This window comes from Bacillus sp. NEB1478, assembly GCF_031582965.1.
GTDB lineage: Bacteria > Bacillota > Bacilli > Bacillales > Fictibacillaceae > Fictibacillus.
The window spans coordinates 1,786,673-1,844,343 of record NZ_CP134049.1 but is presented as its reverse complement, the minus strand read 5'-3'; the positions used below and the strand labels follow the sequence as shown (position 1 = coordinate 1,844,343).

At 38.0% G+C, this 57,671-nt stretch carries 62 protein-coding genes and 1 other RNA gene (1 of these 63 cut by a window edge); 9 read left to right on the top strand and 54 right to left on the bottom strand.

The window, feature by feature from the left end; all coding sequences use genetic code 11:
- Window positions 1–108: 108 nt before the first annotated feature.
- The 3 genes from RGB74_RS09125 to RGB74_RS09115 form a co-directional block, all read right to left on the bottom strand.
- Window positions 109–930, bottom strand: coding sequence for an MBL fold metallo-hydrolase (locus tag RGB74_RS09125; protein ID WP_310762672.1), 822 nt, complete (start codon window positions 928–930; stop codon window positions 109–111).
- A gap of 106 nt (window positions 931–1,036) precedes the next feature.
- The gene (locus RGB74_RS09120) at window positions 1,037–1,507 is read right to left on the bottom strand and encodes a DinB family protein (RefSeq protein ID WP_310762671.1); all 471 of its coding nucleotides are present in this window, start codon (window positions 1,505–1,507) and stop codon (window positions 1,037–1,039) included.
- Between the two features lie 535 nt (window positions 1,508–2,042).
- A complete protein-coding gene (locus RGB74_RS09115; RefSeq protein WP_310762670.1) occupies window positions 2,043–3,785 on the bottom strand; it encodes an ABC transporter ATP-binding protein in 1,743 nt (580 codons plus the stop codon).
- 547 nt (window positions 3,786–4,332) lie between these two features.
- Here RGB74_RS09115 and RGB74_RS09110 point away from each other — a divergent pair.
- Window positions 4,333–4,803, top strand: coding sequence for a DinB family protein (locus tag RGB74_RS09110; protein WP_310762669.1), 471 nt, complete (start codon window positions 4,333–4,335; stop codon window positions 4,801–4,803).
- Window positions 4,804–4,959: 156 nt separating this feature from the next.
- Here the strand turns inward: RGB74_RS09110 and RGB74_RS09105 are convergent, their stop codons facing one another.
- Both RGB74_RS09105 and RGB74_RS09100 read right to left on the bottom strand, forming a co-directional pair.
- Window positions 4,960–5,493, bottom strand: a complete 534-nt coding sequence (locus tag RGB74_RS09105) for a GNAT family N-acetyltransferase (RefSeq protein WP_310762829.1) — start codon at window positions 5,491–5,493, stop codon at window positions 4,960–4,962.
- A 53-nt stretch (window positions 5,494–5,546) separates the two neighbouring features.
- A complete protein-coding gene (locus RGB74_RS09100) occupies window positions 5,547–6,155 on the bottom strand; it encodes a LysE/ArgO family amino acid transporter (protein ID WP_310762828.1) in 609 nt (202 codons plus the stop codon).
- Between the two features lie 36 nt (window positions 6,156–6,191).
- On the opposite strand from RGB74_RS09100, the gene RGB74_RS09095 reads away from it, so the two are divergent.
- Window positions 6,192–6,371, top strand: a complete 180-nt coding sequence (locus RGB74_RS09095) for a ribbon-helix-helix domain-containing protein (protein WP_310762668.1) — start codon at window positions 6,192–6,194, stop codon at window positions 6,369–6,371.
- 27 nt (window positions 6,372–6,398) lie between these two features.
- Here RGB74_RS09095 and RGB74_RS09090 read toward each other — a convergent pair whose 3' ends face one another.
- Both RGB74_RS09090 and msrA read right to left on the bottom strand, forming a co-directional pair.
- Window positions 6,399–6,941 carry a DUF1697 domain-containing protein gene (locus tag RGB74_RS09090; RefSeq protein WP_310762667.1) on the bottom strand — a complete coding sequence of 181 codons (543 nt, stop codon included), beginning with the start codon at window positions 6,939–6,941 and terminating at the stop codon, window positions 6,399–6,401.
- Between the two features lie 99 nt (window positions 6,942–7,040).
- The gene (gene msrA, locus RGB74_RS09085) at window positions 7,041–7,574 is read right to left on the bottom strand and encodes a peptide-methionine (S)-S-oxide reductase MsrA (protein ID WP_310762666.1); all 534 of its coding nucleotides are present in this window, start codon (window positions 7,572–7,574) and stop codon (window positions 7,041–7,043) included.
- Between the two features lie 149 nt (window positions 7,575–7,723).
- On the opposite strand from msrA, the gene RGB74_RS09080 reads away from it, so the two are divergent.
- A complete protein-coding gene (locus RGB74_RS09080) occupies window positions 7,724–9,562 on the top strand; it encodes a terpene cyclase/mutase family protein (protein WP_310762664.1) in 1,839 nt (612 codons plus the stop codon).
- Here RGB74_RS09080 and RGB74_RS09075 read toward each other — a convergent pair.
- The 14 genes from RGB74_RS09075 to RGB74_RS09010 all read right to left on the bottom strand — a co-directional run bounded on the left by RGB74_RS09075 (window position 9,559) and on the right by RGB74_RS09010 (window position 25,285).
- Entirely contained in the window at window positions 9,559–10,107 is a 549-nt protein-coding gene (locus RGB74_RS09075; protein WP_310762827.1) for a GerAB/ArcD/ProY family transporter, read from the bottom strand. The two genes, RGB74_RS09080 and RGB74_RS09075, sit on opposite strands and share 4 nt — an antisense overlap.
- A 43-nt stretch (window positions 10,108–10,150) precedes the next feature.
- A complete protein-coding gene (locus RGB74_RS09070; RefSeq protein WP_396136040.1) occupies window positions 10,151–10,666 on the bottom strand; it encodes a type 1 glutamine amidotransferase domain-containing protein in 516 nt (171 codons plus the stop codon).
- A gap of 86 nt (window positions 10,667–10,752) precedes the next feature.
- On the bottom strand, window positions 10,753–11,259 hold the full coding sequence (locus RGB74_RS09065; RefSeq protein ID WP_310762661.1) for a metal-dependent hydrolase: 507 nt from the start codon (window positions 11,257–11,259) through the stop codon (window positions 10,753–10,755).
- A gap of 69 nt (window positions 11,260–11,328) precedes the next feature.
- Entirely contained in the window at window positions 11,329–13,776 is a 2,448-nt protein-coding gene (gene parC / locus RGB74_RS09060) for a DNA topoisomerase IV subunit A (RefSeq protein ID WP_310762660.1), read from the bottom strand.
- Between the two features lie 3 nt (window positions 13,777–13,779).
- Window positions 13,780–15,747, bottom strand: a complete 1,968-nt coding sequence (gene parE / locus RGB74_RS09055; RefSeq protein ID WP_310762659.1) for a DNA topoisomerase IV subunit B — start codon at window positions 15,745–15,747, stop codon at window positions 13,780–13,782.
- Between the two features lie 207 nt (window positions 15,748–15,954).
- The gene (locus RGB74_RS09050) at window positions 15,955–16,362 is read right to left on the bottom strand and encodes a CoA-binding protein (protein ID WP_310762658.1); all 408 of its coding nucleotides are present in this window, start codon (window positions 16,360–16,362) and stop codon (window positions 15,955–15,957) included.
- 109 nt (window positions 16,363–16,471) lie between these two features.
- On the bottom strand, window positions 16,472–17,992 hold the full coding sequence (locus tag RGB74_RS09045) for a carboxypeptidase M32 (protein ID WP_310762657.1): 1,521 nt from the start codon (window positions 17,990–17,992) through the stop codon (window positions 16,472–16,474).
- 93 nt (window positions 17,993–18,085) lie between these two features.
- On the bottom strand, window positions 18,086–18,265 hold the full coding sequence (locus RGB74_RS09040; protein ID WP_310762656.1) for a hypothetical protein: 180 nt from the start codon (window positions 18,263–18,265) through the stop codon (window positions 18,086–18,088).
- Between the two features lie 252 nt (window positions 18,266–18,517).
- A complete protein-coding gene (locus tag RGB74_RS09035) occupies window positions 18,518–19,663 on the bottom strand; it encodes a THUMP domain-containing class I SAM-dependent RNA methyltransferase (RefSeq protein WP_310762655.1) in 1,146 nt (381 codons plus the stop codon).
- Window positions 19,664–19,801: 138 nt separating this feature from the next.
- Window positions 19,802–20,209: RNase P RNA component class B (rnpB, locus tag RGB74_RS09030), an RNA gene on the bottom strand.
- A 76-nt stretch (window positions 20,210–20,285) separates the two neighbouring features.
- Window positions 20,286–20,600, bottom strand: coding sequence for a cell division regulator GpsB (gene gpsB / locus RGB74_RS09025; RefSeq protein WP_310762654.1), 315 nt, complete (start codon window positions 20,598–20,600; stop codon window positions 20,286–20,288).
- A gap of 70 nt (window positions 20,601–20,670) precedes the next feature.
- The gene (locus RGB74_RS09020) at window positions 20,671–21,228 is read right to left on the bottom strand and encodes an SLOG family protein (RefSeq protein WP_310762825.1); all 558 of its coding nucleotides are present in this window, start codon (window positions 21,226–21,228) and stop codon (window positions 20,671–20,673) included.
- 525 nt (window positions 21,229–21,753) lie between these two features.
- A complete protein-coding gene (locus RGB74_RS09015) occupies window positions 21,754–23,016 on the bottom strand; it encodes a ribonuclease H-like domain-containing protein (RefSeq protein WP_310762653.1) in 1,263 nt (420 codons plus the stop codon).
- A complete protein-coding gene (locus RGB74_RS09010; protein WP_310762652.1) occupies window positions 23,000–25,285 on the bottom strand; it encodes a DEAD/DEAH box helicase in 2,286 nt (761 codons plus the stop codon). The genes RGB74_RS09015 and RGB74_RS09010 overlap by 17 nt, the downstream gene beginning before the upstream one ends.
- Window positions 25,286–25,507: 222 nt before the next feature.
- On the opposite strand from RGB74_RS09010, the gene RGB74_RS09005 reads away from it, so the two are divergent.
- Window positions 25,508–25,936 carry a VOC family protein gene (locus RGB74_RS09005; RefSeq protein ID WP_310762651.1) on the top strand — a complete coding sequence of 143 codons (429 nt, stop codon included), beginning with the start codon at window positions 25,508–25,510 and terminating at the stop codon, window positions 25,934–25,936.
- Between the two features lie 489 nt (window positions 25,937–26,425).
- On the opposite strand, the gene RGB74_RS09000 is transcribed toward RGB74_RS09005, so the two are convergent.
- The 14 genes from RGB74_RS09000 to RGB74_RS08935 form a co-directional block, all read right to left on the bottom strand.
- Window positions 26,426–26,572: a FeoB-associated Cys-rich membrane protein gene (locus RGB74_RS09000; protein ID WP_310762649.1), complete on the bottom strand. Its 147-nt coding sequence runs from the start codon at window positions 26,570–26,572 to the stop codon at window positions 26,426–26,428.
- Between the two features lie 17 nt (window positions 26,573–26,589).
- On the bottom strand, window positions 26,590–28,593 hold the full coding sequence (feoB, locus tag RGB74_RS08995; protein ID WP_310762647.1) for a ferrous iron transport protein B: 2,004 nt from the start codon (window positions 28,591–28,593) through the stop codon (window positions 26,590–26,592).
- The gene (locus RGB74_RS08990) at window positions 28,587–28,817 is read right to left on the bottom strand and encodes a FeoA family protein (protein WP_310762646.1); all 231 of its coding nucleotides are present in this window, start codon (window positions 28,815–28,817) and stop codon (window positions 28,587–28,589) included. Before RGB74_RS08990 ends, feoB begins: the two co-directional genes overlap by 7 nt.
- 255 nt (window positions 28,818–29,072) lie before the next feature.
- On the bottom strand, window positions 29,073–29,369 hold the full coding sequence (locus RGB74_RS08985; protein WP_310762645.1) for a putative quinol monooxygenase: 297 nt from the start codon (window positions 29,367–29,369) through the stop codon (window positions 29,073–29,075).
- A gap of 34 nt (window positions 29,370–29,403) precedes the next feature.
- Window positions 29,404–29,568 (bottom strand): hypothetical protein, encoded by a 165-nt coding sequence (locus RGB74_RS08980; protein ID WP_310762644.1) that lies wholly within the window; start codon window positions 29,566–29,568, stop codon window positions 29,404–29,406.
- A 22-nt stretch (window positions 29,569–29,590) separates the two neighbouring features.
- Window positions 29,591–30,439 (bottom strand): tryptophan 2,3-dioxygenase, encoded by an 849-nt coding sequence (kynA, locus tag RGB74_RS08975; protein ID WP_310762643.1) that lies wholly within the window; start codon window positions 30,437–30,439, stop codon window positions 29,591–29,593.
- 114 nt (window positions 30,440–30,553) lie between these two features.
- Window positions 30,554–30,991 (bottom strand): SRPBCC family protein, encoded by a 438-nt coding sequence (locus tag RGB74_RS08970; protein ID WP_310762642.1) that lies wholly within the window; start codon window positions 30,989–30,991, stop codon window positions 30,554–30,556.
- Between the two features lie 87 nt (window positions 30,992–31,078).
- On the bottom strand, window positions 31,079–31,660 hold the full coding sequence (locus tag RGB74_RS08965) for a TetR-like C-terminal domain-containing protein (protein WP_310762641.1): 582 nt from the start codon (window positions 31,658–31,660) through the stop codon (window positions 31,079–31,081).
- A 3-nt stretch (window positions 31,661–31,663) separates the two neighbouring features.
- Window positions 31,664–32,395, bottom strand: coding sequence for an MBL fold metallo-hydrolase (locus tag RGB74_RS08960; RefSeq protein ID WP_310762640.1), 732 nt, complete (start codon window positions 32,393–32,395; stop codon window positions 31,664–31,666).
- A gap of 166 nt (window positions 32,396–32,561) precedes the next feature.
- Window positions 32,562–32,750, bottom strand: a complete 189-nt coding sequence (locus RGB74_RS08955; protein ID WP_066290324.1) for an alpha/beta-type small acid-soluble spore protein — start codon at window positions 32,748–32,750, stop codon at window positions 32,562–32,564.
- A 130-nt stretch (window positions 32,751–32,880) separates the two neighbouring features.
- Complete coding sequence (locus RGB74_RS08950) at window positions 32,881–33,069, bottom strand: hypothetical protein (RefSeq protein WP_310762639.1); 189 nt, start codon at window positions 33,067–33,069, stop codon at window positions 32,881–32,883.
- 65 nt (window positions 33,070–33,134) lie between these two features.
- Entirely contained in the window at window positions 33,135–33,767 is a 633-nt protein-coding gene (locus RGB74_RS08945) for a phosphatase PAP2 family protein (RefSeq protein WP_310762638.1), read from the bottom strand.
- Between the two features lie 110 nt (window positions 33,768–33,877).
- Complete coding sequence (locus RGB74_RS08940; RefSeq protein ID WP_310762637.1) at window positions 33,878–34,789, bottom strand: oxygen-dependent tRNA uridine(34) hydroxylase TrhO; 912 nt, start codon at window positions 34,787–34,789, stop codon at window positions 33,878–33,880.
- 88 nt (window positions 34,790–34,877) lie between these two features.
- Entirely contained in the window at window positions 34,878–35,366 is a 489-nt protein-coding gene (locus RGB74_RS08935) for an ankyrin repeat domain-containing protein (RefSeq protein ID WP_310762636.1), read from the bottom strand.
- 199 nt (window positions 35,367–35,565) lie between these two features.
- Between RGB74_RS08935 and RGB74_RS08930 the strand changes: the two genes are divergently transcribed.
- Window positions 35,566–36,351, top strand: a complete 786-nt coding sequence (locus RGB74_RS08930; RefSeq protein WP_310762635.1) for a LysM peptidoglycan-binding domain-containing protein — start codon at window positions 35,566–35,568, stop codon at window positions 36,349–36,351.
- 188 nt (window positions 36,352–36,539) lie between these two features.
- Here the strand turns inward: RGB74_RS08930 and RGB74_RS08925 are convergent, their stop codons facing one another.
- The 5 genes from RGB74_RS08925 to RGB74_RS08905 all read right to left on the bottom strand — a co-directional run bounded on the left by RGB74_RS08925 (window position 36,540) and on the right by RGB74_RS08905 (window position 39,618).
- Window positions 36,540–36,836 (bottom strand): YciI family protein, encoded by a 297-nt coding sequence (locus RGB74_RS08925; protein WP_310762634.1) that lies wholly within the window; start codon window positions 36,834–36,836, stop codon window positions 36,540–36,542.
- 50 nt (window positions 36,837–36,886) lie between these two features.
- Window positions 36,887–38,098: a DEAD/DEAH box helicase gene (locus RGB74_RS08920; protein ID WP_310762633.1), complete on the bottom strand. Its 1,212-nt coding sequence runs from the start codon at window positions 38,096–38,098 to the stop codon at window positions 36,887–36,889.
- The gene (locus RGB74_RS08915) at window positions 38,095–38,634 is read right to left on the bottom strand and encodes a hypothetical protein (protein WP_310762632.1); all 540 of its coding nucleotides are present in this window, start codon (window positions 38,632–38,634) and stop codon (window positions 38,095–38,097) included. Before RGB74_RS08915 ends, RGB74_RS08920 begins: the two co-directional genes overlap by 4 nt.
- Before the next feature lie 52 nt (window positions 38,635–38,686).
- Window positions 38,687–39,043 (bottom strand): YppE family protein, encoded by a 357-nt coding sequence (locus tag RGB74_RS08910; RefSeq protein ID WP_310762631.1) that lies wholly within the window; start codon window positions 39,041–39,043, stop codon window positions 38,687–38,689.
- 65 nt (window positions 39,044–39,108) lie between these two features.
- Entirely contained in the window at window positions 39,109–39,618 is a 510-nt protein-coding gene (locus RGB74_RS08905; RefSeq protein WP_310762630.1) for a MerR family transcriptional regulator, read from the bottom strand.
- Between the two features lie 210 nt (window positions 39,619–39,828).
- On the opposite strand from RGB74_RS08905, the gene RGB74_RS08900 reads away from it, so the two are divergent.
- Window positions 39,829–39,969 carry a hypothetical protein gene (locus tag RGB74_RS08900; protein ID WP_310762629.1) on the top strand — a complete coding sequence of 47 codons (141 nt, stop codon included), beginning with the start codon at window positions 39,829–39,831 and terminating at the stop codon, window positions 39,967–39,969.
- A gap of 36 nt (window positions 39,970–40,005) precedes the next feature.
- On the opposite strand, the gene RGB74_RS08895 is transcribed toward RGB74_RS08900, so the two are convergent.
- Complete coding sequence (locus tag RGB74_RS08895) at window positions 40,006–40,962, bottom strand: DUF2515 family protein (RefSeq protein ID WP_310762628.1); 957 nt, start codon at window positions 40,960–40,962, stop codon at window positions 40,006–40,008.
- 128 nt (window positions 40,963–41,090) lie between these two features.
- Between RGB74_RS08895 and RGB74_RS08890 the strand changes: the two genes are divergently transcribed.
- From RGB74_RS08890 to RGB74_RS08880, 3 genes are all read left to right on the top strand, one after another.
- On the top strand, window positions 41,091–41,339 hold the full coding sequence (locus tag RGB74_RS08890) for a glutaredoxin family protein (RefSeq protein ID WP_310762627.1): 249 nt from the start codon (window positions 41,091–41,093) through the stop codon (window positions 41,337–41,339).
- A 71-nt stretch (window positions 41,340–41,410) separates the two neighbouring features.
- Window positions 41,411–42,034 carry a Holliday junction resolvase RecU gene (gene recU / locus RGB74_RS08885; protein ID WP_310762626.1) on the top strand — a complete coding sequence of 208 codons (624 nt, stop codon included), beginning with the start codon at window positions 41,411–41,413 and terminating at the stop codon, window positions 42,032–42,034.
- 77 nt (window positions 42,035–42,111) lie between these two features.
- Complete coding sequence (locus RGB74_RS08880) at window positions 42,112–44,712, top strand: PBP1A family penicillin-binding protein (RefSeq protein ID WP_310762625.1); 2,601 nt, start codon at window positions 42,112–42,114, stop codon at window positions 44,710–44,712.
- A 213-nt stretch (window positions 44,713–44,925) separates the two neighbouring features.
- Here the strand turns inward: RGB74_RS08880 and RGB74_RS08875 are convergent, their stop codons facing one another.
- The 13 genes from RGB74_RS08875 to RGB74_RS08815 form a co-directional block, all read right to left on the bottom strand.
- Window positions 44,926–46,188, bottom strand: coding sequence for a glycosyl hydrolase family 18 protein (locus RGB74_RS08875; protein ID WP_310762624.1), 1,263 nt, complete (start codon window positions 46,186–46,188; stop codon window positions 44,926–44,928).
- Between the two features lie 52 nt (window positions 46,189–46,240).
- Window positions 46,241–46,615, bottom strand: a complete 375-nt coding sequence (locus RGB74_RS08870) for a YpoC family protein (RefSeq protein ID WP_310762623.1) — start codon at window positions 46,613–46,615, stop codon at window positions 46,241–46,243.
- Entirely contained in the window at window positions 46,605–47,267 is a 663-nt protein-coding gene (gene nth, locus RGB74_RS08865) for an endonuclease III (protein WP_310762622.1), read from the bottom strand. The genes RGB74_RS08870 and nth overlap by 11 nt, the downstream gene beginning before the upstream one ends.
- A gap of 69 nt (window positions 47,268–47,336) precedes the next feature.
- The gene (locus tag RGB74_RS08860; protein WP_310762621.1) at window positions 47,337–48,053 is read right to left on the bottom strand and encodes a DnaD domain-containing protein; all 717 of its coding nucleotides are present in this window, start codon (window positions 48,051–48,053) and stop codon (window positions 47,337–47,339) included.
- 151 nt (window positions 48,054–48,204) lie between these two features.
- A complete protein-coding gene (asnS, locus tag RGB74_RS08855; RefSeq protein ID WP_310762619.1) occupies window positions 48,205–49,497 on the bottom strand; it encodes an asparagine--tRNA ligase in 1,293 nt (430 codons plus the stop codon).
- Between the two features lie 64 nt (window positions 49,498–49,561).
- Window positions 49,562–50,752 (bottom strand): pyridoxal phosphate-dependent aminotransferase, encoded by a 1,191-nt coding sequence (locus tag RGB74_RS08850; protein WP_310762618.1) that lies wholly within the window; start codon window positions 50,750–50,752, stop codon window positions 49,562–49,564.
- Between the two features lie 27 nt (window positions 50,753–50,779).
- Complete coding sequence (locus RGB74_RS08845; RefSeq protein ID WP_310762617.1) at window positions 50,780–51,262, bottom strand: cell wall elongation regulator TseB-like domain-containing protein; 483 nt, start codon at window positions 51,260–51,262, stop codon at window positions 50,780–50,782.
- Between the two features lie 12 nt (window positions 51,263–51,274).
- Window positions 51,275–51,445 (bottom strand): YpmA family protein, encoded by a 171-nt coding sequence (locus RGB74_RS08840; RefSeq protein ID WP_310762616.1) that lies wholly within the window; start codon window positions 51,443–51,445, stop codon window positions 51,275–51,277.
- Between the two features lie 276 nt (window positions 51,446–51,721).
- A complete protein-coding gene (gene dinG / locus RGB74_RS08835; protein ID WP_310762615.1) occupies window positions 51,722–54,547 on the bottom strand; it encodes an ATP-dependent DNA helicase DinG in 2,826 nt (941 codons plus the stop codon).
- Window positions 54,548–54,591: 44 nt separating this feature from the next.
- Window positions 54,592–54,975 (bottom strand): aspartate 1-decarboxylase, encoded by a 384-nt coding sequence (panD, locus tag RGB74_RS08830; protein ID WP_310762614.1) that lies wholly within the window; start codon window positions 54,973–54,975, stop codon window positions 54,592–54,594.
- Window positions 54,960–55,844: a pantoate--beta-alanine ligase gene (gene panC / locus RGB74_RS08825; RefSeq protein ID WP_310762613.1), complete on the bottom strand. Its 885-nt coding sequence runs from the start codon at window positions 55,842–55,844 to the stop codon at window positions 54,960–54,962. Before panC ends, panD begins: the two co-directional genes overlap by 16 nt.
- Complete coding sequence (gene panB / locus RGB74_RS08820; RefSeq protein WP_310762612.1) at window positions 55,841–56,680, bottom strand: 3-methyl-2-oxobutanoate hydroxymethyltransferase; 840 nt, start codon at window positions 56,678–56,680, stop codon at window positions 55,841–55,843. Before panB ends, panC begins: the two co-directional genes overlap by 4 nt.
- 228 nt (window positions 56,681–56,908) lie before the next feature.
- Window positions 56,909–57,671: the 3' portion of a biotin--[acetyl-CoA-carboxylase] ligase gene (locus tag RGB74_RS08815; protein WP_310762611.1), read on the bottom strand. Its footprint extends 224 nt past the window's final position; only the last 763 of its 987 coding nucleotides appear in the window; the start codon falls outside the window, past its right edge — the gene reads right to left on this strand; the stop codon is at window positions 56,909–56,911.

The following is a 57,671-nucleotide window of genomic DNA, read 5'->3' as shown; positions in this document are numbered from 1 at the left end:
AAAAAAGCATTCCATCCTCAGGAAACGCACCTTTTAAAGAAGTTTTATATGGGGAATTTTCACTAATAATCTTGTTTGTCTTCTTTCAATAAGCACTAATTCTCATTTTCAATCCCTCATTGTTTTTTCATTCAATATTGAAGTGACAATATGCAGTGAATCCCATTCTCCCCCTGAAAATTTTATAATAGGGAATTGTTTTGGAAACAGCTTATTGCTGATAATTTCAGCTGAATCCCCTTCCTTATGGAAAGTTAATACTTCATGTTTAATACGTAATAAATTTTCTCGTTTTCGCTCTAGCGCTGCACGGCCATCTTCTACAAACCCTGCATGACTGCAAAAAACATCTTGAAAATCATAAGACAATACTCGTTCTAAAGATTGAATAATAGCAGGAATACTTTCTTCCTCTAATACGACTTTCGTACGCTCGCTTACAAATAAATCTCCAGTAAATAATTGACCTGTTTCCTGATTTAAGAAGGCATTGTGATCATAAGCATGACCAGGTGTATCAATTACTTTCCAAATCGCATTTCTGGATTTAAAGGTTGCAGGCATAGCCTGAGCATTAAATGGCCTTCTTCTCCCCCAAAAAAGCTTCCTATATACAGGGTAATCTGCCCGTCGTGAGCAATATCCAATTGTTTTTTTATCCAGATAAATGGGCAGTTTCTTTGTTTCTTCAACATAAGCAGCACAACCTGTATGATCTTCATGAAAATGAGTAATCATGACTTGATCAAAATCAGCTTCATCAATAAAAGGTTTAAAATATTTATGCAGTGACCTTGCTCCAGTATCAATTAGAACACCATCTACCAAGTAACTGTAAACATTTAATGAAATACCTTGGAATTTTATTTCTCCATTCAAGAAAGAAACGCCGTTTTTCTTTCCAAGGTATGAATTTTTCTTTAAAAACACACCCTCCAGCTCCTTATGCTTAAAACGGATATAACTTTTAATTCAAAGTACGAAAGTTAAATAGCTTCAAATTTAGTAAACTATCTTACTATAATGATTTCCCGGATTATCTGTTAGATGGCCAAGAACCTTGCATTTTTCTGATTTGAATAATTTGACCTGTATGGTAAGCATCGTGAAGAAATATGTCCAGGAGTTTTCTTTCAAGAGAATTATTATCAAGCTCTTCAACAGAAATGCTACTTAATTTTTGTCTTAAACTACGATGAATGTTTTCAGCACGTTCAACGACTTTTTCCCATTCTTTATCCTGATCTGATGGTTCGGTGAGATAGAAATTTTCATCTCCGCTAAGATGGTTTTTCCATTCACTGCCTTCCAGGTTTGCTACTAATCTCTCTTTGTAATAAATGAGATGATTCACATTCTCCCAGATTGATTTACTTGTCTCCCCCACAGGTCTCCAGCTTGCTTGTTCTGCTGTAATTCCCTCTATTGCGTGTCTGAGTGGGGCATACCAACTTTCCTTATCAAACGTTGAATCTAGGACGTTTAGTAATAAATCAATTCTACCCAAAGCTACCTCCTCCTTGATCACATATAAATTTTGATAATAGGTTTAAACAATCCACTCCTATATTTCAATAAAAATTAGCACTTCTCCTTCATGATGAAATGCCGCGTAGACTGAATAAGTAATTATAACTCTTTTCCTTTTCTATCAATCAGTGTCCAAATTCCATAAATCAAAATTGAAACGATAGTAATGATTAGTAAACTATTTGTTATTAAATGAAAATCTAGTTCATTAGTCGTATTGATTACTTTACCGTTAACATCCAATTGATAGATCGTCCACCCGTTTCATTCAGAAAGAAGTAAGATAAGATAACTCCAATCACAATCCCTGCTAATATAGAAATCAGGTTGTTCATAAAAAAGACCCCTTTACAAACTTGCTCAAAAAGCCTGCCTAATTGTTTATTAAAAAGGTGCACTTCTCCTTCTGAAGAAATGCACCAAATAATTAAAACTTAAAAATTATCAAAACAAGTTAAAGATATAGGATTGGCACTGACAATTATTTTTACATAACAATACAAGTTTCTAACTTACACTTGTACTTCGAACTGTTTGGCATAAAAGTGTGCATATACTCCATTGCGTGCAAGCAATACATCATGTGTTCCATCTTCCATAATTCCGTCCTTCGTTAGAACGAGTATTCGTTCCGCATTACGGATCGTAGAAAGTCGGTGAGCAATTACGATCATTGTTCGTCCATTTGCTAACAATTCAAGTGATTCCTTAATGATGCTCTCAGACTCGTTATCCAGGGCACTAGTTGCCTCATCCAGAATGAGTACAGGCGGATTTTTCAAAAACACACGAGCTATACTTAGCCGCTGCTTTTGTCCTCCAGATAACTTTACTCCGCGTTGTCCGATCTCAGAGTGGTAACCGTTTGGCAAACTCATGATAAAGTCATGAGCATTGGCATATTTAGCTGCTGCGATAACTGCTTCATCAGTTGCTGCATGTTTCCCATAGCGGATATTTTCCATCACTGTTCCCGCAAACAGATAAACATCTTGCTGGACGATTCCGATGTGATTTCTAAGTGAATTTAAGTCAAGATTACGTACATTGATGCCGTCAAGCTTAACTTCCCCGCTTGTCACCTCGTAAAAGCGAGGAATGAGTGAGCATAATGTTGTTTTACCTGCCCCTGATGGACCTACTAAGGCAACAAACTCTCCCGATCTTATTCGGAGAGACAAATCAGTAAATACAGGGACCAATTGCTCCTCATAACGAAACGATACATTGTTAAACTCAATGTCACCTTGAACCACAGGCAAGGCGATGGCATCTGGTTTATTTTCAATACCTGGTTTCAAATTCATAATTTCCATAAAGCGCTGAAAGCCTGTTATGCCTTCTTGAAACTGTGTGCTCATATGAGTCAATCTTTGAATTGGCTCAACCATGTAGCCGATATATAGCAGAAATGTAATTAAATCTGCCAGATCTAACGTTTGATTGACGATACTCGCACTTCCGAACACTACCACAGTTATCGTTATCAGCTGGATGAGGATCTGTATACAGTTAAAAAAGGTTGCTTCTACCTTATACGTGTTCTTTCTGCTAGCCAAGAATCTATGATTTTCCCGGTTAAACTTTTCAATCTCGATATGTTCGTTAGCAAAAGATTTTACAACACGGATACCTGATAATGTATCTTCCAGCTGAGCATTAACATCTGCAATACGCTCTTTGTTCCTCAGCAAAGCTTCGTTTTCCTTTTTATTGAAATAAAGAGATAGAAAACCGATGATCGGCATAAAAATGAACACAGCGAGCGTTAACGGAATGTTGATAAAAAATAGGATTATGGAAGCTCCCACAAAACGCACGAAATATTTAACGTAATCTTCTGGCCCGTGATGATACAGTTCAGCAAGCAAGAATAAGTCGTTTGTTACCCGAGACATGAGCTGTCCGGTCTTCTCTTTATCATAAAAACGAAAAGGGAGCTTCTGTAAGTGCTGAAATAGTTCGCTGCGTATATCACTTTCCATCCGTGCACCAACTTCATGGCCTTTATAGTCGACAAAGTAGGTTCCGAGATTTTGAATCGCCACTAATACGAGCATTAGTGCACCAATTTTATACACTTTATCGAGTGCAATGGACAAGTCTCCTTCTAATACATCTTTTGTAATATACCGAACGAGCAGCGGCAGCACCAATGTCACACTTGATACGATAATAGCTGTCGCTAAGACTGACAAAAACAACGGCAAGTATGGCCTGTAATATGAAAGAAATTTTTTTACTGGAAAATGCATGATTTACCCCTTTTTGTGTTTTTTAACAAGACACACATAAGGGGAGACACCGTTTACAATTAAGAACGTGTTCCACCCTTATATGTTTGTACGGTTTGATTTGTCATGTTTTTCATTTAAATTTCCTCCTTATAATTTAATACTTCCATTGTAATCGATATCTAAATATTCTGATACTAATGATTTTAAAAAAGATATTTACCCATTTCGTTCATACTAAAGCACGATCACTTAAATAATCGGTCCGGTTGAGTAACGGAATACAACGACGGTGAGATTTAGCTACTTGATTTGTATATTCCATAGACTTTCTCCTAACTTTGAAATCTTACTTTGCTTTCACTTTTGAATTTTTTCATTCACTACAATCTAAGATGCCCTAAAGATATAAGAAAGAGTTTATTAAAAATGGAATCTGATAGAATATGAATTACTGTATAATTAAAAAGGCTCTTTACTACTTTGTACTCGTTTCAAAGACATAATCAAAAAAACACATTCTTTAAAAAAAGAGCAATTTAGAAAGAAAATTTAAGGAGGTATATTTATGAAATCCATCGACTTAATTATTCTAAACTTTAATGAAATAAGAAGGAGAAGCATAAAAGTCTGGACATCCATTCCTGAGGAAAAACTTCATTGGAAGCCAGATGATGAAGCAATGAATTGCCTAGAGATGATCAGGCATGTTCTAGAAAGCGAACATTATTATGACCTGGCCATTAGAAATAGAGGCAGCTTATCGTATTTCGAATCACCTTTCGAAAATCTTTCATACACTTCTGTAAAGGCTGAGTTGGAATTTGCAGAACCTTATCGAAAACAATTTATTGAAACAATTAAATCATTTTCTGAAGAGGATTTAAAAAATATCAAGATTGACCGATCTGATTCGGGCTACATAAGAGAATTAGGGGATATGCTGCTCCGAGTTGCATACCATGAATCCGTTCATACTGGTCAGTTATTGGATTATTTAAGGACAGCAGGGGTTTCAAGGATTAGCATCTGGGATTAATCTTTTTTATAGGTGTAATCACATTTGTGATACACCTATAAAAAATGTTATATGAAAGACGTGTATACGTTTGTTCATTTAATTATAATTACAGAACCTTAGCAGTGAAAACTAAAATCGTCAATTAATGCTTTCGTTTGCAGAATTAGAACTAAATTAACTTTTATACTCTATCAACCAGCAATCTTGGTACTCTCCTTCGTGAAGTTCATGTAAGGGAAGGATTTTTACTTTTCTAAAGCCACATTTTTCATAACATTTTAAAGCCCTCGCATTTCTTGTTTGAGGGTCCATCACAACTCGATCCGCATTTTTATGCTCAATTAAGTAGTCAACCATAGAAGTGACAAGCAAAGTTCCAATTCCTTTATTCCAATATTCTACCTCTCCTATGAATTGATCTGTCCCAAATATGCTTTCATCAATATACCCATAATCATTTTTCGTTTTATTATCTAGCTGATAAAATTGTATATAAGCAATGGCTTTCTCTTTATACTCAACCATACATTTTATTTCGTCGTCTTCTTCTGATTCATAAAACACTTTATTTACTTTATCTAAATCAAAAGGGTTGTCTCTTCCTTCGTAATATTCGAGAACAGATTCGTCTGAAAGCCATTTTACTAATAGATATTGATCCTTTTTTTCTAATTTACGAACAGTTAAGTCTCCATTTTGGAATAACATATTATCCACTCACTTTATCTTCAAACTTTATATTGATTGATAAACAGACCATTTTATAAATAATTAAGGCTGATCATTAAGTACAATGCAATTCCCCATATCATAATGGCTGATCCTTTATTTATGTACATTTGAATACGCCCGCTGGAATCCAAAGTTCCTACTAGTCTGCCGGTGATTGCCAAGCCTATAAACCAAAACCATGAAACACAAATACAAGCGAACATAAATAGCGTTTTCTCTGTACCCGTATAAGCTGCTGAACTTGTTCCAATGACAGCTACTGTGTCTAAAATAGCATGAGGATTTAATAAGGATACAGTGGCTGCAAAACCGATTTGCTGTTTCAGAGACATAGTCATTTGATCACCCATCGTTTTCGTTTTGCTAGACCAAATTTCCCAACCCATATACAATAAAAATAGAATTCCTATCAACATGATGGCTAACTTCATCCCATCCAGTGCTGTGATAAACGCTGATACACCTGAAACAGCTAAAACAATTAAGAGAGTGTCACATACACTGGCAGTTAAAACAGCAGGCATACTGCGAAACACATTTGGCTGCTGTGCACCTTGATTAAATACAAAAACATTTTGAACACCTAAAGGTAAAATTAATCCGATCGCAAGTATAACACCATGCAAAAATGATTGAATCAATAAATTCACTCCTTATGATTGGAGGCTCTACATATGTATAATAGTGAGATCCGCACGAAAAATCCTGATCGAAAAAACGTCAATACAACATTAAGCCACTCTCTGTATCAAGAAATCAAACAGCTTGCTAAAAGGCTTAACCTTCCAGCAAACGAACTAATAGAAGAAGGCATGATCCATGTTTTGAACACATACAAAAAAAATAAGCGATAAAAGGACTCCACTGATGGTAGTCCTTTTTTAATTGCCTATCGTTCTTACTAAATCCGCTAATTTATTTGTTGTATTCCAATTACGAACGGTCACGTGAACACCTAATTTTGAAAGCTGAACAGCTAACTTTGAATCCCTGATACTTTGCCTTAAATAAAGGTAGATCGTTTTACCTTTCATCTGATATTCATCAACACCCCTATTAAAATTCTCCAAATGATTAATTTTATCTAATGGAGGAACTTCTGATAAGAAAGCAAAATGCAAACTTTCTCCTTCTTTTAATGAATCAACAGCATAAGGACAATCACACAATATCAATTCTAATTCTTGTGCAGTAAGCAAAACAACAATGACAGTAAACCCATATTCCTTTTCAATCTCGTTCTCTAGTTTCTCAATAAGATCTGACGGAGTCTTTTCTGATTGAAACATGACATTCCCGCTCTGTATGTATGTTTTAACATGAGATAACCCTATTTTCATGAACAATTGCCTAAGTTCTTCCATCTTTATCTTTTTATAACCACCTACATTAATTCCTCTTAAAAGTGCAAGATAAGAAGTCAATCAAGTCACCTCATTTAATTTTTTAACGGAAAGGAGAAAAAATAGAGACTTGAACAGTCAAATCTCTAAGATAGTTTACATAATAACATTATGGTTTATCTAGTTGTTTTGCTTCCAGTTCTTTTCTATGAAAGTATCTCTTCCAGAAGTCACTCTTTCTTCTTTATAAGCTTTCGGATTCTTTTTATAAAAATCCTGGTGATATTCTTCAGCATCGTAAAAATCAATAGCCGGTAAAATTTTCGTTACGATCGATTTAGTAAAACGTCCGCTCTCTTCTACCTTCTTTCTTGATTTCTCCGCTAATTCTTTCTGTTCGTCAGTATGATAAAAAATAGCTGTTCGGTATTGGGTGCCGCGATCAATAAACTGACCACCGTCATCGGTCGGGTCAATCTGCGGCCAATATAAATCCAGCAGCTTTTGAAACGGAAAAACCTCTGGATCAAATGTGATTTGTACCGCTTCATAATGTCCAGTTTCACCCGTTTTAATTAATTCGTATGAGGGGTTTGCCACTTGTCCCCCTGTATAGCCAGATACAATGCCGTGAATACCTGGCAGTTCATCAAAAGGCTTAACCATACACCAAAAACAGCCTCCAGCAAATGTTGCAAGTTCTCTTTTACTCACGTTCATTCCTCCTTGGATATAACTTCATTGTTAAAGAGATTTTATCGTTATTTCACGAAAAATGACAGTGTTTTAACCTTTATACTCATAGGATAACCTTTCTTTCACATACACTGTATTCACTATGGAATAAAGTGCGGTGATATGAAATGGACTGGCGCGCGCTCGAAAAAGAGATCTATAGACGCTGCAATGAATTGATATCCCTTCAAAATCAGGATGGAACATGGAGCTTTTGTTTTGAAAACTCTGTTATTACAGATGCTTTTATGTTAATGATGACTCAGACATTAGAAATGAATAACGAAAGATTAATACTACAACTAACTGACCGAATATTTTCTCAGCAGTCGGATGATGGTTTGTGGAGAATCTATCCTGATGAAAAAGATGGGAACCTTTCTTCTACAATACAAGCCTATGTAGCTCTGCTTTTTTCTAAAAAAATAAGTGTAAGTGATCCAAGGCTAATCAGTGCGAAGGATTTTATCATCCAAAAAGGAGGATTTAAGAATTGTAATTTAATAACGAGAGCATTTTTAGCGATGAATGGATTGTATGATTGGCCATCATTACCAATCAACCCTGCCGTTCTCTTTTCCCTGCCCATAACTGCCCCAATCAATATGTACGATATTAGTTCATATGCGAGAGCTCATTTTGCTCCCGTATTTCTGATGGCTTATGAAAAGAAATCGCTCACATCTATAAATACACCTGATCTTAGTCATCTTTTGGGTAGTCTATGCGAGGATTCACAATGGGAAGAATGGCATAATTTATATAATCTTTTTAGCATTACTGAGAAGTTCACACGAGCCAATGAACAAAATGTCCTCACTTATATTCATAATCATATTGAATCTGACGGAACGTTATTAAGCTACGGGCTGACAACGATCCTAATGATTTACGGTCTTATTGCTACTGGGTATGATAAAAGTTCTTCGATTATACAAAACGCTTTAAATGGACTTTCAAAAATGTTTTGTAACGCTGAAGGAACCAGTCATTTACAAAACTCCCCTTCAACGGTTTGGGATACTTCGCTTATTCTTTACACCTTACAAGAAGCTGGAGTTCCTATTAACCATAAAGCAATCACAACAGGCGCATATTTTTTATTAACTCAACAGCAATATAAACTCGGAGATTGGTCTGTTCATAATCCCAATGCAGTGCCAGGAGGCTGGGGTTTTTCACTTGGTGATACGATAAATCCTGATATTGATGATACTCAAGCTGCATTACGTTCGATTAAAAATTTCTATAATACACATGATTCATATCAAATTAGTTACTATAAAGGTGTATCGTGGCTTTTATCCATGCAAAACAATGACGGGGGCTGGGCAGCGTTTGAAAAAAATACAAACCGTCATCTTCTTGGAGGTCTTCCAATAAAAAATGCGAGAGATGCATTGATCGATCCATCAACACCTGATATAACTGGAAGAACTCTGGAGTATCTTGGCAATTTCCATGGATTCACCCTGCAAGAACCATCTATAAAAAGGGCAATCCATTGGCTTTGGGACAATCAAGAGAAAGACGGTTCCTGGTATGGCCGATGGGGCATATGCTACATTTATGGCACTTGGGCAGCTGTAACAGGATTAATCGGATGTGGAGTAAATCCTAATGACAGAAGAATTCAACGCTCTTTACAATGGCTGCTTGAACATCAGAATACTGATGGCGGATGGGGTGAATCATGCCGTAGTGACGTTGAAAGAAAATTTGTAAAAATGCCTGGCAGCACCCTCTCTCAATCTGCTTGGGCTTTGAACACTCTTACTTCCATATGTAAGCAGCCATCTGAACAAATGAAAAAGGCTGTTAATTACCTAATATCAGAACAAATTAATACCGGCTATCCCACAGGAGCCGGCTTATCCGATGCGTTTTATATACGATATCACAGTTATGATTATATTTGGCCGCTTCTTTCACTTGTTCATTTTTATAAAAAATACTATAGAAATTAAATGGACTTCTGATCACTTTGTTCTGGAATAATATTTTTATCTTTTCTTCTTAAAATGCCAATCCCTAAGAGTGTACACAGAATGACATAGAGCGAAAACCACCAAAGCGTCCAATTCTGTCCTACAAAATCAGTGAACTCCATCGTATTTGAATGAAGATGATTACTCATTGCCCATACCAATATTCCGCATGGAAGCAGAAAGGGCCGGTAAGAAGCATGTTTCGATATATGTTGAAGACCTTTTAAAACGGCCAAGAAACAAATCACTATTTTTACCAAGATTCCAAATATCCAAACGACACCAATAACTACTTCAACCCGTTCAAATATATTAATGAGCGAAATATCCCTCATTACTTCAAATGTGGGATAGCTCTGCCTTTTTATCATATATGCTCCTTCAATTCCAACAGCTAAAAACAAGTTTGAAATTAGCGCGAAGCCTCGCAAGAGCAATCCACAAAGGTATTTGCTTGATAATCTATTTACGTTCTTGACATATAAAATAAACAAAAGCAAAAAGGCACCTGCTGTGAAGAACAGGTGCCTTTTTGCTTCATCTAAAGAAATTAACTCTTTTTAAATTTTATTGTTCAAGAACTTTTAACGACTCTCGAATAAACGCGGGGATATCATCCGGCTGCCGGCTTGTTACCAGGTTGCCTCCGCAAACGACGACTTCCTCATCTTTTACAGTTGCTCCTGCATTCTTTAAATCCACATGTATAGATTTATATCCCGTTATATTTCTTCCCTTCAGAACTTCTGCCGAAATCAGGAGTTGTGGTCCGTGGCAGATCGCAAATACCGGTTTACCTTCGTCTGCAAAGTGTTTTGTGAAATCAACGAACTTGTCGTCTCCTCTTAAAATATCTGGTGAGAAACCACCAGGAATGAATAGTGCGTCAAAGTCTTCCGGTGAAACTTCAGAGATAGCTGCGTTCGTGGTGACTTGTGCTTCCTTCTGCTTTCCTTCTAGTGTTGCTCCTTTTTCCGTTCCAATGACAGTTACCTCATGACCAGCTTCTCTAAACGCTTTTGCTGGTTCCGTATATTCCACATCCTCAAACATGTTAGCTAATACTGTTGCGATTCTTGCCATTATTCACCACTCCTCTTTTTGTGTATACAATTGTTGTATTACCATTGAGGAAGGAATTTAAACCCTTAATTTCTTCACAGCACGTTTTAAAATAAGGAAACAATATAGATATGGACCATCAGAACGGCTGCCAGCAGACTGATTATAGTTGCGATATAATTCTCTGTTTTTGAACCTGTTTTTGTGTACAAAGGAAGCCTGAAACGAACCGGCAGCGGGTATAACAGCTGCACACCTCTAGTGGTTGCTGCATCGAGAAGAATATGTGAGATTACGCCTATTACCAATCCAGCACTTAAACTCTCTTCATAGACCCAATCAATCCATTTAGGCAATGTCATCACTAGAAGAATCATGATCCAGCTATGTGTAATCGTTCGGTGCCCGAAGGTTTTCGATATTGTCTTTGATAGAAAGTTAGTCTTTTTCCCTAAAAACGAACCAGGATGGCACAAATCCGGCAGCAGACTTCCCAAAACTGCAGCACCAAAAAAAGTTAGTTCATGCTGTAAAGTATCTGGCGGAAGATCAGTCACAGTTTTATACAGGGCAGCCGCTGCTAATCCTCCAAGTAGATGTGTGTTGCTTTTCATGTTATGTATCTCTCTTTTCTCTAAGTTGATATATCCATTCTGACAGAAAGAAGAAAAGAGCAGCAAATGCTACTCTTTTGATGTTTGTTCAGTTGAGATTAATGATTTTATTCTTGTAATTGAACCTGTTTCACCTGTATCAATAACGAATGACCCATTGTTGTATCGATCTGCAGGTTTATAATTATGTGCTGAAATGGTTTCTTCTTTTCCAGATTCCGTCTCTAAAACAAACTCTGTTTCTTCCTCTGTGACAAGTTTCATACCTACGATACGGTGAGGATTCGATTTTAATTCTCTTACCATTACAAGACCACGTTTTGCCCGTGACGTTTTATCAAACTCTGTGATCTTCATTTTTTTCAACGCACCGCGCTGTGTCGCAATAATCACTTGTGCTTTTTCAGGTTCATCCGGCAGTGCAAATCCACTTACTGCGTGATCGCCTGCTTTTAAGTTAATCCCTTTAACACCGGAAGCTCTTTGGCCGACTATGCTGATTTCTTCTTCAGCGAACCATAATCCTAAACCGAAGTGTGTAGCGATAAACACATCTTGTTTTCCATTCGATAAAGAAATATCTACTACTTCATCATCGCCCTTTAGCTTAACAGCCATTAATGTACGGTTGTAGCGTGTTGCTTTATATTGGCTGAGTTCTGTTTTCTTAGCCATACCTTGTTTTGTAAAGAATATGAGGTATTGATCCTCTGCAAATTCTTTGATCGGAAATGCTTTTATCAGCTTCTCATCCTTATCAAGCCCAACTAAACTCGCTAAATGCTGCCCCATGTCTTTCCAGCGAATCTCTGGCATTTCGTAGACTGGAAGATATATATAGTTGCCTTTGTTCGTGAACATCAGAAGTGTTTCCGTTGTGTTCAGCTGTGAAGATAGCAGCAGCGAATCTGTATCCTTCATGCCAGGCTTTTCGCCGTTTGATGCACTGTAAGAACGGACGCTCGAACGCTTCACATAACCGTCTTCAGTTACCGTTACCATTACATCTTCAGAAGGAATCATGACTTCCATATCAATCTTGATTTCTTCTATTTCAGCTACAATTTGTGAACGGCGAGGATCAGCGTACTTCTTCTGAACCTCAGATAGTTCTTTTTTGATCACATTAAACAGTTTCTTCTCATTATCTAGAATGGATCGCAAATACAAAATTTTCTTTTCCAATTCTTCAGCTTCATTTTGAAGTGTTGTGATATCCGTGTTCGTTAATCGATAAAGCTGTAACGTCACGATCGCTTCAGCTTGAATTTCTGTAAACTGAAACTTTTCTATGAGATTGTCTTTCGCATTCCGTTTATCTTTTGAAGCACGGATCGTTTCAATTACTTCGTCTAAGATCGAAATTGCCTTGATCAAACCTTCAACGATATGTGAACGTTCCTCCGCTTTCCTAAGATCGTATGCGGTACGGCGAGTAACAACTTCTTTTTGATGACCAATATAAGAGCGCAAGATGGCTTTTAAGCCCATGAGCTTTGGAGTCTTATTATGAATCGCAACCATGTTGTAGTTATAAGAGATTTGAAGATCGGTATTTTTGAAGAAATAGTTTAGAATTCCTTCTGCATTTCCGTCTTTTCGAAGTTCAATGACGATTCGTAAGCCTGTACGATCTGTCTCGTCACGGATCTCAGCTACACCATCAACCTTCTTATCAAGGCGGAGTTCATCCATACGTTTTACGAGGTTTGCTTTGTTCACTTCAAAAGGAACTTCTGTAATGACGATCTGCTGGCGTCCGCCTTTTAAGTTCTCAATTTCTGTTTTTGCACGAATAATAAATCGGCCTTTTCCTGTTTCAAAAGCTTTTTTGATCCCATCTAGTCCCTGAACGATCCCGCCTGTCGGGAAATCAGGACCTTTAATCACTGTCATCAGTTCATCTAGTGAAACATCAGGGTTATCAATCTGCATCATAACCGCATCAATTACCTCGCCAAGATGGTGAGGCGGAATATCTGTAGCATAACCCGCAGATATTCCCGTTGACCCGTTGACGAGCAAATTCGGATACCGGCTTGGCAATACAATAGGTTCTTCTGTCGTATCATCAAAGTTAGGAGCGAATTCCACAGTTTCTTTATCAATATCACGCAATAATTCAGAAGCGATCGCAGAAAGTCTTGCTTCTGTATAACGCATAGCAGCTGCAGGGTCTCCGTCGATGCTTCCGTTGTTTCCGTGCATCTGGATCAGGACATTTCTTACCTTCCAGTCCTGACTCATACGGACCATCGCTTCATAAACGGAAGAATCACCGTGTGGGTGATAGTTACCGATTACGTTACCGACCGTCTTTGCCGACTTTCGATATGGTTTTTCGTTCGTGTTGCCTTCTGCGAACATCGCGTATAAAATACGGCGCTGAACGGGCTTTAAGCCATCTCTGGCATCAGGTAATGCACGCTCCTGAATGATGTATTTACTGTATCTTCCGAAGCGGTCGCCGATTACGTCTTCTAACGGCAACTCTCTAAATTTCTCAAGCAGTGACAATCTTTAAACCTCCTCAGAAGCTGACAAGTTCTCATTATCTAGTATGTTCGTTTCTTCATTAAGTCCAAACGCCACGTGTTCTTCAATCCACTTACGGCGTGGTTCAACTTTGTCTCCCATTAAGACGGAGACACGTTTTTCGGCACGGGCAGCGTCATCTATACGTACCCGGATCAACGTACGCGTATCAGGATCCATTGTCGTTTCCCACAGCTGATCGGCGTTCATCTCTCCAAGACCTTTGTAGCGCTGAATGATGTACCCTTTTCCAATCTTTTTCTGTGCTTCTTTCAGCTCGTCTTCATCCCATGCATATTCAATCACTTCTTTTTTCCCAGAACCTTTACTCACTTTATACAAAGGAGGAAGTGCGATAAATACTTTACCTTCTTCAATGAGTGGTTTCATATACCGGTAAAAGAATGTAAGCAGCAGTACCTGTATGTGGGCACCATCTGTATCAGCATCGGTCATGATGACGATCTTATCATAATTGACATCTTTCATCGTGAAATCAGACCCGACACCTGCACCAATCGCATGGATAATTGTGTTAATTTCTTCATTTTTAAATATATCAGCAAGCTTTGCTTTCTCGGTATTGATTACTTTACCACGAAGAGGCAAAATCGCTTGGAATTTTCGATCTCGGCCTTGCTTAGCAGATCCACCCGCAGAGTCACCCTCGACAAGGTATAGTTCATTCCGCTCAGGATTTTTTGAAGTGGCGGGAGTCAGTTTCCCGCTTAACATTGAATCCTTGCGTTTGTTCTTCTTACCATTTCGGGCATCTTCACGTGCTTTTCTAGCTGCTTCACGAGCCTGAGCAGCTTTAATGCTTTTACGAATGAGCATTTCACTTACAGCTGGATTTTCCTCCAGGAAATAAGCGAGCTTACCTGCTACAACCGCATCTACACAAGATCGTGCTTCACTCGTCCCTAGTTTACTCTTCGTCTGTCCTTCGAATTGAAGAAATTCTTCAGGAATTCGAACGGAAACAACGGCTGTTAATCCTTCGCGTATATCAGATCCGTCTAAGTTCTTATCTTTTTCTTTTAAAAGATTTATTTTTCGGGCGTATTCGTTAATGCTACGGGTAATCGCCGTTTTGGCACCTGATTCATGTGTTCCGCCATCTTTTGTACGCACGTTATTAACGAATGACAGGACATTTTCGGCATATCCGTCATTATATTGAAAAGCAAAATCAACTTCGATCTCATTTTGAGTGCCTTCAAAGCTTACAACAGAATGAAGAGCATCTTTATCTTCGTTCAAGTATTTTACGAACGCTTCTAAACCAGTGTTAAATTGAAATTCTTCTTTTTCTCCATTACGGCCATCTTCTAGTACAATCTTAATTCCTTTTAAAAGAAATGCTGCTTCTCTTAAACGTTCGCATAATGTTTCGTAATTATAGTTAACATTAGAAAACATCGTACGGTCTGGTTTAAAGTGCACAGTCGTACCCGTCTTCCGAGTATTTCCGATCACTTCGAGCGTTGTAGCTGGCTTACCGCCATTTTCAAACCGCTGACGATATGTTTTTCCTGCACGGTGGATCGTTACTTCCAGCCATTCTGAAAGAGCGTTGACAACAGAGGCACCTACACCATGAAGTCCTCCTGATGTTTTGTAACCGCCTTGTCCAAATTTACCACCAGCATGCAATACTGTAAAAATGATTTCCGGTGTTGGTTTTCCGAGTTTATGCATACCTGTAGGCATACCTCGGCCGTCATCAGACACAGAAATACTATTGTCTTTATGAATCTTCACATGTATGTAATCACCGAATCCGCCTAAAGCTTCATCAACAGCGTTATCTACAATTTCATATACGAGGTGATGCAAACCTCTTGCATCTGTACTTCCAATATACATACCTGGACGCTTGCGAACGGCTTCTAATCCTTCTAGTACCTGGATGGCATCATCGTTATAGTCAATGAATGATTTACTTGCCAAAATGTGTTGCTCCTTTCACGTTTCTGCAATACTTACAATCATAGCAGAACGTTTGTTTCTATACTACCATTGTCCGTATATTCTCCTCTTATTTCTCGGTAAAAGAATAAAAACCTTTAGCCATCATGTGATTTATTTTTGTCCTTTTAGTTTTGAGAAAAGGGACGAGCATGGCAAAACCACCCGTATGTGGCGGGTGGTTCATTACTACCGTATCATAGCATGTTCCACTTTAATGCACTTATCCATAATATAAGGAATCGTCGCACTTTGCAAAATATCTTCAGCTTCAGCATTATAAAGCCCTAGCTGAGCCCAGAAAAAACCAGCTTTGATAGCGACTGTTGATCGAGCAACTTCTGGCAAGAATTCGCTGCGCCGGAATACGTTTACGATATCTACATGCCCTTTAATTTCTTCTAATGAAGCATACGCTTTTTGTCCTAAAACTTCAGTGACAGTCGGATTAACAGGAATAATTTCGTATCCAGCATTTTGCATGTATTCTGCTACTCTGTATGACGTACGATTAGGTTGATCGGACAACCCTACTACAGCAATCCGTTTTCTCACCGCTAACAAATTTTTAATGTCTTGAGATGTAGCTGCTCCCATTGTATTCTCCTCCTTGTATCATTTATATAGATTTTAGACAAAATCAGTAAAATTGAAACATTTACATAGAAAAGCCGGCATTCTCTCTGGAGAGCCGGCTAAAAGTCAGTTATCCGTTTAATCGGTAAATGTCACTGTACTTTTTCTCAAAATATGCAATCAAATGATCCGGATTCAATCCCTCACCTGTAACATCTTCTAAGATTTCGATCGGCTTTTTCATTTTACCGTAATGATGAACATTCTTAGTTAGCCATTCTTTAATCGGCAAGAAGTTTCCTGCTTCCATAAGTGCATCAAAGTCAGGAATATCTTTAACCATTGCATTTTTCAGCTGAGCCGCATAAATGTATCCAAGTGCATATGACGGGAAGTATCCGAAGCTTCCGCCTGACCAGTGAACATCTTGCAGAACACCTTCAGCATCATTTTTCGGTGTTACACCGATATATTCCTGCATTTTTTCATTCCAAATACGCGGAAGGTCTTTTACTTCGATCTCATCGTTAAATAACCCTTTTTCAATCTCATAACGCACGATTACATGCAGCGGATAAGTCATCTCATCAGCTTCAATACGGATTAGAGAAGGTTCTACAACGTTTATCGAGCGATAGAAGTCATCTAATTCTACACCATTAAACTGTGCTCCTGAAACATTCTTTAATATAGAATAGTTATTTTTCCAGAAACCATGGTGACGACCGACAAAATTTTCCCAGAAAAGTGACTGAGATTCATGGATTCCCATTGAAGTTCCCGAACAAAGCGGAGTCCCCATAAGTTCTTCAGAGATATTTTGTTCATAAAGTGCGTGTCCACCCTCATGAATCGTGCCGAACACCGCTGTACGGAAATCGTTCTCCATATACTTTGTTGTTACTCGCACATCACCAGGGTTTAGACCAATCGCGAATGGGTGAACCGTTTCATCTAATCGCCCGGAATCAAAGTCATAACCCATGTCTTTAAGGACATGCAAGCTAAATTCTTTTTGTTTTTCTTTCGGAAAATGGTCGAATAAGAAACTCGTTTCAGGCTGTCCAGCTTCTTTCACTTTTTGAAGAAGCGGTACGATGCGATCACGCAGTTTTGAGAATGTCTCGTCAAGTATCTCGACCGTAACACCAGGCTCATACATATCCAGCAGCGTATTATATTTATTACCTTCATAACCCCAATACCCGATGAATTTCTTATTGAATGCAACGAGTTTTTCTAAATAAGGCTGGAACAATGAAAAATCGGATTTTCCTTTTGCTTCTTCCCAAACATTTTCTGCTTTGGATTGAAGAATCACATACTCTTTAAATTCTGCTGGAGGAATCTTCGCATTGCGCTCAAAATCTTTTTTCACTTCTTCAAGGGTTTTCTTTGTTACATCAGAAAGTGAATCTTGCACTTCTGACTTAGATAACTCTTCAATAAATGCTTTCATTTCCTCTGATGTGGACATAGCAAAAACGTCTGCGGATAATGTTCCGATCACTTCAGACCGTTGTTCTACACCTTTCTTTGGAGCGCCAGTACGGAGATCCCAATACATTAAACCAATTGCTTCGTTAATGTGTACCATCTTTTTTACATAATCTAAGAACTCTTTTTCAACAGACAATTTTGTTTGCATCATAATAAAATCATCCCTTCACGTTATCATAAAAAACATACCGCTATAGGAATTCGTTACGAAATAAAAAAGTCCTGCTGGTCACTTTTAATTTTCTTAAAAATCTTCTTTAAACATTTCCGAATACATTGAAAAACTTGGATCAATGGTGTTAAAATGACTGATAGATTGATGCAGCAGCTGCTGTATCTCTTCTTTATGGCAATCCTCTAAATGAGGATGCAAATTATGATAAGCCTTTTGGATACTTGATAAATGGCTATACTGAACGTACATGTACTAACCTTCTTTCATTTTTGTAATTTAAACTAGTATGTACGCTAAGCAGGTGTTATTAAACACATTTCAAGGCAAAAAAATTGTTGTGAAAAGTTATTTTCAAACTCTTTCTAAGGTATGTAATCTTTTAACTGGTACGCATTCCACGTAAATTCTATACGCACTTGCTTTTCGTTTTTAAATTTCGTCTGAACAAAAAAAAGCCCAAAAGCGCGAACAGCTTTTGGGCTTTTTTTCCTTAAAACAAAATCAGTCTCGTTGACGCGGAGGTCTTTTACCAAAGTATTGATAGTAATCTGTCTTAAGGTCACCGTTATACAGTTTACGTTTTTTTGTAGCGGACTTACCGTAATACTCTTCAAACTTTTCGTTAGAAGTGATGACATACACGCTCCAAGTATCATACGGTCTCATGGCATTACCAAGATCACGGTACATTTGAGCTACTTCTTCTCTTTCCCCTAGACGCTCCCCGTAAGGAGGGTTCGTAACAAGGCAACCGTATTCTTTTCTTGTTGTAAAATCACGCACTTGCATCTGTTTAAATGTAATAAAATCTTCAAATCCAGCTTCATTTGCATTATTTATGGATAACTCAATCATTTTGTGGTCAATATCAGATCCTTGAATATCAAGTGGCAAATCATATTTAGCCACGTCTTGTGCTTCACCAACAGCTTCATACCAAATCTTTTTATCGATCCAATCCCACTTTTCTGATGCGAACTCTCGATTTAGGCCAGGAGCAATGTTTTGCCCGATCATTGCAGCTTCAATAGGCAAAGTACCTGATCCGCAGAAAGGGTCTACGAATGGTTTATCTGGCGTCCAGTTTGTGAGCATTATGAGTGCTGCAGCCATCGTTTCTTTTATCGGTGCACCGCTGTGCAGCTCACGATAGCCTCGTTTATGAAGACCTGTTCCGCTTGTATCAATCGTTAACGTTGCAATGTCCTTAAGAATGGCAACTTCAATACGATATAAAGCTCCATCTTCTGGAAACCATGTTTTACGCTTATATTCCGTCTTTAAGTTATCAACAACTGCCTTCTTAACGATTGCCTGGCAGTCTGAAATTGAAAATAGCTTTGACTTGACTGAACGACCGATAACCGGAAATTCACCGTTCTCAGGAATAAAGTCCGCCCATGGCAATGCTTTTGTTTTTTCAAACAACTCATCAAACGTTTCGGCTTTAAACTCGCCTACTACTAGTTTTACTCGGTCAGCCGTTCGCAGCCATAAATTTGCTTTTACGAGCGCCTTCTCATCCCCGTCAAAATATACTTTTCCGTTTTCTACTTGTACATTTTCAAAGCCTAACGCTCTAACCTCTTGTGCTACAAGTGCTTCGAGTCCCATTGCCGCAGTTGCAATCAGCCGTAATTTAGCCATATCAGTAACTCCCTTAATGTTGCATATATTCGTTATCTATAAGTATACCCTGTTCATTTGATCATTTAATTATTATGTAAATAGAAAAAGCCCCGGTAAGCGGGGCCCTCATTCAGCTTTAATTAGGTACCAATAACGTTCTGTAAGCCATGTTCTGTTCCATAGTACTGCAAACGGCTGACAGCCTCGTACACCGGTGGTAATCATCTATCTACAAAAAGCCTTAGCTTCTTGTTCTCCTATTCGTTCAATTCCGAATAGGAAACTCCCCTACCATAATTTGGGTTTCTCGCTCGTGGGGTTTACCGCGTTCCACTCCCTTTGTTTCCATTGGGACTACGTCACTGTGGCACTTTCAAGGTATTAACACCATATCCAGAGGACTTAGGTGCGTTCCCTGCCGTTAGCCTAGTAAGCTTTTACAAGCAAACCAAGCTACCCTGGCTTATTTTTTGGCCAGGCACGATCATTACGGTCATCTCAGAACCGTGCGAGCATGGACTTTCCTCTAAACCTGAAAATCAGGTCCAGCGATTACCCGAACGTTATTGATTTTGTTTTTAAAAGCAAGATTCATTATAGCATGTTGAAAACCAAAAAATCAAATGGATAAAAACTGGAATCAATCGTATAATTTACTGCCAAAAACATGTTTTTCCAAATTAGATAAACGCTGAAGAATATCTGAGTTGGTCGTCGTGCTTGATGTAACAGGCTGCATGCGACGAGTAGGCTGATCAGAAGAACTTTGGACTTCTTTGCGCAAGCGGTTATTTTCTTGAACCACCGCATCAAATTCTTGTTGAAAGTTCTCATAGTCTTTGATGATCATATCAAGAAACTTATCTACTTCGTCTTGATCATAACCTCGAAAGCCTTGTTTAAAGTCTTTTTCCAATATGTCTTTTGCCGTTAAATGAAAACGTTGTTCACTCATGTGAATCACCTCACACAGATTCTAAGATCATTTTTTCAAATCATGACCAAAATGTCAATTTCTTTCTCTTTTACTCGTTTCGATTCCATTGTTCTTCTTGAACGATTATATCCAAATCATAAGGAGTTATAAAATATATTTTGTAAGAATCGTCCATTTCCTGCTTACTCATCGCGGCCTGTAAATAATACTTCGGTGAGCCATCCTTTTCTTCGTCGTAAAGAAGTAAAATCGCATCACTTTTTTGAACTAAAAACTGATTTTTCACGCGCAGCTGTTGTGGGTTTTCATATGGTTTCCTGCTTACTGAATCCACAAAATCGGCATTGAGCAGTATTTCCTGGTATTTCTCCTGAACATTTTCCTTCCATCTCGTTTCCTGGTCTAGGAAGGGTGTAAGTACAGCAAGCTTTAAATCAGGAAACTCCGCCTGCAAATCGAATACAACTTCTGCTGCCCATAATTCCACTCCGGGCTGTCCACTGATGATTACCCATTCAAGTCCTTCATCAATCAGCGTCCTAATTCGTTGCTGCAGTGCTTTCTTAATGTAGTATACCCCTTCATGACTCTCACTAAAGATACCAAGTTCATGGGCTTTATATCCGCTAACCAGTAAGGTATGAATCATGAAATGCCCCCTAAATGAAAAACACCCGGCATTTATATGGCCGGGAAATTTCCTTACACTTTAAGATAATACGACTTGTTAACATGACATTCATCGATGTTGTGACAAGTCCATGGTTAAAGTATAAGCGCAACTAAGACTTGGCGTCAGTCAGCCAAAGTATCTTTAAAAGTTCTGTGTTGAATGACTGATCTCAGTACCAACCATAAGTGTTAATCCGACTATTACAAAAAAAAGAACAACAATCCACTGCTTCACTTATCCATCTCTCCATGAAATAAATTATATCATTTCCCTCTTGTGTGACCGGTTATTTTGCAAAAACAATCGAAATGAGAAGATTGTTGGCGGAAAACACGTTGGAAAATAAGGAATTTTGGCGTATTTTGCGCTTACCCGGGGAATAAAAAAAGAGAGGAAATTTATTTTCTAAAAAAGCTTTTCTCATCCTCTCTTATTCTACAAAAAACACGGTCAATTGAGAAGAGATATTTTGAATAAATTCATAAAAATGACGGATTTTTACGAATAATGGATAATCCGCTGTTCTAATCGTTCGATTCTTTTTGCAAAAGCAGTCAATTCCTGTTCTTCTTTCTTTTTTAAAAGTCTTTTTTTACTTTTCCAGATTATAAATGCACGATCTGCGTATTTTAATGCTTCCTCATAATCTTTAACTGTATGCTCAAAATATTTCGATAGCTCCAAAGCAGGTTCCTCATCCAAGGAATTATCAGATTCAAGCTCAAGCCATAAATGCACGGCGAGACTGATTTTTCCTTGTTTTTTGTAGAGTTTAGCTAATGCTTTTTTTGATTGGCTGACGAGTTTTGTTCCCGTTTCCAAAACCTCAGTGTACATTTCAATTGCTTTTTCTTTCTCTTTCAGCGCTTCATACCATTTGGCTATCGCAAATTTTTCACGCTCTGATCGGATTTGACTTCCTTGAATCGTTTTCGACATGTGTGTATATAGAGTGATCAAACTCAGAACATCCCACTCATTATGTCGAAACACACCTTCTAGCAATGATGGATCTCCTTCATTGCAATATTGAAAATAGAGCATTGGAGCAAGGTATCCTGGAGTATCATGTATTCGATCCACACCTAATATTTCTCTTTCGACAACTGAAAGCTTTACTTCTGGCAATGTATCCTTCCATAGTCTGCGAGCACCGTGCAGAAGGTCAAAATGACCAAACTCAGGCAAGGAAGGTACGAAATTCCGAATCAAAGTATGCCTCGTTTTGACTTGCGGCCAATCAAAGGATTTCCCATTGTATGTTACAAGGTTTTTTAATTCTTTTACATGATTTAAGAAATAATGATACAGTGCAACCTCAGACCCTGGTCCAGGCAGGAAAAACTGATGAACGATAACCTGATCCTCTTTGATCTGACTCATTCCTAACATAAAGATCGTGTTTCCCGCACCACCATTTAGACCTGTTGTTTCTGTGTCGAAAAACAACAGGTCAGAGGCCTGCAAATCATTCGCATGAAGCGGATGATTCGCATTAACGTCCTTCCATTTGCAAACTGCATTATTCAATTCGGAAAACCGATATCTTCCCCACAAATAATCAAGCGGGTACTTTACTTTTCGAACGATGCAATAATCATCTTCAAAAAAGTAGGGAGAAGCGCCAAATTTCTCCCAGTAATCTCCGTTTTCGATTGATTTCTTTGGTTTGTCGTCATTTGGAGTCAAAGGTACAGGACGTGTCGACGAAGTATTGACCATATGTTTTTTTAGCCGGTTCAGCTTATTTTGAATCGACATGATGATGTTTGACTCCTTTTATTTGTTGAATTAATTTCACAGCAAGTTCTTTACTTTTGTTACCCTCTTCTAAAGTCCCCGTACAAGATGGACAGCCTTTTTCACATGGGCATTTTTCAATTATGGATTGTGCCTGTTCAAGAACTGTGTCCCATGCGTCATATACTTTTTCACTCAATCCGATACCTCCTGGATAACGGTCGTATATAAAAATCGTTGGCTTTTCTGAATGGACGGCTTTAACTTGCGGTACAACATGCAAGTCATTTGAATCACACATGACAAACAATGGAGCAACATGACGCATAATATGAGCGATTCCGAGCAATCCTGCTTCTAACTTTTCTTCTGTTAGATCTTGCTTATCAAATGTCAGCCATGTTGCAGAAGTATGCAGTTCTTCTTCTGGCAAATGAATCGGACCTGATCCGATATTTTCATGTGTTTCGAATTTTATTTTTTTGAATATCGTCGCTTTGGCAACTACCATAACGTCACCATATGCTTTCGAATTTTGTTCATCTACCGTTTCTTTATCAGTTTCGAGTACATTCAAAGAAACAGCTAGATTTGCATCTGTAAAATAATCTACATCAACTTCACGAACAAATGCTTTTTTCTCTTCATAATCAAACTTCTCTACTTGATACTGAGTACCTTGATGCAAATAAATCGCTTCTTCATGCAATAAAGTCATCGAACTGAACCGATCCATCTCTCCAATTACGCGGTTATCGGCCACATTGGTTTGATCAACAATGACCACGTTTTCCTGTGAAGCGGATCGTAAGCTAATATTGTGAGCGGGAAACGAATCGTTCATCCAAAAGAAACTTTTTCCTCTTTTATGGAGCACTTGCTCATCAACAAGAAACTCTAATACGTCTGCAATTTCTTGATTACCAAACATATCACCTTCTTTAAAAGGCAATTCGTAAGCTGCACATTTCAGATGATCGACGAGAATAATGAGGTTATCTGGATTAATTCGAGCAGATTCTGGCGATTGATTGAAAAAGTAAGCAGGGTTCTGGATCACGTACTGATCAAGAGGTGAAGATGATGCTACCATAATAACAACACTTTCATCCTGCCTTCTCCCTGCTCTTCCAGCTTGTTGCCAAGCACTTGCAATCGAACCTGGATAACCAGTTAATATACAAGCATGAAGCTGACCGATATCTACACCAAGCTCTAAAGCATTTGTAGATACTACACCCATAATTTCTCCATTACGCAGTCCTTTTTCAATTGCTCGTCTTTGTTTTGGCAAATAACCGCCGCGATATCCTTGAATAGACTTAGTACCGAATTCTTTTTTGACTAGCTCTTGCAGATAAGTAAGTAAAATTTCAACTCTTACACGGCTTCTTGCAAAAACAATCGTTTGAATATGGTTTTCTAAAAAGAGTTTCGCTAAGTTACGTGCTTCGAGTGTTGCACTTCGCCTAACATTTAAAGGAACATTGACAACTGGCGGATTATAAAAAAGAAAATGCTTACGGCCAGCAGGTGCACCGTTGTTATTAATTAAAGTCATCGGATTACCTGTAAGCTGTTCAGCAAGTTCTTTCGGATTAGCTATGGTTGCAGAAGTACAAATGAAAACCGGATCACTCCCGTAAAAGTTGCATATCCGTTTTAAGCGTCTGATCACATTTGCTACATGGCTGCCGAAAACACCTCTATATGTATGAAGTTCATCGATAACTACATACTTTAAATTCTCAAATAGAGCTACCCATTTTGTGTGATGTGGAAGAACAGCTGCATGAAGCATATCCGGATTTGTCATCACGATGTTTCCAGCTTTTCTTACCACTTGTCGTATGTTCGCGGGGGTATCCCCGTCATACGTATAACTTTTTATATCCAATCCCATTTCATCGATCAGTTCATTCATTTCTGCCTTCTGATCTTGAGCGAGCGCTTTGGTAGGGAAAAGATAAAGAGCTCTAGATTCAGGATTGTTTGCTACCTCTTGTAATACAGGCAGATTATAGCAAAGTGTTTTACCAGATGCCGTTGGTGTTACGGCTACAAAGTTCTCACTTCTTTGTGCAGTTTCAAAAGCAGAAAGCTGATGAATATATAAAGAAGAAATCCCTCTTTTATTGAGAGCGGATTGTATATTAGTATGCAATGAAGCTGGCAGAGGAACGGAAACTGATTCTCTCGGTTCGATCGTTTTCCAGTGCACGATTTGTTTTGAAACATCAGGCTCTCGCAAGACATCCATAACTTGTTGAATGGATTTTTTTTGAAACATGCTTCTCACCTCACCTTCATTGTAACGAATATTTGTTCGCAATGAAATAGGGACTTAAACTGAATGTTCAAGCCCCATAAAATTCAGTATGTTGGTTTATAGTTTCAGTTGAAAATATCTTAGACGTCATCACTGCAAAAATATAATGGAAAAATTGTACAACGTGATGGTACTATGTAAATATGAAAAAAATTATTTAATAAAACCATGGGAGTGAAACGAATGTCAGTTGATGTTTATATTAATTTTAACGGGAATTGCCGTGATGCAGTCGAATTTTATGCACATGTCTTTGAAACTGAAGCACCGAAAATCATGACTTTTGGTGAAGCACCTCCTCACCCGGAATATCCACTTCCAGAAGAAGCAAAAGATTTAGTGATGCACACGAGACTTAATATCGATGGAAGCAATGTTATGTTTTCTGACACAATGCCAGGAATGCCTTTTACAGAAGGAAACAACATAACGCTAGCTTATGTGAATAGTAATATGGATCATATCAAATCAGTTTATAGCAGATTAAAAGAAGGCGGCAAAGTGGACATGGAGCTTCAAGAAACATTTTGGAGCCCGCTTTATGGACAGGTCACAGATAAATTCGGTATCATGTGGCAGTTAAACTATGATAACGGACAATCAGCTATGTAATTTGCTAGGTCTTTATATAATCTAGAAAAAAAAGGCTGATCGCTACTTGTGATCAGCCTTTTTTCTATTAATTTTTATATAAATCATTTCAAACCTTCTCTCGTTTCTTTTGATCGAATTTAAGTGCCAGAATATAATTCTCATAAAAAGGATCCGATCAAAAAGGCACAGTTTTTTGGTTTTTTCAGAGTTTTTTCTATGTTTTCATGTAATTTTATTACAATTAACAATTACATGTCCCACTTAACGGATTGTACGAATAGTTTTCCCGGATGATCACTGTGTCCTGCAAGGAATCTACGAGGAGCTTGAATGGCTATTTGAATAAACGTACGGTCTTTACTCATAATCTAACGGATTTTTTAATAAACTCGCGAACTTACAAAAAAATGACAAAATCACACATTCTCTTATTCAGGTTAGGCAGAAAAGAGACATGAACTCAAAAGTTTTACACTTTTAAGTTCATGTCTCTTCTAAATAAAATATCTATGAAATTGAGTCACACTTTGTTTCACAGTTTTTAGCTAGCGAACACGCAGCACATTTTCCTTGCTTGCTTTTTTTCACATGGCGAAAAACAGCCCAGCCTGCATATCCAAAAATAAGCAGTGCTAAAAGAATATTTAAAAGCATAGGTCAGTCCTCCTTCTCTAGTACCCTAAGAGTCTTCCCACTTGATAGATTACTAATGATAATACATAGGCAATGACAAGTGCATATCCTACTGAGAAGTACGTCCATTTAGCAGATCCTGCTTCTTTACGGATTGTAGCAACCGTTGCTAAACATGGAACATACAACAGCACAAACACCATAAAGCTGAACGCAGACAGCGGTGAGAATTCATTTGAAAGCAATGCTTGCAATGAATCTGCATTCGGTACGTGATAAATGATGTTCATTGCTGAAACTACAACTTCTTTTGCTAAGAAACCAGTAATTAAGGATGCTCCCGCTTGCCATGAACCAAATCCTAACGGTGCTAGAATCGGGGCGAGAACTCCGCCGATCATGGCTAGAAAACTATCGTCCATCTTTACATCAAATCCGCCTGGCCCTGAATAGGATAGTAACCAGATCATTACTGATCCGCCAAAAATGAATGTACCTGCCTTCTTAATGAATCCTTTCCCTTTATCCCAAGTACTGCGGAATAAAGCTTTGCCCTGAGGCATGCGATAAGGAGGTAATTCCACAACAAACATCGAGAATTCTCCTTTTAAAATCGTCATGGAAAAAATTTTTGCTAATGTTAAAGCAACAACAATTCCGAGTACATAAAGTGAAAAGACAACAAGTGCCTGGTATTTTGCAAAAAATGCTCCTACAAAAAGCGCATAAACTGGCAACCGCGCTGAACAAGACATTAATGGGGTTAACAAAATGGTTAATAATCGTTCTCTCGGCTGCTCAATCGTTCTAGCTGCCATTACGCCAGGAACATTGCATCCGAATCCAATTATCATCGGTATGAATGCTTTACCATTTAAACCTACCATTTCCATCGTTCGGTCCATGACTAGTGCAGCCCGTGACATGTATCCTGAATCCTCAAGAAAAGAGATTAATAAAAACAAAATGAAGATTTGTGGTACGAATACGAGAACCCCGCCGACTCCAGCCACAATTCCGTCCAGTACGACGGCTTTAATAAAATCAGAGGCTTGCATGGCAGTTAATCCGCTAGTGAGCCAGTTTGTCAAAGTACCCGACAAGAATCCGTCTAACAGATCAGACAGCGGTAAACCAAGCCAATCAAATGTAAGTTTAAACATGAGAAACATCGTAGCTAAAAATATCGGTATCCCAAGGAAAGGATGAGTTACAACCCTATCGATTTTTTCTGTTAATGATTTATTTTGATCTTGTTGAGCTACCACAGACTTCGCAATAACTTGGTCAATGAATTCTTTTCTAACAGAATAAATCCATCTTGGAAGACTTGGAACCCCTGCTTCATTTTTTACAATTTCATTAGTTTCTTGAATGATCTGATTGATTTCACTTGTATTCTCAAAAGAAGCAATAAATTTATTGACCTCTGCATTTCCTTCTAAAAGCTGAATAGCTGTCCATCTTTTTGGAATAGAAAGTTCAGAAGGAAGCATCGACGTAATTTTTTCAATACGTTCTTCAACAAGTTGTCCATAATCGATTTTAAATGAAGATTCAGCTTGGTTATTGGTTGTTAATAAATCATTTATTGTGCTTGTTCCCTTTCCAGAACGAGCGATGACTGGGACGACAGGAACCTGTAATAGTTCGGAAAGAATCGATTCATCTATTGTAATACCTCTTCGTTTTGCTACATCCGTCATATTGAGGCCGATAATGAGAGGTTTTCCAAACTCAAGCAGCTGCATCGTTAATAACAGGTTTCTTTCAATTTGGGAGGCATCTACTATGTTAATTATTCCATCAAATTGTTCGGTTACAAAGAATTGTGAAACAACCGCTTCGTCTTTAGAAAGAGGACTTAAGGAATAAACACCAGGTAAATCAATCAGATTTCCTTTTTTGTTTTTAATGACCCCTACTTTTTTTTCAACGGTAACTCCGCTCCAGTTCCCGACATACTGATATGTACCTGTGAGGTTATTAAAAAGTGATGTTTTACCAGTATTCGGATTACCGATTAAAGCAATATTTAGCATGATCTTTCAACCTTTATGAATGATGCATCCTGTAAACGGATACCTAAAGATTGGCCGCAGTTTTCTAACATACAAGGACCTTTAAACGGCATTTTGCACTGTAAACACACTTGAGAACCCTCACAAATCCCTAAATCTAAGAGACGGCGTTTTACCGTTTCACTTAATGATGATAAGTCGACGATTTTAGCCTTTTCCCCTTTGCTTAACTCTGAAAGTAACATAGTCGAATCCTCCAAAAGCTGAAAATAATAATTATTATCAATTACGTTTATAAAAAAAATCTCCTAATAGAGAATGATAACCTTTATCAATTAAATTCAGTTTATAATAAAATTAGGCGTTTGGCTATGCCTATTTTAAAATTTTATTAATTATATTAAAGATAATTCAGTACGATTCCCGTTATGATTATTAAATGTATCTATACAAAAAAAGAGAAGGTATTCATATATACCTTCCCTTGCAATCATATTTAATTATCTATCTAATATTTTCGCATCAAATATTTTAACATCCTTAGTGGCAGATAAGTATGGCTTTACTTTATTAATAAATCCAGTAAGATGTTCACTTTCATTATGGTTTTGAACAGCTTGGTGATCCTTCCATACTTCTACCATTAAGTAAGCATTGTTTCTTTCTGTATCCTTCATTAAGTCGTATGAAATATTTCCACTTTCTTCTCTAGAAGCATCAATCAATTTGTAGCTTTCTTCTAAAAATACTTCTTCATTTTCTTTAATAACTTGAAATCCTGCATGAATTATAATCATCGGTGTGAGTCTCCTTCTCCATAGTTGCTAATCTTCACTTTGGTGCTGCAAGCTGCTTCTCCAAGTCTTTATCCATTCCATCCAGATCGTACAGAATAACATACATTTCTTTTACTTTAAAAATATTGTTTGTTAAGTGCTGTTCGTCAGCTAATATATAGTAGGCAACGTGTGTAGTCAAATAAAAAGAGTGGAACAAGGTGTCCACTCACTTCTTACTTTTATATACTCGTCCTAAGATCCCAAAGTTCTGGAAAAAAGCGCTGATCGAGAACTTTCTTTAAATAATTTACACCAGATGAGCCGCCAGTTCCCACTTTAAAACCGATGATTCTTTCCACCGTTTTCATATGACGGAAACGCCACTGCTGCAGATTGTCCTCAATATCTACAAGTTTTTCTGCGAGTTCATAAAGGTCCCAATATTTGTCTACATTTTTATATACTTCCAACCATGCTGATTCAACGCTGCTGTTATATTCGTATTTTTTAGTCACATCACGATTAAGAACTTCCTCATCAATAAAAAGTCCACCGTTCGCTAATGCCTGGATGGATACATCATACAAACTAGGAGTATGAAGTGCTGCCGTAAGCTGCTCAAGAAGCTCCTGATCTTTTTTATAGATTTCTAAAATGTGCGGTGTTTTGTAGCCCAAAGCAAATTCAACCATTCGATATTGATAGGATTGAAATCCAGATGCTTGTCCTAATTTATCCCTGAACTCCATATACTCTGCAGGTGTTAAAGTAGATAACACATCCCAGGATTCAATGATCTGCGACTGAATTTTAGACACACGTGAAAGCATTTTAAATGCAGCATGAAGATTACCGTTTTCAATAGAAGAAATTGCAGAGCGCGTTTCATGTAAGATCAATTTCATCCATAACTCACTCACTTGATGAATGATGATAAAAAGCATCTCATCATGATGACCTGATAGTCTTTTTTGACTGGATAAAATCTGGTCTAGTTTTAAATATTCTCCATACGTCATCTGATTCATAAAATCCGTATAGATCCCTTTTTCAGATTCTTTGCTGTCTATTTTTTTCTGTTCTGTCATACAAACCTCTCCAATCAGGACAAATCCCCCAATGAAATGATAACGCTTTCATTATACATGATAAAATGTATATTTATTAGAACAAAATAGAAAATGAGCACTAACCATATGTGATTAGTCTCTTTCTAGAATTTCTTTTAATTTTTTTAGATCTTTTTTGTTTGCTGATTTCATCATGTATACCATAATTGGGGAAAACCATTTTGAAAACCCTGAAGGTACACCTCTGTTTTGTAAAGTCATTCTAGTTGAGTTGTCTTTAACAGCTTCCCAAGTATAAGTCGTCTCCATAGGAAATGGTCCATCGGCTGTTCTCATTACTAATTTTTCATTAGGAACGTACTCTTTAATCTCATAAACGTAAGCAAGCTGACGTCCTAAAAAATCTGCTTTAAACGCGATTTTTGAACCAACCCTAATAAGATTTTCTGTCCTCCATTCGGCTGATTTAATATTTACATACCATTCAGGAGCATTATCTGGATTGGATGTATATTCTTCTACTTTATCTCGCGGAACGTTGATAATAATTTCAGTAAAAACGTTTACCATATTAAACACCTTTTCCCTATCTCTAAATAAAATTATTGATTATTTTCTACATATTCTTTTAAATTCAGTTCCAATATTCTCTTTCTTTTATTCGCTATCATTTTGCTGAAAAACAGGTATACCCTTTATAAAGGAACTAATTAGTAATTTTAGAGTCACGTCTAAGTCCAGCGGAAGACCGTATCCTCCCTTTTGCTCCAATGATACAAATCCATGAAGTACACTTCGAAAACCCCTAACAGCATGCAGAGCTGCATCCTCCTTCAGATCATAATCTCGAAAAACACCAATTAATATATCAACAAGTGCCTTACCTTCCTGATGAATATCGGGGTCATTGAGATCTGCAGCAGGTAATATTAATTCATAAAGACCAGGACGTGATCTAGCAAATTGTATATAGGCTTCTGCCAAACTCCTAATCGTTTCCTCTTTATCTTTTTCTGAAATATTTTTTTGAAGCTTTATACGCAATTCTTTTAATCCATATATAGCTAATTTTCTCTTAAGCCCCTCTAATCCATCTATATGGTTATATAATGAAGGGGTTCGAATTTTCAATGTCCGGGCAAGTGATGCTAATGTAACTTGATCGACCCCTCGCTCATCTGCAATCTTGGCAGCTGTCATTACGACAGTTTTTGAATCGAGCCCAATTCTAGGCGACATTCTTTAACTGCTCCTTTTATCTTTAATATCTGTCGTTAGAAAAGGGGACTTTTCTAATGCTTTTTTTATGAGAGGAAGAGGATTTTCTAGCATTTTCCCATGTCCTACAGCAAGGAGTACTGGATTGATATCGTATAATTTACGAGCAGTAATAGCTGCCTCTTTTTCATCCCATGTCCCCCATTTTGGAAAAGGAAATAATGGTACTAATTGACCTGCTATAGCAAATCCTCCTCTAGTCTGAAAAGCATCACCTGCAATTAAAACTCCTGTACGAGGATCATGAAATGCCATCGAGCCCGGTGTATGGCCCGGAGCGGAAATAGCTTCGAGCGAACCTATTTTATCCCCCTCTTTAAGCAGTACATCTGCTCGGGTTTGAATTTTATTCGATACCCCACCCTTTATAGGAGTATTAGTTTCATGTGAATCTAGGGAACGATCGCCTTCCATTAGACGTGCATCACGTTTTGAAATATAAACTAAAGCATGCGGTAATTGTTCTTTAAGTGAGTCTAGTGCACCCACATGATCATCATGGGCATGAGTTAAGACAATTTTGGTAATAGGTTTACCGATTTTTTGTGCAGCTCTTATAATACCTCTACTGCTATGTGGAAGAGCAGCATCTATTAAAGTCAAGCTATTCTTTTCTTCTACTAAATAACAATTAACTGGGAAAAAATGTGGTAAAAAGGTTAATTGATATAGATCCCCTATATTCGTAATCTTCATAACTTAAACCTCTCCTTTTGAAAATAAACTAATGTTATTAGTTTATGATAACTAAAGCCATTAGTTTTATCAACCTTTTTTTACCTTTTATGTATTTTTTTTATTTTCACAAACTAAAAGCCCCAGCTCATTTGAGCAAGGGCTTTTCTTACAAGGAGGTTGCCGATTAACGAAGTCCGCCTAACGCTTGTGCTACAAGACGTTTAGTGATTTCGCCACCAACAGATCCGTTTGCACGAGAAGTTGTGTCTGGTCCAAGATGTACTCCGAACTCAGCAGCAATCTCTTGCTTCATTGCATCAAGAGCACCTTGTGCTCCAGGAACTACGATTTGGTTGCTTTGGTTACGTGCCATGCGATTTCCCTCCTTTGGGAGATAATATGTACGGAAAATCATGTTTGTTTTTCCGTTAAATGTAGTATGAGTCATTTTTGAAAACCTATTCATAGAAAAATAATTTTTTTCAGAAAAAAAACAAGAACCGTTAAAGGTCCTTGTTTTCTGTATGAATATTTAACAAATCTTGTTCAAGTAATTGTGCTTCTTTTAATTCTTTTGCATGGTGTTTTTTGAAGAAAACGACAGTACGCCATGCAAATATCGTAAAAATGATAAGCGTAATAATCGCTGGTATGTATTCCATCTTGTTCTCAGGAAAGACAATTGGAAGCATTTCTTTGCACCCTCTCGGTAAACATTACATTATGATTATAACAAATTAGTCTTTTTATTGAAAATCTATATAGCAGTATTTTTGTTTTGTACTGATTTTTGCTTCACTTTACCATAAAAAGTCGAAATTCCGATCAAACCAAGGCAGCATAAGACTCCTATACAAAACCCAGCCAAAATATCAGAAGGATAGTGTACACCTATATATATCCGGCTAATACCTAATAAAAAGGGAAAAATGGTACCGACCCACAAAATCCAAGGTTTTTGAAATTTTTGATAAAGTATAAATGCAGCAAACAAATAAAATGATGTTCCTACCATTGCGTTTCCACTTGGAAAACTGAATCCATCTTCATCTAACAATCGATGTTCTAGAGGACGTTCCCGCTCAAAAGCGTTCTTTATTAGTTTATTTAAACCAAACGTAACAGTAAGACTGGATAATAATAAAAAACCGTTAATCCATTTTTTATAAAAAAATAATACGATCGTTCCAAGTAAACATATTGTCCCCAGCACAGCTGCATCTCCAACATGTGTAAATGCCAAAACAGCATAATTCAAGAAATCATTTCTCGCGTTAAAGAGAAGACTTCGTATCCCAGTATCCAAATATTCAATAAAAGAATATTGATAAAATGCACAAAAGATTGTAATTAAACAGCAGAAACTAATTATGAAATTGATTTTTTTCATCTTTCTATCCACTCTCCTATCCTATATTTTACTTTAAAATCAATAAATAGGATAAGAAATTCTTTGCGCGTTTTTTATTATATCTGCAAACAAAAGGATGGCTCAGATTGTCATCCTTTTATACTTTCGTTTTCTTTAACATAACGGTTCCATGGATGTTCTTTGCATTGTTTGCTGCATGAACGTTTATGCTCTTTCTCACATTTTTCGCACATTAAAAGATGTGCATTACACTCTGGATTACCGCATTTCACATAGCGTTCTTCAGGATTACCGCAATAACAGCATTTTCCTACAACCGTTTCGTCTCCGCTGCGATTTACAGATACAGAAATTCTTTCATCGAACACGTAGCATTTACCGTCCCAAAATTTTCCCTTTGTTTCTTCATCATAACCATAATTAATGATGCCGCCTTCAAGCTGTGAAACATCTTTAAATCCTTCTTTCACTAAGAACCCAGAGAATTTTTCACAACGTATACCGCCTGTACAATAAGTAAGAACTTTCTTGTCTTTAAATTGAGTAAAATTCTCCTTTATCCATTTTGGTAAATCTCTGAAAGTTTCAACATCTGGCCGGATCGCATTTTTGAAATGGCCCAAATCATATTCGTACGTATTACGAGCGTCCAAAATAACAACATCATCTTGCTGTAAAGCTTTCATCCATTCTTTTGGAGATAGATGTTTACCGGTTGTTTCATTTGGGTTAACATCTTCTTCTAAATTTAGATGGACAAGTTCAGGTTTAACCCTTACTTTCATCTTTTTAAAAGCATGTTCACTTGCAGCTTCAATCTTAAAGACCGTATCAACAAATCGTGTATCGTTTCTCATATGATTCATATATTGTTCTGTCTGTTCAATTGTACCTGATACAGTTCCGTTAATTCCTTCTTCAGCAACTAGAATTCGACCTTTCAGTCCAATTTCTTTACATAGATTAAGATGCTCTTCTTTAAAAGTTAGAGGATCTTCTATTTTGACATATCTATAATAAAGCAGCACTTGATATTGCATTTTCTTCACCTTCTTTTACTTCGTCAAAAACTACCTTTCCTATAATAACAAATTATACAAAAAAGAAAAATACAGGCTGCCCTGTATTTTAGATTTTATTTAATGTAAAGTTTCTCAAGACGTTTGCAGCTTCATCCAAATTTTCATCTTCGGCAAGTTCTAATGCTGTCTTCCCATCATTTTTTGCTAAAAATGGATCTGCACCATGCTCTAAATAAAACAAAAGCATTTCAGGATCATTATGATGCGCGGCTTGGTGAAGTATGGTCCAGCCACCGCCTTGTTTTTCATTTATATTTGCACCATGTTTAAGTAGTAACCCCAACATTTCAGAACGGTTCTTTTTATTTGCTGCGGCAGCATGAAGCGGTGTATTAGTCATTTCATTTTCAGATTTCACATGTACATCTGCATGATTTTGCAAAAGCAGGTCCACGGCTTCATAGTGTCCAAAATGAGCAGCTAAATGTAAAGGAGACCAACCGTCTTGCAATTCATTAACTTGTGTATCTTTATTCGAAAGTATAGTTTTTAGCTCTATTAAATTACCTTCCATCGAAGCTTTATGAATACTCATAATCTCAGTCCTTTCTATTTCCTTCATAGTATGGTAATTCTACAAATCGACATGAAAACCCTTTCTTTTATCATAAAGCACACAAAGCAATACATTTATTTACAAAAATTCTCTGTGATTCCCAGTTGTCTCAATATAATACTTATGTGAGTATTATAATAGTGAAAGTCGTTAAGGAAACGGTATATCGGGGGATTATATGCGTTTAAAAATTGCATCTTTATGTATATCTGCTTTTCTTATGATGGGAACTGCTGCTTATGCTTCAACACCTTACACTGTAAAAAATGGCGATTCTATTTACAACATCGCACAGCAGCATAATGTCAGCCCAAAAACGATTCAAGGCATGAATTTATTAACTTGTTCAACTATATATCCTGGACAAACTGTATATGTTCCGTCTTCATCCAAAAGTTATACAGTTAAATCTGGAGAAACATTATTTAAAATCGCTTCGGCGTCAAATGTTAGTTTATGGGCAATGCAAAAGATTAACCCGCAATTGAAGCAGATCAATTTGGTTTATCCAGGTCAAATTTTAGACGTTCCAACTGCTTCTGCGCCTAAAACGACACCTTTACCTCAATCAACTCCAGCACCCGCACAATCTTCTGTTGGCAGCTATGCGGCACAAGTTTCTCAACTTGTGAATCAAGAACGTCAAAAAGCTGGACTTGCCCCATTAACACTTGATGCTGAATTAAGCAATGTCGCAATGGTGAAAGCAAAAGATATAATTCAAAAGAATTACTTCGATCATAATTCACCAACATACGGGTCACCATTTGATATGATGAGAAGTTTTGGAATCGATTACACAGCCGCTGGCGAAAACATTGCGAAAGGACAAGCTTCTCCACAAGCCGTAATGACAGATTGGATGAACAGTCCTGGGCACAGACAAAATATCTTAAGTTCAAATTATGATTCTATTGGGGTTGCTTATTACCAAGGAGCCTGGGTACAATTATTTAAAAAATAAGTTTCTTTACAACGACTCTCACTAAAAAAGCATCCAGCCTTCATCGGCTGAATGCTTTTATTTATTTGGCTCTGTTAAACATCGTTATAGCATAGAAAAACCGCAAGCCTCCTCGTCGTATTCCTGCGGTGTCTCGACAGGCCGTTTTTCTGACTTCCAAGGATTATCAACAACACCAATTAACAGAGCTATTTATTTAATAGCGAAACACGGAATGGAAAAAGTGTCCCTGTCATAATCTTACTTACAATTGCTGGATCATTTTCCATAATGGTATGTGCTTCATTCTCTGAAACTTCTTGCAAGATAACTACACCGAACGATGCATCCAAACAAGGACCTGCCAATACCAGCTTCCCATTTTTCAATAGACTTTGCAGATATAAGAAATGCTCTTCTAATGCTTTTTGCTCTGCCTTTGTCTGATTATCCATAAAGTTGTCTCTGACTGGTTTGATCTGATATAAAAATTCATTCCTTTGCATGTAATCTCCCCTTTTTAGGAAGATTCTCTAATGCGAGTTAAAAATCCTTTTTATCGCTTTTTGTTTTTACTAAAGTTTGGCTTTAAATTTTGAAGTTTACTTTTCCCTTGTGATTGATTATTTGGCTTTGTTTGTTCATCACGAATAAGAACTTGCCCTTCTTTAAGCACTTGTTTCTGTAAAGGTACATTTAATTTTGTCGTCCATTTTTTAACAGATGATAACTCCGCTTTTGTTACCAGCGAAACAACTGTTCCTTCTTTTCCCATACGTCCTGTTCTGCCAGAACGATGAACGTATTGTTTTACATCCTCAGGAAGTTCCAAATGAACGACATGGGTTACGTCAGGAATATCTAATCCTCGAGTTGCTACGTCTGTAGTTAACAGTACTGGAATCTTGCCCCGTTTAAAATCAGTCAAGACTTTTTTACGGTCATCTTTTGTTGAATTTCCAGCTAAAACGCCCAATTGAATTTTCTTAAATTCAAGTTTTGAAGCAAATTCATCCATTTTCATTGAGTTATTCACAAATACAATGGATTTAATATTGGGTGTATGGCGAATTAATTTACGCAGGTTATCTACTTTATCACGGTATTCAGACAGCATAAACGTATGTGTAATATTGTTTGAAGAAGTTTCTTTTTCTGCTTTGATAATAATAGGCTGAGCTGCTAATTTTTTAGACCATTCTTCCGTTTTATTATTAATCGTCGCAGATACAAACACAAGTTGTCTATCTTTTAACGTCGCTCCAATAACTTGTTCTACATCTCCTCCAAAACCTGCTTCAACAATGTGATCCGCTTCGTCAATAACGATTGTTTTGACTTCATGCATTTTCAGCTTTTTGTTTTGAATCAATTCCTTTACACGACCAGGAGTCCCCACAATAAACTGTGGTTTCTTTTTCAATTTATCAAGCTGTCTTTGCATGTTTGCTCCGCCAATAAGTGATGCACCGCTAATAGCGCTGTTTTCAGTGAATTTCTGACAAACCTCAAAAATCTGCATAGCCAATTCTCTAGTAGGTGCCAAAAAAACTACTTGTGCATTCTTAATCTCTGGATCAATCTTTGCAAGTGCAGGAAGACCATAAGCGATTGTTTTTCCTGTCCCTGTTGGAGATTCAATTACAATATCTTTGTTTTCCATCAAGGAAGGAATAGCACGCTCTTGTATGTTTGTAAATGAAGTAAAACCGCTTTTGTTCCAAGCATTTTGTATAAATTCCGGAAAATCATTAATCTGTGTTGTCATTTTTTGTACCCCTTAAAATATTGATTGAATTCCTTAATGGAAGCAATAACATGTCCCAGGACAGCTGAAAAACGATCAGTATCATCTTCTGTCACAGGTTTTTCAATCTCTATCGAGACCGTGTTATTAAATACGTTTCTTGATTCTCCATATATATAGGTAAGTTTTTGCTCAATCTTGCCTTTAATTTCTCCTGTTGTCCACTTTCTTAAAATCAATTGAAGCTGTTTGCAGTCAGTTTCAATTTCATATACTGGTGTTTCGATTTGGATAGATAAATTACATCCGGCATTTTCAGGAATATCTTGCAGCTTTTCTGTTGCCAGTTTTTCTAGATTCGTACTTAAAATTATTTTTCCATTAATAGAATCACTAATTCCTAAAACGATAAAACTGAGCGAGATACTTTTTTCTATTACAGCAAAATCCACTATATCTTTTCGATCTATTATTTCTATTTCCCCAGAAAAATCAGAGTCATATACGACTCCTTCAAGCACAACCTTAAGATTATCATAAACGGATGGATGAAACATCTTGTTAATCCCCTTATTTTAAAAGAAGTTTTTATGTACGGTACGTGAAATTTTATTTCACGTTATCTTTCAACTGGTTTAATACGTACAAAACGGACTTTACCATTTCAGTGATCCGCTTATCCTTCATTTTTTTTTGAAAAACATATACTCCTAAATATCCTATATTTTCTGCAGCAGTTTTGATTTGAATCGGATATAAATATTTCGGCTTGTTCGCGATTACCCATTCTCTTGCAGCTGGCTCCCACTCAGATACTCTTGTGTGAATCCTGTCAGCAAAAGGTTTTATTTCCTTATAAAAATCAGCTTCGGTATCTCTCGCCTTCGTCTGATTTTTAAAGATATCAAACGCTTCTTCTATATCTTCTATTAATTGATTCGTCATATGATATAAATGATTACTCATAAAAATAGTCCCTCCATTCCTTATACTGTACCAAAGAATAGAAGGACTTACACTTTTTCATTTTTTTATAAAGTAAATAAACTCACGAACCAGTTCTTTTTAGGCTTCGGTTTCACATACTCTGTTTCTTCAGGGTAACTCTTTTTGAGGAGTGCGACTTCTAGATCCTGAAGCCTATATTCCATTAGCTCCATCTTTTTCACTAAATCTTCAACTTCTCGTGCGTGCTGCAGCATCTGATAAGATACCACTGTATCAGCTTTTTCTTCTATTTTCTTCTCTAACGCAGTTATGGCTGCTTCCAATCGTTCAAACTTATCGTCAAACTCTAAAGGATTTCCCATCGTATGTTCTACTGTTTTGAACGTGCTGATTTGGATATCGCTCATTAAAAGTCCTTGGTCGAGCTGTGCCTTTATTTCTTTTAGCTGCTCTATGTCACCTTGTTTAAATAAATAGTGGCCATGGTCATTCTTATCACACTGAATATTGAAATGCCTTACCCACCGCTGAACCGTTGTTGGATTCACTCCAAGTTCCTCAGAGACAGTTTTGGTCTTCAATACCATTTCCATAGTGAATACCTCCCCGTTTTCTAATAAGAACTAATTTCGTTCATTTTCTTTTTAACCCTTCATACGTGACAAAACTAGTTTTTATTCGGCAAAGAAAGTGGTTTTGCCCAAATTCATTTGAATTTCGACATCTAATTGTTGATTGTTTGTATATTCAGTCGTCCCATCCGTAAAACTAACAACGTACGGAAGTATAAGGAGGTGCACAAAATGAGCGGAGAAAGCAAACAGCAAAAAAATCAAGAAATGTTTGAAGATCAAGATGGTCCTGCAAAAGATCAAAAAGAGAGTTCTCGCAGCACTGGGTACGGCGATAAGAAACTGAATGGTCCAGATCAGCCAAGTACATGACCTTTCAAAAAGACGGTTCGATTTGAATCGTCTTTTTTATGTATGCAGCACCCATTCTTTTAATAAAACCCCAATTTTCAACTGTCTTTGCTTTTGCTTATACCAATCTGTTAAACACACTTGACTCGGTTTTTTTACCGGTTTGTAAAATCTCTCTGTGTTCTTCCATTTTAAGTTCCAATCTCTTGCTGGAGTTCTGCTATGTTCAATCCATGGATACACCATCCGTAAAAGTGGTGTTTCTCTTTTTTTTGCAGGATAGATAAATTTCTCAAAATCATGCCTTGAACCAGTGTGGGTTATCCGGTTGGAAAATTGTAAAAGTTCACCACTCCAAGGAGAGTAAAACAATATCCAATAGAGCATTTTCCCCGTTTCGATTCTGTTTTTTACTTTTTTAAATCCATGAACAGATAGTCCGTACACTTCACCTGAAAGACTAGGAAACAATACTGTGCTAAAATGCATATAATCTTGCAGCATAAATGGCAAAGCTGAAAAGATGCGATTTTTATAAAAAGAGTGTTTTAACACAGGCTCTTCAATGACATGCTGTTCGTTTACTATGAGCGAAGTTACTAATCGATTAACATCTCTTTCTTCCCAGAACCGGTACCACTCCTCCTTCATGAAAGCTGAAACATGGAAATAAGGTAAAAGTTGAAAGAGAGGTAAACCTGCTTTTTTAGAATACTCATATAGCAATAATTGCGGATAGGCATCTTGAAAGATCAGCCAGTTTGCTCTTTCATACGTTAAAAAGAGATGTTTTCTCGTATCTCTCGATAAAATTCTCGGAAACCAGTCCCCTTTTAAGTCACACATGCTGTATCCTGCGTTCCTGGATACCATGCTTGCCAGCATGGCCCATCTTATCTCGGGATTGCGTTTAAAAAAGTCAGCATAGCTTACGGTACGTGAAATATTATCACGATTTTGTGAATAAGTTGCTTTGCTGATTTTTTGTATGATATGTGCCAGCCTTTCGTTCACTGCAAATCCCCTTTCTTTCATCTACTTTTATCGTTCTCCACTCAACAATAAAATATTTGTGTCACATACAAAAAAGGAGTAAACTAAACTTTATTAAAGATGCAATTGGAAAAAGGAGGCATATCAAATTGGCGCATAAAATCATCATCTATACACAGGAAACGTGCCCTCCATGTTTTGCTGAAAAAGAGTGGCTGAAGGATCATAATTTCGAATTTGAAGAACGCGATATCCGAAAAAATAAAAACTTTATGCAGGAAGTCGTGGCATTAGGCGCTTCTGCAACACCGGTTACCGTTATAACCGATGAAGATAGCAAAGATCATGTTATTATGGGATTTAAAGAAGATGAACTTGAATCACTATTAATAAAGTAAAGAAACTTGGCTATGTGTCTTTGTTATTAAACATGACCATAGCCATCCTTTATTAAAGAAGGAGATGAATTATGGGGACATTTCATTATCCGAACGGCAAGAAGATCGTTTCTGCCATAAAAACAAAAAAGAAATCATCTTCAGTTCCTAAAAAAGAGATTTCTTACAGCAATCGAGGAATGTCTTTAGAAGATGATCTGAATCAAAGTAATCAATACTATCTCCTCACAGGGAAGGCTGTCATCCATAAAAAACCGACGCCAGTTCAAATCGTAAATGTAGAATATCCGAAAAGATCGGCGGCCGTCATTAAGGAAGCCTATTTCAAACTCGCATCTACTACCGATTATAATGGGGTTTATAAAGGAAAATATATTGATTTTGAAGCAAAGGAAACGAAGAACAAAACAAGCTTTCCTTTAAAAAATTTCCATGAACATCAAATCAATCATATGCAGCAGATTATTGATCATGGCGGAATCTCTTTTGTCATCCTGCGCTTTTCAGCTGATGATGACATCTACTTATTTGATTGCCGGTTTTTGATTCAATATTGGAATGAACAAAAAGAAGGAAGAAAATCAATTCCAAAGGGTGAAATTACCGAAAAAGGACATTCTATTACTATCGGATATCAACCAAGACTGAATTATTTAGAAGTAGTAGATCGAGTCTATTTTTCACCTTCTGTTTAGTTGTTCATAAACCATGAACGAGTCACGAATATTGATTATGTTAGCTTTTTTTACGAAGTTGAAAGGTTGGTAAAACAATGTCAAAAGATTACCGAAGCCGTGTGGAGCGAAGACAATCGTCTGAAGGCTCGAAACCGGCAAAAAAGAAAAAGAATCCAAAACGCAATTGGAAGAAAACACTCCTCTTGCTTGTACTTATTTTAGGTATTTTAGGTGTATTATCAATTGCTGCAATCGCAGTAACCTCACCTAAACTAGACCCCAAAAAACTGGAGACGCCTGTTTCATCCAAAATACTAGATATGAATGATGAACAAGTTTCTTTATTTTCAGGCCAAGAAAAACGAATCAGAGTAAATATAAATGAAATACCTGATAATGTTCAGAATGCCTTTATCGCCACAGAGGATGTTCGTTTCCGCAAACATCACGGGGTCGATGTCAGACGTATTTTTGGTGCAGCTTTAGCAAACGTAACACATGGTTTCGGCGCTGAAGGTGCAAGTACGATCACTCAGCAGGTTATCAAAAACACTGTGTTGACCAACGAAAAATCACTGACACGTAAAATCCGTGAAGCGTACTTAGCTTATCAGCTCGAAAATAAGTATTCGAAAGATCAGATTCTAGAGATGTACTTAAATAAAATCTTTTTTGGAAACCGTTCTTATGGTGTAGCAACAGCAGCCAAAACATACTTCAATAAAGATATTGATGAACTCGAACTCGATGAAGCAGCACTGTTAGCCGGTCTGCCAAAAGCACCAAGCTATTATGATCCTACTCGAAACCCGAAAGCTGCTGAACAGCGCCGTAATGTTGTCTTGAATTTAATGGCTCAACATGGCTTCATTACAAAAGCAGAGGCAGAAAAAGCGAAAAGCATTTCCGTAAAAGACAGAATTCATCAAGGAACAATAAACTCTGAAACTCGTCCCTATGACGCTTATTTAAAACAAGTAATGGATGATGTAAAGAAAATTGACGGTATGGAAGATGTTGATATTTTCTCAGCAGGGTTAAAGATCTATACGAACTTGGATACGAAAGCTCAGCAAGTTACAGAAGATGTACTTAGAGCGAAACTTGAGAACGAGAATAAATACTTGCAATCTGGTGTTGCGATTGTTGACACAAAAACAGGCGCTATCCGGGCGATCGGCAGCGGACGCGGTGTCCAGCTGAGCAATCAGTTCTCTTCTCGGATTAAACGCCAGCCGGGTTCAACGATTAAACCTATTCTGGATTACGGTCCAGCTATCGAAAACGAACAATGGAGCACGGGTCATATTTTAAAAGATGAACCTGTCAAACTTGATGACGTAACGATTAACAACCATGATGACAAAAACGCTGGAAATATTACGATGCGTCAAGCACTTGTAGAATCGAAGAATACAACAGCTATTCGAACATTCCAAGATATCGGCGCAGATAAAGCTACTGAATTTGCTAATGGACTTGGCTTTAGCCTTGATCCAAGTACAACTTATCCGTCTTATGCAATTGGCGGTTTTAACAAAGGAATATCTCCTCTTACACTAGCTGGTTCATATGCAGCTTTCGGGAATGGCGGATTATACAGCACACCGACAACCATTCGAAAAATTGAGTTCCCTGACGGTCGTGTGATAGAAGTCGACAGTGAACCTAAAGCTGCCATGAAAGATTACACAGCTTATATGATTACAGATATGCTAAGAGACGTTCTGGACAGAGGAACAGGTACGCAAGCAAATGTCAGCGGCTTGGATATTGCCGGAAAAACGGGAACGACAAACTATGATAAAAATGAGAGAGATAAATATGGCATACCGAGCAAAGCCACGAAAGACGCCTGGATGGCAGGTTACACAACCACCTATTCAGCTGCAGTATGGACCGGGTATGAACATATTCAAGATGACGAAGGAAATGCCCTGTACTTGGATAATGCAAAAGACGATTATTCAAAACAGATTTTCCGCGACATTATGAAAGAATTAAACCATAAAAATACTGGCTTTAAGAAACCAAAATCCGTTCAAGAAGTAGTTCTTGAAAAAGGAACTGGAAAACGCGCAAGTGAGTACACACCTGCTTCAGATAAGATCAGAGAGTTGTTCGTTAAAGGTTCAAAACTGCCTGAAGTTAGTGACAAGTTTGATAAACCAGCAACGATCGAAGGATTAAAAGCCAAGTTCGATGATAAGAAGAACGAAATTCAAGTGGATTGGAAGTATAAGAAAAAAGATGGTATAACATTTAAAGTTCTAGCGAGCTATAACGATGGACCGATGCAGGAAAGAGCGACTATTAATGATACAAAATTTGCTGTCCCTACCCCTGCCCCAGGTAAATACACATTCCAAGTCATTGCGGTCGATAGTGAAAGCAATACACAAAGTGAACCGGCTGAAACTTCGATCACGATTGCAGCTCCTGAGGGCACTCAGGAGCCAGGAACTCCTCCCGGTCAAGGTGAACCTGGTACACCACCTGGTCAGGGTGAACCTGGCACTCCTCCTGGAGAAGGTGAACCCGGCACTCCAGGTACGGAACCTGGAACAGAGCCAGGTACACCTCCTAGTCAAGGTGAACCTGGCACACCGCCTAATCAAGGTGACCAAGGCAACCAAAACCGCAAAGAAAAGCAGCGGGAAGGCGAAGGTCTTCAAGTACCGCCATTAAATCAATAAATGTAAAAAAGGACTGACATTTCATTTTGTCAGTCTTTTTTTTGGTTGTTAATTGTAAAAAATAGAAAGTAATATGAGATAGGACGTATTTTTCATATAGCGCTCGTATTTTCATATGCAGCTCGTGTTTTCTGTATGCAGCATAAAAACAAGCCCCTGGCTTCGCTGGGGCTTGTTTTAATAAAAGATGACCTAAAATATAGGTCATCTTCACTATTTTATGGTGTAGCGATCGATTAAGTAATTCCAAAAGACTGGGTAGCCAAATGACAAGTTCCAAAAGCTTACTCCTGCAAAACCGTATTGATCAACAATATCAAACTTCGCTTTCATACTTCTTAAATCCTCAAACCACACGATATGTTCTTTTTTGTCCTTACCCCAATACGTAAAATACGGAGCTTCATCTTTGTTATTGTACAATATAGCAGCTTTTCTTTTACCTGCCAGTTGAATTGCCTGAACAGGATTCAGAGCTTTTGCAAATTCTCCGCCTTCTTTATAGGGCAGCTTCCAATCATATCCATATAGATTGATTCCCATAAGTATTTTTTTAGGATCGATTTCAGTAACTGCATAATCCAGTACTTTTTTGAGGGATGGCACTGGGCTGACCGCCATTGGAGGTCCGCCGCTGAATCCCCATTCGTACGTCATTAAAATTACGTAATCCACGATCTCTCCATGGGCTTTATAATCATGTGATTCATACCACTCGCCAATTTGAGTGCTGCTGATTTTTGGAGCTACAGCGGTAAGGACGATGTATTTTTCTTCGTGCATCGCTTTTGTTATTTTCTTTAAAAAATTGTTGTATGCTTCTTTATTTTTTTTGCCTAGGAACTCAAAATCTACAGATATGCCTTCAAAACCTTTTTTTTTCATCATCGCAATCGAATTTTCAATGAGCTGGTTTGAGACACTCTCATTTGTTAAGATTGCAGTTCCAGCTTCCTCACTAAATTCCCCATCTTTAATGTTCGTAATCGCCATCAGAGGTTTTACATTTTTGTTCTTGATCTCTTTTATAAAGTCATCATCATCAAGAGGTTTTAGCTCCCCTTTTTCGTTAACTTCATAACTGAATATCGTTGTATACGTTAAAGCTTTTGCAGCAGCTGCAAAATTCACTCTTGCTTTTGGCACAGGCTCAGCAAACGCGTTTGTCAGAATGGTTTTCTTTTGCCGTTCTGGAACATTTAAGACTAAGCCAACGTGGAGTGACGAGTCTGATACTCCAGGATTTGCTTGTTGAAGTTCAGTTATTGGGACACCGATTTTTTTAGAGATTACGAGTAAAGTATCCCCTGGCTGAACCGTATACGAGAATGGTGTAGGTATAAATAGTGTTTGGCCCACTGTAAGCTGATCATTTTGAGTCAATCTGTTGACTGTCGCTATCTCCTGCCAAGGCAATTTGTAGAACTGAGATAGTTTCCAAAGAGAATCACCTCGTTTAACTACATGAATCTGCATGCTACCCCTCCTTGACGTCTCATGCTTCATCATATGTCCACAGACCTTGTCTTTATGTTTTTCGCCTCATTAATATGACACTTTTCTTTTCCCATTCTGAAAACAATTCACTTAATTGAATATACGATTGGTAATGATCTGGCTGTTCAAATATAAAAAATAAACGTTCAACTGCATTAACAGGTAAATGTTCAAAAGCACTTATCTGCGCTTTCCAATTGGTTAGATTCTCATCTATCTGCTTGCAATTCACCAAAAAAAGTGTTTGAAGGAATTTTTCTGACTGAACAATCATCGGCTTCGTAGCACTTTCTCGATCTCTTTGCCTAAAGAAATCTGCAATTATTGGAGAAGCCTCTTTCCATTCTTTAAACACGGCTGATACGATTTCTGCCTTCTCTTCAAAAGTGAGCGGATTATTTACCAAGCTTTTCCCTCACTTTCATCCTTTTCTTACCTTCACGGCAAATAGAAAGGAGAGGACACTCAGGACAATTTGGATTTTGAGCTTTACAATGATATCTCCCGAAGAATATGAGTCGATGGTGTGTTGCACCCCATAAAGGCTTCGGAATCTTTTTCATCAAAGTTTCTTCCACTTGTAAGACCGAATCTTTCCATCTGCATATTCCAAGTCTTTTCGACACACGTTCTACATGTGTATCAACAGCAATTGCAGGAACACCGTATGCAACCGATACAACAACATTAGCTGTCTTCCGGCCAACGCCTGGAAGCTTAGTCAGCTCATCACGGTCTTGAGGGATCTCTCCTCCGTAATCAGTCAGGAGCAATTCGCTTAATTTTTGAATATTCTTTGCCTTATTGCGATAAAGACCGATCGAACGTATATCATCTTGCAGTTCTTCTAGCGATACATCGAGATAGTCTTGCGGGGTTTTATACTTGGCAAAGAGATTCGGCGTCACTTTGTTCACTAAAGCGTCTGTACATTGCGCCGATAAAAGTACAGCGATGGTCAATTCGAACGGATTGGAATGCTTTAGCTCACAATGTGCATCTGGAAACATATCTTCTATTTGTTCTAAACAGAATTGTATTTGTGCTTTATTTAACACGTCCAAATTCCTCCTATAATCAAAAAAGAAGACCCGGCATTGTCCAGGTCTGTTTTTTAATAGTAAAATTTACGATTCCAGCCAATTATACGCGGGTCTTTTCAAACCGCTGTCGTTTCTCGGTTTTTCTTGCTGTCCGCTTTTTTGCTGCAGCTGTCTAACCCGAAACTTCTCACCGTATTTTTTAGCAGCTTCCGGACTTTGAATTCCGTTTTTCTTCCATTCAAACAAGATGCGGTCAATATATCTAAAATTTAATTTCCCAGACAGCACTGATTCTTTTAATGCTGTAAGAATGAGCTCGGGTGACTGATTGTCTTCATCTATCCATATTTTTAATGTTTCAAGCTCCATAGGAGACAACGGGCGTCCGAACTCTTTTTCAAACAAAACGAATACATTCTGTTCAAGCTGCTTCTTGTCCGTTTCTTTTTTAACTGTTTCCTCTGTTTTTAAGCTTTCCATCAATCTATTCCATAATGGCTGCAAGGTGTATGCTTCAAAGTATACACCTTTTTCTATGTCTTCGTATTGATCCATGCCTAGCAGCCCTCTGCCGATTAATGATCGCAGCATAGAAGCCATCTCACTATGGGAAAGAGTCATCCGATCTGACAGTTCTTGCGGCGTCGGAAAGTAGTTACCTGAATCAAGTGAGACATGAAGCTGAATAAAAAGCATGCATTCATTATCTGTTAAACCAATTTTTTTATAATATTTTAAAAGCATGTTAGGTATGCTGATCGAGCCTTCTGACATCCATTTTTCAAACAAGTTTTCGTTCATTTGCCAACACCTCTATTCTTCATTATAGCATATTTACAACGCATCCTGTCTGATGGTTTAACTGCTATTTCATGTGAAAATACATAAGCTGCACGGAAAAAGCTGACTCTTTTAAGAGCCAGCTTGGGTGTATTTCATATTTGTTTAACGATCAAGGATATAAACGGTTCAATAGACGCGGGAACGGAATCGTTTCACGCACATGTTCCGCCCCGGAAATCCAAGCAACCGTACGCTCTAGTCCAAGACCAAATCCTGAATGCGGAACACTTCCGTATTTTCTTAACTCTAAGTACCACTTGTAAGCGTCGTCAGTAAGACCGTGTTCTTCATAACGCTGTTCCATTAAAGCTAGATCATCAATACGCTGACTTCCGCCGATGATTTCACCATAGCCTTCAGGTGCGATCAGATCAGCACAAAGAACAACATCATCACGGGTAGGATCTGGCTTCATGTAGAATGCTTTAATGTCTTTTGGATAATTGGTGATGAATACTGGCTTATCAAAGCTTTCAGCGATTGCTGTTTCGTGAGGCGCTCCAAAATCATCACCCCATTCGATATCATCATAGCCTTTTTCCTTTAGCATCTTAATTGCATCATCATATGAAACTCGTGGAAAAGGAGCTTTCACATTCTCAAGCTTCGTTACGTCACGTCCAAGTGTCTTCAGCTCATTTTCACAGCGTTTCAATACAGACTGAACGATATGAGAGATGAACTGTTCTTGAATTTCTAGTGATTCTTCATGTTCAACAAATGCCATCTCCGGCTCGATCATCCAGAACTCGATCAAGTGACGGCGAGTCTTAGACTTTTCAGCACGGAATGTTGGTCCGAATGAATATACTTTTCCGAGAGCCATTGCAGCAGCTTCCATGTAAAGTTGTCCACTTTGTGAAAGATATGCATCCTCTTCAAAATATTTTGTGTGGAACAATGATGTTGTTCCTTCCGCAGAACTCCCTGTAAGAATAGGAGGATCTACTTTTACAAAATCATTTTTATAGAAGAACTCGTTCACAGCATGTATGATCTCGTTACGGATCTTTAAAATGCTATGCTGCTTTTTTGAACGAATCCAAAGATGACGATGATCCATCAAAAATTCAGTTCCATGTTCTTTTGGCGTTATTGGATAGTCAACTGCCTGGTGAAGCACTTCAATATTTGTTACTTCAAGTTCAACTCCAAGCTGAGAGCGTTCGTCCTCTTTTACAATACCTGTCACATAAAGGCTGGACTCTTGAGTAAGCCCTTTTGCAGCACCGAAAAGCTCTTCTCCAACTTCACTTTTCACGACAACACCTTGTACAAATCCTGTTCCATCACGCAGCTGTAAAAATGCGATCTTTCCTGAAGAACGCTTATTAGCAAGCCATGCCCCAACAGTTACTGTCTTGCCAATGTGTTCATTAAGCTTTTGAATAGTCGTTTTCACAAAATGTACCTCCACAAGTTTCTATATATCTACCAAAAAATTATGAACGACGGTTCAACAAAAATCAATCTTTCTTTGAATGACGTTCGATAAAACTATCGATTCGATCGAGTGCTTCCATTATTGTTTCGAGAGAAGTTGCGTATGAAAGCCTCACATTATCAGGCGCTCCAAAACCTGAACCAGGTACGAGAGCAACTTTTTCTTCTTCTAAAATAGCTTCAACCCATTCATCAACTGAATTATAGCCTGTCAATTTAACCGCTTCTTTTACATTAGGGAACAAATAAAAAGCACCCTTAGGCTTAACGCAAACAACACCAGGTAATGAGATTAATCTTTCATAGACTTTGTTCAAACGGTCTTCAAATGCAGTTCTCATCTCTTCAACAGGTTCTTGTGGTCCGTTATAAGCTGCAATTGCTGCATGCTGTGATGTTGTTGTTGGATTTGACGTACTGTGGCTATCCAGATTTGTCATTGCCTTGATTATCTTCGCGTTCCCGGCAGCAAAACCAATTCTCCATCCAGTCATCGAATGTGATTTAGACAACCCATTAATGATGATCGTTTGTTCTTTTAGTTCCGTCGAAATTTCAGCGATCGATGTATGTTCTGTACCATCGTAGATCAGCTTCTCATAGATTTCATCAGAGACAATCAATATATTGTTCTCTAAACATACTCCACCAATCTCCTGCAGTTCTTTTTTCGTGTATAGAGAACCAGTCGGGTTGCTCGGTGAGTTGATGATAAGTGCCTTTGTCCGATCGGTGACGGCACTCTTTAGATCAGCTGCTGTAATCTTGAATTGATTTTCTTCTTTACCTTCTACATATACCGGGCTGCCTCCTGCGAGCTTTACTTGTTCAGGATAGCTTACCCAATAAGGAATCGGTATGATAACTTCATCTCCTTCATCCAGTATTGCTTGAAACAAAGAATATAGAGAATGCTTCGCACCCGTTCCAACAATGATTTCTGAGGTTTCATAGGACAAACCTTGATCTTTTTTCAATTTATTGACAATTGCTTTTTTTAGAGGGAGCAATCCACCTGAAGGAGTGTATTTCGTATGTCCTTCTTTCATTGACTGATATGCGGCTTCTATTATATGTAACGGTGTATTGAAGTCTGGCTCACCCGCTCCAAGTGCAAGTACATTGTGGCCCTCTGCCTTTAATGCGTTTGCTTTTGCTGTTATAGCAAGTGTTGTTGATGGTGTTAGTGCCTCCACTCGTTTTGCTAGCTTCATTGAAATATTCCCTCCAAAGATGGTTTATTATTCTGTTTCTCTTAACCGGTAAATTTCGTATCGTTTTCCCGTATCAAAGTAGCCATAATAATACGTATATCTGTCCTCGCTGTCGATGAAGATGACTTCCCATAAAGGGATGTCATCTTCCATGCCTAGACGGCTGTCGATTATCTTTTCGGCACCATAGTTTTTCTTTACATAATTGATCATTTGCCCTTCAGAAAGTCCTGCTTTTGCAATCTCTGAAGATACCTTCTTCTTTTTATCGATCCAGACGATCATATCTGTTCCATGTTCATTTTTACCTTCAACGACATAATACGTTTCATTTTTGTAAAAGTGATCTACATGTTTAATCGATACAAGTCCTTTTTCTCTTTTAGCAATTTCAACTGCTTCCGCTTCTTTTTTTGCTGGTTTTGCTTGAACTTGATTGTAGACATAATAAGCTTGCCAGCTTGCAAGCAGAAGAATCCCGACTATGATAAGTATCCACTTTTTTCCCATATTTCAGCCTCTCTAAGTGCGATAGATCGTAAAAATCATCTTTTCATTATTTTCGTCATCGATCGCTAGACCAAACATTAAATCCTGATGTTTTAATGTTTTATTTAATTCTGATACGACCTTATATAGATCATTATACTTATCTACCTTTACTGTCGAAAGAACCTCAATTTTACTTTCCATTGTTCTTCCTCCTACTAATTGTTCTTACCCTTGTTTACTATAGCAGAAAATTTCCCTCAATGGTACTCGGAAACCGCGAAAATAGCGAGTTGTTCTCTATAAAAATAAAAGGCTGTTTCCAAAACACGGCCACGCTGATCTTAGCCTGAGTCCCGCACCTTGCACTCCGATCAACTTGTCAATGAAGGGTCTTTACGAATATCACCTATGAGCAACAATTTTTTAGAAATAGTGCTAAATAAAAAAAGGAGAAGCAATGATCTTCTCCTTTTTCCTTTAGTCCATCCAGTCTTTTAGTTCATCAACCAGTTCGTCTACGGGTTTGATAGATACAGGCAGCTTAGGCAGTGATTGAACAAATGATTTTCCATACCTTGTTTCAATCATTCGACGATCAAATACGAAGACAGCTCCCTTATCTCTTGAACTTCTAACTAGTCTTCCAAACCCTTGTTTAAAGCGTATAATGGCTTGAGGCAATGACAAATCATAAAATGGGTTGCCTCCAGCAGCTTTAAGCTTTTCACTTTTCGCTTCCATAACCGGCTGGCCCGGCGGAGTAAAAGGAAGCCTGATAATAACAAGACAAGATAAATCATCACCAGGAATATCGATTCCTTCCCAAAAGCTGTTCGTACCAAAAAGGATGCTGTTATCAAACCGCTGGAAGTTCTTCGTCAGCCTCGCCCTGCTCCCGCTATCCACACCTTGAGCAATTAAGACAAACTCTTCCTGCTTCATTAAGCTCTTAAAAGCAGAATGTGTCTCTTTTAACATTTCATATGATGTAAAAAGTACTAGCATACGACCTTTAGTTACTTTTGCAATATCATAAAGTGAAGATGATATTCTGTCTACGAATGTTTTTTGATCAACTTCATTAATAAGCGGAATATCGGTAGGAATCATAAGCTTAGCTTGTTTTTCATACTCGAATGGAGACGGCAGCTGTGCGTTCATAGGACCGAAGTCGAGCAGACCGAGTCTTTCCATCATATAACTGAATTTATTTTTGACACTCATAGTAGCTGAGGTCATAATAATACTGTTTTTCCTCCCGAAAAAATCATCTGCTAAAAGCTGGTCGATCTCTACAGGCTTAGCATGCAGGGTCACAGCATGTCTTGGTCCCTTCGATTCAGCCTCGAGCCAATATACCTCTTGTGATAACGGACAAGATAGAAGATGCTGCAGCTCTAATGATTCATCTTGCAGATCATCTAACAACCCTTCAAGATCCACTAAGAATCCCTTTTGTTTAAAAGTTAAATGTTCTTCATAGTTTTGCAGACTTTTTAGCAGCCGTTTTACAGGCTTAGTTAAATCGTTAATAAAGTGTCTTGCCCTTTCACCCATCTCAAGAATAGGCTCCCAAGCGGCTGAATTTACATCATCCATCGTGTAGCGTGTTGTCAGTTTTGTTAACTCTGCGGAACGTGTGTTTTTTGCTTTTGCAAGACAAATTGATTTGATCCGTTTAAACATTTCATCTAATTCATTTTTCACATCAGCGAATGTACTGTCCCAGCCAGATAAATACTTTTCATGATCTTTCACTTCATGTAGATCGGCCATTTCTGCGAGGGTGCTGATCATACCTTCGCTTTCAGTTGTTGATAACCTGTCCAGCAGCTTCAAGAATGAGAAATAGTCAGTTTCTTTTCCATAATGATCACTGACAACTTCTTCGATATGATGCGCTTCATCCAGTACCGCTTCTTTATAACCAGGTAAAAGCTGAGAATCAGATTTCAAATCAGTAAACAGAAGCGCATGATTTGTGATTACAATGTCTGATTCATGCGCAGCTCTTCTTTGTTTATGATAGTAACATCTCGAAAACCAAGGGCAGCGATGATTCAAACAAGAATTTGCATCGCTTTTTACCGTATTCCAAAATAGCTTTCCGCCAGAAGCCATGGAAAGCTCTTCTACATCCCCTACCTCTGTTTCTGTCAGCCAGATAATCATTTGTGCTTTCGTAAAATTCATATCGTAGTTGTCGTCATAATGATCTTGAAGTGTGTGTTCAAACTTCCTCAAACATAGGTAATGATTTCTTCCTTTTAAAACAGTTGCGGTGAAGTCAAAAGGCATAATCTTTTTCAATAATGGCACGTCACGCTCCAGCAGCTGCTGCTGTAATTGAACAGTATGTGTTGATACGATCAATGGACGATCTTGTTCTTTAGCAAAACGGACACCTGGTATTAGATAACCTAGTGATTTACCGACTCCAGTACCTGCTTCTACGACCAGATGCTGATTTGTATGCAATGCTGCATCCACAAGCTCAACCATTTTTTGCTGGCTTTCCCGAACCTCATAATGAGACATATGATTTTTCAGATCACTTTGAAGAGCGAGTGATCCCGCCTCACCATATCCTGAATTCTCGTCAACCCGTTCTTTTTTAGTAACCAGTTTGGTCTTTTTAAGTGCAAGCTTGCGATAAAAATCAAACGTTTCTTCATCAGCTAAAAAGGCAGATTTTTCTGCAATCATATCTGAAATTATATCTTCGATAGAGCTTTGAAGCTTTTTCAAAAATGGTGTTAAACGTTCTAAAGTCAGTAGTGGCAAACCTTCAAGCTTCTCGAGTAGATGCATTAACAGTTTCGCTGTTACATCCGCATCACTATCCGCCTGATGAGGGTTCTCATGCTCTAGACCAAGATACTCTGCAAGCATGCCGAGCTGATAGCCATCCGCTCCAAGCAATAACATTCTAGACAGTTCTACTGTATCGATTAGTGGCATTGATAGCGGCGAATACCCGCATCGGTCGAGTTCTCCTTGTAAAAAGGAATAATCAAACATTACATTATGCGCAACAAAATAAGCTCCTTCTAACATCTGAAGGAGCTTTGGGGCCACCTCTTCAAACAATGGGGCATCATTTACCATTTCATCCTTAATGCCCGTTAATTGTTCAATAAAAGGGGGGATGGGTACGCCTGGCTGGACAAACGTAGAAAATCTGTCCGTTATCTTTCCTGCCTCAACGACGACGGCACCAATCTGGATGATTCGGTCTCCTTTTGCTGCGGAATTTCCTGTTGTTTCAAAATCGATAACGACAAATCGTCGTGACATAGCCATTTCACCTCATTCCCCTGTGGCTAAAACAGTATTAATTATCCTCTTTAATAAACAGTAGCCTCAGGTTCAACACCTAACATTTCTTTAATCTTATTATTTTCATCCATAATCGCTACTTTTGGCTGATGATTCTTCACTTCTGCTTCATCAAACATGGCATAAGAGATCACGATAATTGTATCTCCTTCGTGAACAAGTCTTGCTGCCGCTCCGTTCAAACACATTACTCCGCTTCCTCTTCTGCCGGGAATAATATACGTTTCAAAACGTGCACCATTGTTGTTGTTTACGATCTGAACTTTTTCGTTAGCCAGCATATCGACAGCGTCCAAAATATCTTCGTCTATCGTAATGCTGCCAACATAGTTTAAATTCGATTCTGTTACCGTTGCACGGTGGATTTTTGCTTTCATTAATGTACGGAACATGATTCTTCCCCACTCTCTTTTCTCTCTAATACATTGTCTATAATCATATTATCTATCAAACGAGCTTTGGAAAATCTCACACTGACTGCAATGATTAGTTTTTCGTCAAACCCTGTTGGAGAAAGAAGTTCGGGATACGATAATATCTTGCAATATTCAATCGTTCCGCTCGTTTGTTCCTCCAAGTATTTTATCATTTTTTGTTCAGTCTCACCACTATCGTCTTCTAAAAGCCACGTTTGCGCTTTTCTTAAAACAGAACTTAGATGCGATGCTTCTTTTCGTTCGTTTTCTTCTAGATAAACGTTTCTAGAACTCATCGCAAGACCATCAGATTCACGTTTCGTTTCACAGCCGATGATTTCTAATGGAAAGTTAAAGTCTTCTACAAGCCCTTTAACAACCGCTACTTGCTGAGCGTCTTTCAAACCAAAATAAACTTTATCAGGTGTAACTATATTAAATAACTTTGTCAAGACAGTTGCGACACCGTCAAAATGGCCGATCCGGCTTTTTCCACACAATGCATCCGTTCTTCTATGAACTTTAACCGTAACTACCGGTTTTTCAGGATACATTTCTTTTGTGTCTGGGCAGAACAAAAGATCAGCTCCGGCTTCTTTCGCAAGTTTTGTGTCCCGAACCAGATCGCGTGGATAACGGTCAAAATCTTCATTTGGACCAAACTGCAATGGATTGACAAAAATACTTACAACAACGAAATCAGACTCATGTCTTGCCCGATTGATTAATGATAGATGCCCATCATGCAAATATCCCATCGTAGGAACAAAACCGATCGTTTTTGAAGCAGCTTTTTCTACTTTTATCAGATTTTGAAGTTCTTTGATGCTTTTTACTATTTTCATGCTTTAACTCCTCCATACAATCGATCGAGTGTCTCTGTTTTCATGTTGAAGCTATGTTCTGCAGCAGGAAACTTCATCTGCTGAACTTCCTCTTTATACTTTTTCAGCCCTTCAATCATCACATCTTTAACATTTCCATAACTCTTAACAAATTTAGGAATATGATGAAACCCATAGCCGATCATGTCGTGATAAACCAATACTTGACCATCTGTATGTTGACCTGCTCCGATACCGATCACAGGAATGTTGACTTTATTTGTAACAATCTGTGCTAATTGCTGTGGTACACATTCTAAAACTATCGCAAACGCACCTGCTTTTTCTAACGCTATACTTTCTTCTATAAGGGCTTCCGCTTCTGCTTCTTCTTTTGCTTGAACATTATAACCGCCCATAACACCTACCATTTGCGGTGTCAGCCCAAGATGCCCCATTACAGGAACACCTGCATTCGTCAGAGTTTCAACGGTTTGAATGATTTGTTTTCCTCCTTCAAGCTTAACAGCAGCGGCACCGCTTTCCTGAAGCAGTCTTCTCGCATTTTTCAGCGTATCATCAATGGATCCATGATACGTCATAAACGGCATATCCGTAACGATAAACGTATTTGGCGCCCCGCGTTTGACAGCTTTTGTGTGATGTATCATATCTTCCATCGTTACTGGTATAGTGGATTCATACCCTAGCACTACCATCCCTAAAGAGTCACCAACTAATAAGAGATCCATCCCTGCTTTTTCACAAATGGCAGCAGTAGGATAGTCATATGCTGTTACCATGGAAATTTTTTCGCCTGCAGCTTTCATGTTTAAAAAGCTTTTCGTGGTTTTCATCTTCATATTTCCTCCCTGTTTTTAACAGGGGCAGAGTGCAAAAAAACCTTCTCCCATACAGGAAGAAGGCATAGAAAACATCACTTGACGCCTGTTTTGTTTGCTCCCTCTGTCCCGGTCCTATTCTTGGATCTAGGCAGATATTCATGTAAAGTTTTTTGATGCTACTTTCATTAGTGCAGTTCCTAATGGATACCGCCTATGGATTTATTTTATCACGGTCTTCACTTAAGGAGAAGGAAATTCGATGTCTGCAGAATAGATGGAATGGACAACACCATTGTCATCTTCTAAAAGCAGAACGCCTTCCTCCGTTATCCCCTGTGCATAACCGGTGATCGAACCTGAAATAGATCTTGCAGTAATCCGTTTTCCTAAACTAAAAGCTCTTGCTTCCCACAATAATTTAATGACTTTAAATCCGTCCTGTAAATAATTGTTGTAAAGCTTTTCAATCTCATTCAAAACCGCTCCAATGAGCTCAGCTCTTTTAAATGATTGATTTCCCTCAATCGCTAAACTTGTGGCAATATCGATAATTTCTTCAGAAAAATGCTTTTTTTCCTGATTTACATTCATTCCGATTCCAACAATGACAGAATGAATAGAATCAGCTTCTGCCTGCAGCTCTGTTAAAATACCGGATATTTTTTTTCCATTGATCAACAGGTCATTCGGCCACTTGATGGCAGCTTCAATGCCAGTCACTTTTTCAATCGCTTTAGAAACGGCTACCGCTATTAACAAGGTTAACTGGGGAGCTTTTTGAAGTGGAATCTTTGGACGCATGATTAAGCTCATCCATATTCCGGTGCCTGAAGGAGATTGCCACGCTCTTCCCAGTCTGCCTCTGCCTCCTGTTTGTTCGTCAGCAAGTACTATCGTCCCTTCTTCCGCACCTTCTCTTGCTAACTGGTGAGCAATTTCTTGTGTGCTTCTCACAGATGGTTTATACGTGACTTTCTTGCCAAATGTTCCATCACCCGTATAA

Bases quoted from the DNA above. Each gene is read 5' to 3' on its own strand.
- RGB74_RS08905 (WP_310762630.1), bottom strand. From the start codon at position 39,618: ATGGAAATGGTATTGAAGACCAAAACTGTCTCTGAGGAACTTGGAGTG.
- RGB74_RS08860 (WP_310762621.1), bottom strand. From the start codon at position 48,053: ATGAACGAAAACTTGTTTGAAAAATGGATGTCAGAAGGCTCGATCAGC.
- feoB (WP_310762647.1), bottom strand. From the start codon at position 28,593: ATGCTAAATATTGCTTTAATCGGTAATCCGAATACTGGTAAAACATCA.
- RGB74_RS08950 (WP_310762639.1), bottom strand. From the start codon at position 33,069: ATGCTTCCAATTGTCTTTCCTGAGAACAAGATGGAATACATACCAGCG.
- RGB74_RS08880 (WP_310762625.1), top strand. From the start codon at position 42,112: ATGTCAAAAGATTACCGAAGCCGTGTGGAGCGAAGACAATCGTCTGAA.
- RGB74_RS08940 (WP_310762637.1), bottom strand. From the start codon at position 34,789: ATGCAATATCAAGTGCTGCTTTATTATAGATATGTCAAAATAGAAGAT.
- RGB74_RS08910 (WP_310762631.1), bottom strand. From the start codon at position 39,043: ATGAGTAATCATTTATATCATATGACGAATCAATTAATAGAAGATATA.
- recU (WP_310762626.1), top strand. From the start codon at position 41,411: ATGGGGACATTTCATTATCCGAACGGCAAGAAGATCGTTTCTGCCATA.
- panD (WP_310762614.1), bottom strand. From the start codon at position 54,975: ATGTTCCGTACATTAATGAAAGCAAAAATCCACCGTGCAACGGTAACA.
- RGB74_RS09065 (WP_310762661.1), bottom strand. From the start codon at position 11,259: ATGAAAAGCAACACACATCTACTTGGAGGATTAGCAGCGGCTGCCCTG.
- RGB74_RS08955 (WP_066290324.1), bottom strand. From the start codon at position 32,750: ATGGCACGTAACCAAAGCAACCAAATCGTAGTTCCTGGAGCACAAGGT.
- RGB74_RS08840 (WP_310762616.1), bottom strand. From the start codon at position 51,445: ATGGAAAGTAAAATTGAGGTTCTTTCGACAGTAAAGGTAGATAAGTAT.
- RGB74_RS08970 (WP_310762642.1), bottom strand. From the start codon at position 30,991: ATGGTAAACGTTTTTACTGAAATTATTATCAACGTTCCGCGAGATAAA.
- RGB74_RS08925 (WP_310762634.1), bottom strand. From the start codon at position 36,836: ATGCAAAGGAATGAATTTTTATATCAGATCAAACCAGTCAGAGACAAC.
- panC (WP_310762613.1), bottom strand. From the start codon at position 55,844: ATGAAAATAGTAAAAAGCATCAAAGAACTTCAAAATCTGATAAAAGTA.
- dinG (WP_310762615.1), bottom strand. From the start codon at position 54,547: ATGGCTATGTCACGACGATTTGTCGTTATCGATTTTGAAACAACAGGA.
- panB (WP_310762612.1), bottom strand. From the start codon at position 56,680: ATGAAAACCACGAAAAGCTTTTTAAACATGAAAGCTGCAGGCGAAAAA.
- RGB74_RS08935 (WP_310762636.1), bottom strand. From the start codon at position 35,366: ATGAGTATTCATAAAGCTTCGATGGAAGGTAATTTAATAGAGCTAAAA.
- RGB74_RS08875 (WP_310762624.1), bottom strand. From the start codon at position 46,188: ATGCAGATTCATGTAGTTAAACGAGGTGATTCTCTTTGGAAACTATCT.
- RGB74_RS08990 (WP_310762646.1), bottom strand. From the start codon at position 28,817: ATGTTACTTTCAGAGTTAAGCAAAGGGGAAAAGGCTAAAATCGTCGAC.
- gpsB (WP_310762654.1), bottom strand. From the start codon at position 20,600: ATGAGTGAACAACGTTTTCATTTAACGGCAAAAGACATATTGGAAAAA.
- RGB74_RS08965 (WP_310762641.1), bottom strand. From the start codon at position 31,660: ATGTCGCCTAGAATTGGGCTCGATTCAAAAACTGTCGTAATGACAGCT.
- RGB74_RS08850 (WP_310762618.1), bottom strand. From the start codon at position 50,752: ATGAAGCTAGCAAAACGAGTGGAGGCACTAACACCATCAACAACACTT.
- RGB74_RS08845 (WP_310762617.1), bottom strand. From the start codon at position 51,262: ATGGGAAAAAAGTGGATACTTATCATAGTCGGGATTCTTCTGCTTGCA.
- RGB74_RS08960 (WP_310762640.1), bottom strand. From the start codon at position 32,395: ATGAAGATTACGAATATAGGGGATCTATATCAATTAACCTTTTTACCA.
- RGB74_RS09110 (WP_310762669.1), top strand. From the start codon at position 4,333: ATGAAATCCATCGACTTAATTATTCTAAACTTTAATGAAATAAGAAGG.
- kynA (WP_310762643.1), bottom strand. From the start codon at position 30,439: ATGACAGAACAGAAAAAAATAGACAGCAAAGAATCTGAAAAAGGGATC.
- RGB74_RS09105 (WP_310762829.1), bottom strand. From the start codon at position 5,493: ATGTTATTCCAAAATGGAGACTTAACTGTTCGTAAATTAGAAAAAAAG.
- RGB74_RS09010 (WP_310762652.1), bottom strand. From the start codon at position 25,285: ATGTTTCAAAAAAAATCCATTCAACAAGTTATGGATGTCTTGCGAGAG.
- RGB74_RS09015 (WP_310762653.1), bottom strand. From the start codon at position 23,016: ATGTCGATTCAAAATAAGCTGAACCGGCTAAAAAAACATATGGTCAAT.
- RGB74_RS08900 (WP_310762629.1), top strand. From the start codon at position 39,829: ATGAGCGGAGAAAGCAAACAGCAAAAAAATCAAGAAATGTTTGAAGAT.
- RGB74_RS09050 (WP_310762658.1), bottom strand. From the start codon at position 16,362: ATGGGAGCAGCTACATCTCAAGACATTAAAAATTTGTTAGCGGTGAGA.
- RGB74_RS09040 (WP_310762656.1), bottom strand. From the start codon at position 18,265: ATGTACGTTCAGTATAGCCATTTATCAAGTATCCAAAAGGCTTATCAT.
- RGB74_RS09035 (WP_310762655.1), bottom strand. From the start codon at position 19,663: ATGGCTAAATTACGGCTGATTGCAACTGCGGCAATGGGACTCGAAGCA.
- RGB74_RS08930 (WP_310762635.1), top strand. From the start codon at position 35,566: ATGCGTTTAAAAATTGCATCTTTATGTATATCTGCTTTTCTTATGATG.
- RGB74_RS09045 (WP_310762657.1), bottom strand. From the start codon at position 17,992: ATGATGCAAACAAAATTGTCTGTTGAAAAAGAGTTCTTAGATTATGTA.
- RGB74_RS09080 (WP_310762664.1), top strand. From the start codon at position 7,724: ATGGACTGGCGCGCGCTCGAAAAAGAGATCTATAGACGCTGCAATGAA.
- RGB74_RS09095 (WP_310762668.1), top strand. From the start codon at position 6,192: ATGTATAATAGTGAGATCCGCACGAAAAATCCTGATCGAAAAAACGTC.
- RGB74_RS08915 (WP_310762632.1), bottom strand. From the start codon at position 38,634: ATGTTTCATCCATCCGTTTATGATAATCTTAAGGTTGTGCTTGAAGGA.
- RGB74_RS09070 (WP_396136040.1), bottom strand. From the start codon at position 10,666: ATGGCAAGAATCGCAACAGTATTAGCTAACATGTTTGAGGATGTGGAA.
- RGB74_RS09005 (WP_310762651.1), top strand. From the start codon at position 25,508: ATGTCAGTTGATGTTTATATTAATTTTAACGGGAATTGCCGTGATGCA.
- RGB74_RS08985 (WP_310762645.1), bottom strand. From the start codon at position 29,369: ATGATTATAATTCATGCAGGATTTCAAGTTATTAAAGAAAATGAAGAA.
- RGB74_RS09000 (WP_310762649.1), bottom strand. From the start codon at position 26,572: ATGCTTTTAAATATTCTTTTAGCACTGCTTATTTTTGGATATGCAGGC.
- RGB74_RS08945 (WP_310762638.1), bottom strand. From the start codon at position 33,767: ATGAAAAAAATCAATTTCATAATTAGTTTCTGCTGTTTAATTACAATC.
- RGB74_RS09115 (WP_310762670.1), bottom strand. From the start codon at position 3,785: ATGCATTTTCCAGTAAAAAAATTTCTTTCATATTACAGGCCATACTTG.
- RGB74_RS08920 (WP_310762633.1), bottom strand. From the start codon at position 38,098: ATGACAACACAGATTAATGATTTTCCGGAATTTATACAAAATGCTTGG.